The organism is Actinomycetospora aurantiaca, assembly GCF_037401875.1.
Lineage (GTDB): Bacteria > Actinomycetota > Actinomycetes > Mycobacteriales > Pseudonocardiaceae > Actinomycetospora > Actinomycetospora aurantiaca.
The window spans coordinates 56,317-112,278 of sequence record NZ_JBBEGN010000001.1 but is presented as its reverse complement, the minus strand read 5'-3'; the positions used below and the strand labels follow the sequence as shown (position 1 = coordinate 112,278).

54 protein-coding genes (2 of these 54 cut by a window edge) are annotated in these 55,962 nt (G+C 73.9%); 30 read left to right on the top strand and 24 right to left on the bottom strand.

The window, feature by feature from the left end; translation table 11 throughout:
• The 4 genes from WCD74_RS00530 to WCD74_RS00515 form a co-directional block, all read left to right on the top strand.
• Positions 1–986, top strand: partial view of a tyrosine-protein kinase domain-containing protein gene (locus WCD74_RS00530; protein ID WP_337692854.1) — the 3' portion only. 493 nt of this gene lie to the left of the window's left edge; the window shows 986 of its 1,479 coding nt (coding positions 494–1,479); its start codon lies off the left edge, out of view; its stop codon occupies positions 984–986.
• Positions 987–1,049: 63 nt separating this feature from the next.
• Entirely contained in the window at positions 1,050–2,291 is a 1,242-nt protein-coding gene (locus WCD74_RS00525) for an MATE family efflux transporter (RefSeq protein ID WP_337692853.1), read from the top strand.
• Positions 2,279–2,947 carry a class I SAM-dependent methyltransferase gene (locus WCD74_RS00520; protein ID WP_337692852.1) on the top strand — a complete coding sequence of 223 codons (669 nt, stop codon included), beginning with the start codon at positions 2,279–2,281 and terminating at the stop codon, positions 2,945–2,947. The genes WCD74_RS00525 and WCD74_RS00520 overlap by 13 nt, the downstream gene beginning before the upstream one ends.
• Complete coding sequence (locus tag WCD74_RS00515; protein WP_337692851.1) at positions 2,944–4,080, top strand: glycosyltransferase family 4 protein; 1,137 nt, start codon at positions 2,944–2,946, stop codon at positions 4,078–4,080. Before WCD74_RS00520 ends, WCD74_RS00515 begins: the two co-directional genes overlap by 4 nt.
• 127 nt (positions 4,081–4,207) lie before the next feature.
• On the opposite strand, the gene WCD74_RS00510 is transcribed toward WCD74_RS00515, so the two are convergent.
• Positions 4,208–4,756, bottom strand: coding sequence for a DUF6918 family protein (locus tag WCD74_RS00510; protein ID WP_337692850.1), 549 nt, complete (start codon positions 4,754–4,756; stop codon positions 4,208–4,210).
• A 422-nt stretch (positions 4,757–5,178) separates the two neighbouring features.
• Here WCD74_RS00510 and gmd point away from each other — a divergent pair, with 422 nt between their 5' ends.
• From gmd to WCD74_RS00490, 4 genes are all read left to right on the top strand, one after another.
• A complete protein-coding gene (gmd, locus tag WCD74_RS00505; RefSeq protein ID WP_337692849.1) occupies positions 5,179–6,240 on the top strand; it encodes a GDP-mannose 4,6-dehydratase in 1,062 nt (353 codons plus the stop codon).
• 4 nt (positions 6,241–6,244) lie between these two features.
• The gene (locus WCD74_RS00500; protein WP_337692848.1) at positions 6,245–6,418 is read left to right on the top strand and encodes a hypothetical protein; all 174 of its coding nucleotides are present in this window, start codon (positions 6,245–6,247) and stop codon (positions 6,416–6,418) included.
• Between the two features lie 240 nt (positions 6,419–6,658).
• Positions 6,659–8,395, top strand: a complete 1,737-nt coding sequence (locus tag WCD74_RS00495; protein ID WP_337692847.1) for a tetratricopeptide repeat protein — start codon at positions 6,659–6,661, stop codon at positions 8,393–8,395.
• A 40-nt stretch (positions 8,396–8,435) separates the two neighbouring features.
• On the top strand, positions 8,436–8,741 hold the full coding sequence (locus WCD74_RS00490; protein WP_337692846.1) for a Dabb family protein: 306 nt from the start codon (positions 8,436–8,438) through the stop codon (positions 8,739–8,741).
• Between the two features lie 60 nt (positions 8,742–8,801).
• Here WCD74_RS00490 and WCD74_RS00485 read toward each other — a convergent pair whose 3' ends face one another.
• Entirely contained in the window at positions 8,802–9,128 is a 327-nt protein-coding gene (locus WCD74_RS00485; protein ID WP_337692845.1) for a PASTA domain-containing protein, read from the bottom strand.
• A gap of 212 nt (positions 9,129–9,340) precedes the next feature.
• Between WCD74_RS00485 and WCD74_RS00480 the strand changes: the two genes are divergently transcribed.
• Both WCD74_RS00480 and WCD74_RS00475 read left to right on the top strand, forming a co-directional pair.
• Positions 9,341–9,817 carry a hypothetical protein gene (locus WCD74_RS00480; protein WP_337692844.1) on the top strand — a complete coding sequence of 159 codons (477 nt, stop codon included), beginning with the start codon at positions 9,341–9,343 and terminating at the stop codon, positions 9,815–9,817.
• Positions 9,818–9,822: 5 nt separating this feature from the next.
• Entirely contained in the window at positions 9,823–11,274 is a 1,452-nt protein-coding gene (locus WCD74_RS00475) for a multicopper oxidase family protein (protein ID WP_337692843.1), read from the top strand.
• A gap of 46 nt (positions 11,275–11,320) precedes the next feature.
• On the opposite strand, the gene WCD74_RS00470 is transcribed toward WCD74_RS00475, so the two are convergent.
• Complete coding sequence (locus WCD74_RS00470) at positions 11,321–13,048, bottom strand: MFS transporter (protein ID WP_337692842.1); 1,728 nt, start codon at positions 13,046–13,048, stop codon at positions 11,321–11,323.
• A 169-nt stretch (positions 13,049–13,217) separates the two neighbouring features.
• Here WCD74_RS00470 and WCD74_RS00465 point away from each other — a divergent pair, with 169 nt between their 5' ends.
• The 3 genes from WCD74_RS00465 to WCD74_RS00455 all read left to right on the top strand — a co-directional run bounded on the left by WCD74_RS00465 (position 13,218) and on the right by WCD74_RS00455 (position 17,183).
• Positions 13,218–15,041 carry an NAD(P)-binding domain-containing protein gene (locus WCD74_RS00465; RefSeq protein ID WP_337692841.1) on the top strand — a complete coding sequence of 608 codons (1,824 nt, stop codon included), beginning with the start codon at positions 13,218–13,220 and terminating at the stop codon, positions 15,039–15,041.
• 121 nt (positions 15,042–15,162) lie between these two features.
• Positions 15,163–16,131 (top strand): aldo/keto reductase, encoded by a 969-nt coding sequence (locus WCD74_RS00460; RefSeq protein WP_337692840.1) that lies wholly within the window; start codon positions 15,163–15,165, stop codon positions 16,129–16,131.
• The gene (locus WCD74_RS00455) at positions 16,131–17,183 is read left to right on the top strand and encodes a hypothetical protein (RefSeq protein WP_337692839.1); all 1,053 of its coding nucleotides are present in this window, start codon (positions 16,131–16,133) and stop codon (positions 17,181–17,183) included. The genes WCD74_RS00460 and WCD74_RS00455 overlap by 1 nt, the downstream gene beginning before the upstream one ends.
• On the opposite strand, the gene WCD74_RS00450 is transcribed toward WCD74_RS00455, so the two are convergent.
• The 11 genes from WCD74_RS00450 to WCD74_RS00400 all read right to left on the bottom strand — a co-directional run bounded on the left by WCD74_RS00450 (position 17,172) and on the right by WCD74_RS00400 (position 29,181).
• Positions 17,172–18,149 (bottom strand): beta-ketoacyl-ACP synthase 3, encoded by a 978-nt coding sequence (locus WCD74_RS00450; RefSeq protein ID WP_337692838.1) that lies wholly within the window; start codon positions 18,147–18,149, stop codon positions 17,172–17,174. The genes WCD74_RS00455 and WCD74_RS00450 overlap by 12 nt on opposite strands.
• A 76-nt stretch (positions 18,150–18,225) precedes the next feature.
• Positions 18,226–19,086, bottom strand: coding sequence for an LLM class flavin-dependent oxidoreductase (locus WCD74_RS00445; RefSeq protein WP_337692837.1), 861 nt, complete (start codon positions 19,084–19,086; stop codon positions 18,226–18,228).
• Positions 19,083–19,916, bottom strand: coding sequence for an HpcH/HpaI aldolase/citrate lyase family protein (locus WCD74_RS00440; RefSeq protein ID WP_337692836.1), 834 nt, complete (start codon positions 19,914–19,916; stop codon positions 19,083–19,085). Before WCD74_RS00440 ends, WCD74_RS00445 begins: the two co-directional genes overlap by 4 nt.
• A complete protein-coding gene (locus tag WCD74_RS00435) occupies positions 19,916–20,356 on the bottom strand; it encodes a MaoC/PaaZ C-terminal domain-containing protein (protein WP_337692835.1) in 441 nt (146 codons plus the stop codon). The genes WCD74_RS00440 and WCD74_RS00435 overlap by 1 nt, the downstream gene beginning before the upstream one ends.
• The gene (locus WCD74_RS00430; protein ID WP_337692834.1) at positions 20,353–21,669 is read right to left on the bottom strand and encodes an MFS transporter; all 1,317 of its coding nucleotides are present in this window, start codon (positions 21,667–21,669) and stop codon (positions 20,353–20,355) included. Before WCD74_RS00430 ends, WCD74_RS00435 begins: the two co-directional genes overlap by 4 nt.
• On the bottom strand, positions 21,666–22,145 hold the full coding sequence (locus WCD74_RS00425; protein ID WP_337692833.1) for a MaoC family dehydratase: 480 nt from the start codon (positions 22,143–22,145) through the stop codon (positions 21,666–21,668). The genes WCD74_RS00430 and WCD74_RS00425 overlap by 4 nt, the downstream gene beginning before the upstream one ends.
• Positions 22,142–22,930 (bottom strand): enoyl-CoA hydratase/isomerase family protein, encoded by a 789-nt coding sequence (locus WCD74_RS00420; RefSeq protein ID WP_337692832.1) that lies wholly within the window; start codon positions 22,928–22,930, stop codon positions 22,142–22,144. The genes WCD74_RS00425 and WCD74_RS00420 overlap by 4 nt, the downstream gene beginning before the upstream one ends.
• On the bottom strand, positions 22,927–24,507 hold the full coding sequence (locus WCD74_RS00415; protein WP_337692831.1) for an AMP-binding protein: 1,581 nt from the start codon (positions 24,505–24,507) through the stop codon (positions 22,927–22,929). Before WCD74_RS00415 ends, WCD74_RS00420 begins: the two co-directional genes overlap by 4 nt.
• Before the next feature lie 7 nt (positions 24,508–24,514).
• A complete protein-coding gene (locus tag WCD74_RS00410) occupies positions 24,515–26,440 on the bottom strand; it encodes an AMP-binding protein (RefSeq protein WP_337692830.1) in 1,926 nt (641 codons plus the stop codon).
• Between the two features lie 24 nt (positions 26,441–26,464).
• Positions 26,465–27,940: an acyl-CoA carboxylase subunit beta gene (locus tag WCD74_RS00405; protein WP_337692829.1), complete on the bottom strand. Its 1,476-nt coding sequence runs from the start codon at positions 27,938–27,940 to the stop codon at positions 26,465–26,467.
• Positions 27,941–28,029: 89 nt separating this feature from the next.
• Positions 28,030–29,181 carry an acyl-CoA dehydrogenase family protein gene (locus tag WCD74_RS00400; protein WP_337692828.1) on the bottom strand — a complete coding sequence of 384 codons (1,152 nt, stop codon included), beginning with the start codon at positions 29,179–29,181 and terminating at the stop codon, positions 28,030–28,032.
• Between the two features lie 85 nt (positions 29,182–29,266).
• Between WCD74_RS00400 and WCD74_RS00395 the strand changes: the two genes are divergently transcribed.
• Positions 29,267–29,863, top strand: a complete 597-nt coding sequence (locus WCD74_RS00395; protein ID WP_337692827.1) for a TetR/AcrR family transcriptional regulator — start codon at positions 29,267–29,269, stop codon at positions 29,861–29,863.
• 433 nt (positions 29,864–30,296) lie between these two features.
• Entirely contained in the window at positions 30,297–30,878 is a 582-nt protein-coding gene (locus WCD74_RS00390; RefSeq protein ID WP_337692826.1) for a DinB family protein, read from the top strand.
• Between the two features lie 86 nt (positions 30,879–30,964).
• Here the strand turns inward: WCD74_RS00390 and WCD74_RS00385 are convergent, their stop codons facing one another.
• Positions 30,965–31,420 (bottom strand): GNAT family N-acetyltransferase, encoded by a 456-nt coding sequence (locus tag WCD74_RS00385; protein WP_337692825.1) that lies wholly within the window; start codon positions 31,418–31,420, stop codon positions 30,965–30,967.
• A gap of 90 nt (positions 31,421–31,510) precedes the next feature.
• On the opposite strand from WCD74_RS00385, the gene boxC reads away from it, so the two are divergent.
• From boxC to WCD74_RS00370, 3 genes are read left to right on the top strand one after another with little or no spacing between them, the layout of a single operon-like run.
• Positions 31,511–33,214, top strand: coding sequence for a 2,3-epoxybenzoyl-CoA dihydrolase (boxC, locus tag WCD74_RS00380; protein WP_337692824.1), 1,704 nt, complete (start codon positions 31,511–31,513; stop codon positions 33,212–33,214).
• A gap of 4 nt (positions 33,215–33,218) precedes the next feature.
• Positions 33,219–34,646 carry a benzoyl-CoA 2,3-epoxidase subunit BoxB gene (gene boxB / locus WCD74_RS00375; RefSeq protein WP_337692823.1) on the top strand — a complete coding sequence of 476 codons (1,428 nt, stop codon included), beginning with the start codon at positions 33,219–33,221 and terminating at the stop codon, positions 34,644–34,646.
• Positions 34,647–34,672: 26 nt separating this feature from the next.
• A complete protein-coding gene (locus WCD74_RS00370; RefSeq protein WP_337692822.1) occupies positions 34,673–36,340 on the top strand; it encodes a benzoate-CoA ligase family protein in 1,668 nt (555 codons plus the stop codon).
• A 94-nt stretch (positions 36,341–36,434) separates the two neighbouring features.
• Here the strand turns inward: WCD74_RS00370 and WCD74_RS00365 are convergent, their stop codons facing one another.
• A complete protein-coding gene (locus tag WCD74_RS00365) occupies positions 36,435–36,626 on the bottom strand; it encodes a hypothetical protein (protein ID WP_337692821.1) in 192 nt (63 codons plus the stop codon).
• A gap of 204 nt (positions 36,627–36,830) precedes the next feature.
• Here WCD74_RS00365 and WCD74_RS00360 point away from each other — a divergent pair, with 204 nt between their 5' ends.
• On the top strand, positions 36,831–38,942 hold the full coding sequence (locus WCD74_RS00360; RefSeq protein WP_337692820.1) for a bifunctional lysylphosphatidylglycerol flippase/synthetase MprF: 2,112 nt from the start codon (positions 36,831–36,833) through the stop codon (positions 38,940–38,942).
• On the opposite strand, the gene WCD74_RS00355 is transcribed toward WCD74_RS00360, so the two are convergent.
• Both WCD74_RS00355 and WCD74_RS00350 read right to left on the bottom strand, forming a co-directional pair.
• Entirely contained in the window at positions 38,923–39,474 is a 552-nt protein-coding gene (locus WCD74_RS00355) for a TetR/AcrR family transcriptional regulator (RefSeq protein WP_337692819.1), read from the bottom strand. The two genes, WCD74_RS00360 and WCD74_RS00355, sit on opposite strands and share 20 nt — an antisense overlap.
• Entirely contained in the window at positions 39,471–40,394 is a 924-nt protein-coding gene (locus WCD74_RS00350; protein ID WP_337692818.1) for an alpha/beta fold hydrolase, read from the bottom strand. The genes WCD74_RS00355 and WCD74_RS00350 overlap by 4 nt, the downstream gene beginning before the upstream one ends.
• A gap of 73 nt (positions 40,395–40,467) precedes the next feature.
• Here WCD74_RS00350 and WCD74_RS00345 point away from each other — a divergent pair, with 73 nt between their 5' ends.
• Positions 40,468–41,766 carry an oxidoreductase gene (locus WCD74_RS00345; RefSeq protein ID WP_337692817.1) on the top strand — a complete coding sequence of 433 codons (1,299 nt, stop codon included), beginning with the start codon at positions 40,468–40,470 and terminating at the stop codon, positions 41,764–41,766.
• Here WCD74_RS00345 and WCD74_RS00340 read toward each other — a convergent pair.
• Entirely contained in the window at positions 41,702–42,736 is a 1,035-nt protein-coding gene (locus WCD74_RS00340) for a phosphotransferase family protein (protein WP_337692816.1), read from the bottom strand. The two genes, WCD74_RS00345 and WCD74_RS00340, sit on opposite strands and share 65 nt — an antisense overlap.
• Positions 42,733–43,716 carry a zinc-dependent alcohol dehydrogenase family protein gene (locus tag WCD74_RS00335; RefSeq protein WP_337692815.1) on the bottom strand — a complete coding sequence of 328 codons (984 nt, stop codon included), beginning with the start codon at positions 43,714–43,716 and terminating at the stop codon, positions 42,733–42,735. The genes WCD74_RS00340 and WCD74_RS00335 overlap by 4 nt, the downstream gene beginning before the upstream one ends.
• 88 nt (positions 43,717–43,804) lie before the next feature.
• Between WCD74_RS00335 and WCD74_RS00330 the strand changes: the two genes are divergently transcribed.
• The 3 genes from WCD74_RS00330 (at position 43,805) to WCD74_RS00320 (ending at position 46,706) form a co-directional block, all read left to right on the top strand.
• Positions 43,805–44,995: a cytochrome P450 gene (locus tag WCD74_RS00330; protein ID WP_337692814.1), complete on the top strand. Its 1,191-nt coding sequence runs from the start codon at positions 43,805–43,807 to the stop codon at positions 44,993–44,995.
• Positions 44,996–45,043: 48 nt separating this feature from the next.
• On the top strand, positions 45,044–45,604 hold the full coding sequence (locus WCD74_RS00325; protein WP_337692813.1) for a thermonuclease family protein: 561 nt from the start codon (positions 45,044–45,046) through the stop codon (positions 45,602–45,604).
• A 241-nt stretch (positions 45,605–45,845) separates the two neighbouring features.
• On the top strand, positions 45,846–46,706 hold the full coding sequence (locus WCD74_RS00320; protein WP_337692812.1) for a DMT family transporter: 861 nt from the start codon (positions 45,846–45,848) through the stop codon (positions 46,704–46,706).
• Positions 46,707–46,791: 85 nt separating this feature from the next.
• Here the strand turns inward: WCD74_RS00320 and WCD74_RS00315 are convergent, their stop codons facing one another.
• From WCD74_RS00315 to WCD74_RS00305, 3 genes are read right to left on the bottom strand one after another with little or no spacing between them, the layout of a single operon-like run.
• Complete coding sequence (locus WCD74_RS00315) at positions 46,792–47,106, bottom strand: DUF6247 family protein (protein ID WP_337692811.1); 315 nt, start codon at positions 47,104–47,106, stop codon at positions 46,792–46,794.
• Between the two features lie 50 nt (positions 47,107–47,156).
• Positions 47,157–48,131: an alpha/beta hydrolase gene (locus WCD74_RS00310; protein ID WP_337692810.1), complete on the bottom strand. Its 975-nt coding sequence runs from the start codon at positions 48,129–48,131 to the stop codon at positions 47,157–47,159.
• On the bottom strand, positions 48,128–49,513 hold the full coding sequence (locus WCD74_RS00305) for an FAD-binding oxidoreductase (protein WP_337692809.1): 1,386 nt from the start codon (positions 49,511–49,513) through the stop codon (positions 48,128–48,130). Before WCD74_RS00305 ends, WCD74_RS00310 begins: the two co-directional genes overlap by 4 nt.
• Positions 49,514–49,678: 165 nt before the next feature.
• Between WCD74_RS00305 and WCD74_RS00300 the strand changes: the two genes are divergently transcribed.
• The 3 genes from WCD74_RS00300 to WCD74_RS00290 are packed head-to-tail and all read left to right on the top strand — an operon-like array spanning position 49,679 to position 51,695.
• A complete protein-coding gene (locus WCD74_RS00300; RefSeq protein ID WP_337693623.1) occupies positions 49,679–50,245 on the top strand; it encodes a superoxide dismutase in 567 nt (188 codons plus the stop codon).
• A gap of 24 nt (positions 50,246–50,269) precedes the next feature.
• Positions 50,270–50,647, top strand: coding sequence for a hypothetical protein (locus WCD74_RS00295; RefSeq protein WP_337692808.1), 378 nt, complete (start codon positions 50,270–50,272; stop codon positions 50,645–50,647).
• 19 nt (positions 50,648–50,666) lie between these two features.
• Positions 50,667–51,695, top strand: coding sequence for an NAD(P)-dependent alcohol dehydrogenase (locus WCD74_RS00290; RefSeq protein WP_337692807.1), 1,029 nt, complete (start codon positions 50,667–50,669; stop codon positions 51,693–51,695).
• A gap of 19 nt (positions 51,696–51,714) precedes the next feature.
• On the opposite strand, the gene WCD74_RS00285 is transcribed toward WCD74_RS00290, so the two are convergent.
• Positions 51,715–52,149, bottom strand: coding sequence for a GlcG/HbpS family heme-binding protein (locus tag WCD74_RS00285; protein WP_337692806.1), 435 nt, complete (start codon positions 52,147–52,149; stop codon positions 51,715–51,717).
• A 61-nt stretch (positions 52,150–52,210) separates the two neighbouring features.
• Between WCD74_RS00285 and WCD74_RS00280 the strand changes: the two genes are divergently transcribed.
• The 4 genes from WCD74_RS00280 to WCD74_RS00265 form a co-directional block, all read left to right on the top strand.
• Positions 52,211–53,896: a PP2C family protein-serine/threonine phosphatase gene (locus WCD74_RS00280; protein WP_337692805.1), complete on the top strand. Its 1,686-nt coding sequence runs from the start codon at positions 52,211–52,213 to the stop codon at positions 53,894–53,896.
• Positions 53,893–54,933, top strand: a complete 1,041-nt coding sequence (locus WCD74_RS00275; RefSeq protein WP_337692804.1) for a cobalamin B12-binding domain-containing protein — start codon at positions 53,893–53,895, stop codon at positions 54,931–54,933. The genes WCD74_RS00280 and WCD74_RS00275 overlap by 4 nt, the downstream gene beginning before the upstream one ends.
• Positions 54,930–55,271 (top strand): STAS domain-containing protein, encoded by a 342-nt coding sequence (locus WCD74_RS00270; protein WP_337692803.1) that lies wholly within the window; start codon positions 54,930–54,932, stop codon positions 55,269–55,271. The genes WCD74_RS00275 and WCD74_RS00270 overlap by 4 nt, the downstream gene beginning before the upstream one ends.
• A 129-nt stretch (positions 55,272–55,400) precedes the next feature.
• Positions 55,401–55,962, top strand: partial view of a crotonase/enoyl-CoA hydratase family protein gene (locus WCD74_RS00265; protein ID WP_337692802.1) — the 5' portion only. Its footprint extends 254 nt past the window's final position; only the first 562 of its 816 coding nucleotides appear in the window; the start codon lies at positions 55,401–55,403; its stop codon lies off the right edge, out of view.

The window sequence follows — 55,962 nt, the reverse complement described above, 5'->3', positions numbered from 1 at the left end:
TCGTCCCGGCCGCGCCGTCGGCCCCGGACTGGGTGCTGAATCTGATCTTCGGAGCCGGGATCGGACTCCTGGTGGGGATCGGCGGTGTCCTGTTCCGGCAGCACACCGACACCTCGGTGCGCTCGAGCCAGGAGCTCTCCGAGCTGCTGGACCTCCCGACGATCGGCTCCATCCCGTTCACCCCGGAGATCGGGACCAGCGCCTTCGAGACGAGCCCCGTGCGCCCGCGCTGGCTCGACAGCTTCCAGGAGGCCCGGACGAACCTGCAGTTCATGAGGCCGGACCACCCCCCGCGGGTCCTGCTGGTCACCAGCTCCGTACCGGGTGAGGGGAAGACCACCACGGTCACGAACCTGGCCGAGTCCATGGCACGGGCCGGTCTGCGGGTGGTCGTGGTGGACGCGGACCTGCGTAAGCCTGCGCTCGCGAAGAGGCTCGGTCTGGAGACCGGGGTGGGGCTGACGCAGGTGCTGACCGGGCTCGTGTCCGCGGACGAGGTGCTCCAACGGACGCACCGGGAGAACTTCTGGGTCATGGCCAGCGGGCCCCTGCCCCCGAACCCCGGCGAGCTGCTGGAGTCGCAGAAGGCCTCCGCCCTCCTGGAGGCCCTGTCCGCGAGGTTCGACCGCGTCCTGATCGACACCGCTCCGCTGCTGGCCGCACCGGACGCGCTGGGGCTGTCGGTGCACTGTGACGGGGTGCTGCTGGTCTGCCGCGCCGACTCGACCGGTCGTGCGAAGATCACGTCCAGCCGGGACTCGTTGGCGAACGTGAACTCCTCGGTCGTCGGCGGGGTGCTGACCATGGTGCGCAAGGTCGACATGCCCTACTACAGCTCCGGCTACTACGGGAGCGAGCGGTCCGAGGAGCACGTGCCCACCCGGCACGGCCGGTCGACCGGCGGGCCGGCGTCCGCCCCGGAGGCGGACAGCGACATGGTGGCCTTCGGGTCCGGCAGCAGCCGGCCGAGCCCGACTCCGCGCTAGGTGAGCCCGAGGCACACCGTGTCCGACACACCGCGACCCGGCGGTCCCACCAGGACCGGGTCGATGATCGGGCTCGCCGATCAGCTCCTGAGCAGCGGCACGAACTTCGTGTTCGTGTTCGTCGTCGCGCGGACCCTCGACGAGCACGAGTTCGGGGTCTTCGTCATCGGGATGTCGCTGACCCTGTTCGTCGCGGGGGTGCAGAGGGCGTTCATCGGCGAGCCCCTCCTGTCCCTGGTCTCGACGATCCGTGACACGGCGCACCGCAACGACATGATCCACGCGGCCGTCGTCCTGGCGTTCCTGGCCGGGGTCGCCGCGCTGGGCGTGATCTCGCTGGTCTCCGTCATCACGCACGACTCGGTCGCAGCGCTGTGGTACACCGCGATCTGCCTGCCGTTCCTGCTGGTGCAGGACGCGTGCCGCTACGCAGCGCTCGCGATCCACCGACAGTCCGCGGCCCTGCTCTCCGACGGCGTCTGGTTCCTCGTCCAGTTCGGGTCGATGGCCGTGCTCGTCACCGCCGGCGTCGACGGACCGCTCGCGCTGGCCGGGACCTGGACGGCGGGGGCCGCCGTCGCGATGCTCGTCCTGCTCCGGAGTCTCGGGGTCGAGCTGGGCCGCCGACCGGTGCTGGGCGCCTGGTGGTCGCTGTCGAGGACGGTGTCGGGGTGGCGGACCGCGACCTCGATCGCCGGCCAGTTCCAGCAGCAGGGGATCGTCGTCCTCGTCGGGGTTCTGCTCACGCCGACCGCGGCGGGAGGACTCCGGATCGCGCAGCTGCTGGTCGCCCAGCCGGTCACGACCGTCGCCGCCGCGGTGGTGACGATCCTGATCCCGCTCACGGCGCGGCTGCACGCCGACGGGGACGGACCCGAGACGGCGAGGATGCTGGTCCGCGTCGAGATCGTCGCGGGCGTGGCCGCCGTCGCGGTGGCGATGCTCGCGTGGGAGCGGACGGACCTGATGCGGCTCGTGTTCCCGGCCTACCTGGACCAGGCGGACCTGTTGATCCCCATCTGCCTGCAGGCGGCGTGCGTCTGTCTCAGCAGCCCGCTCCAGGCCGTCGCGAGGGGGCGGCGGCGGTTGAAGCCGTTGTTCGTCGGCCAGATCGCCTGCGCTCTCGTCGCCATCGCCACCACCGCCCTCGGAGCGAGATCCCACGGCGCCGAGGGGGCGGCGTGGGGCCTGACGGCGGGCGCCTTCGCGTTCCTCGTCACCTCGGTGATCGCGTGCCGAGGAATGTCGTCCCCGATGCGGGTGCCCTCCCACGACAGGAAAGAGGAAGACGGATGTCGGACGTGAACTCGACCTACTCGGCCAGGACCTCCTATGCCGACCGGGGTGTGGTGGACAGCTACGAGGAGCATCGCTTCTCCGGCGCGCTGGGCCGGTACCGGTGGCGTCGTGAGCAGAACGCGGTCTCGGCCATGCTCGCGGGACTGCCCGGCGGACTGTCGGTCCTGGACGTACCGTGCGGGATCGGTCGCTGGTGGCCCCTGCTCGCGACGAAGGCGGCGAGCATCGAGGCGCTCGACGTCTCGCCCGCGATGCTCCAGACCGCCCGGACGCGCGTCGACCGCGTCCCCGTGGACGTAGCGGTGCGGGAGGGGAACGCCGAGTCCCTGGAGTACCCGGACGACGAGTTCGACCTGGTCTTCTCGCACGCGCTGACCAAGCACCTGCCGATCCCGATCCAGTACGCGGTGATGGGCGAGTTCGCGCGGGTCTCGCGCGAGTGGGTGGTCTGTTCCTTCGGCGTCTTCGACCCGGTGAACTACCAGGTCTGGAAGCGTCTCGGGCTCGCGGAGTCCTATCCGCTCCTCCCGGAACAGTTCCGCGACCTGTGCGGGGCGGTCGGGCTGCGGGTCGTCGACTCCGCGAAGTGCACGACCCCGGTCGGGGTCGAGCGCAGCTTCCTCCTCCGCAAGGCGTCCGACGTGCCGCCCGGTGACCGATGAGCGCTCGCCGACCGCGGGTCCTCATCATCTCCCACGCGTACTCGGAACCGATGCTGCGCGAGCAGATACTGCGGCTGAACGAGCACCTGCCCGTCCGGCTCGTGGCGCCGAGGCGGTGGCGCGCCCTCGTCTTCGACGACTTCGAGGTCGTCGGTGACGCGGACGGTGTGACGTGCACGTTCGAGCGCGTCGGGCTGTTCGGGGCGCAGTACGTGCTCCGGAGCGCGACCCTGGACATCCGCAGCTGGAAGCCCGACATCGTGCACGTGGACTACGACCCGTGGTCGGCGATCTTCTGGCAGGCACGCGTCCTGACGTGGCTGCTCGCGCCGCGGTGCACCCTGGCGGTGACCACCAAGAAGAACACCTTCCGCCGCTACCCCGGGCTGCGTGGACGCCTGAAGTACCAGGTGGCCCGGCTCGGTTTCCGGGCCTGCGACTTCATCGTGGCGGCCAGCGAGATGGCCCGCTCGATGGTGTGCGAGACGTTCGCGGTCGATCCGGCGCGGATTGCGGTGACGACCCACGTGGGTGTCGACAGCAGCGTGTTCCGCCCCGTCGAAAGGGCGAACCGGGCGGTGGTGATCGGGTACTGCGGGCGACTCTCCGAGCACAAGGGCGTGCTCGACCTGGTCGACGCGGTCGACCGGGTCGCCGCCACGGGACGCGAGGTCGAGCTGCACCTCCTCGGTGCCGGCCCGCTGTCGCAGACCCTGCAGGAGCTGGCGGCGTCCCGGCCGTGGCTGCGAGTGCTCGACGCCGTGCCCGTCGACGAGGTCGCGGACTTCCTGGGGCAGCTCGACGTGTACGCGCTCCCGGCCCGGATCCTCGAGGACCACCAGGAGCACGACGCGCACGCGATGCTGCAGGCCATGAGCGTCGGCCTGCCCGTCGTCGCGACCCGATCCGGGATCATCCCGGAGATCCTGTCTGACGGCGTCTCGGGCTGGATCATCCCGGCCAACAGCACCGACGAGCTCGTCGCCGGCCTGACGACCGCAGTTGACGACCGGGTCCTGCGCCGGGAGATCGGCCGCGCCGCGCGCGAGGTCGCGATGCGGCGCTTCGACCTGGGGACGGTCGCACGGTCCAGGTCGGAGGTCTACGCCGGGATGGTCGCCGGACCTCGCTGACGTCGGTGTGGCACGGTCCGGCCCGCCCCCCCCGGCGGGCCGGCGGTCCGGGCCGGGACCGGAGGTCGCCGCCCACGTCGACGACGTCGTGGGCGGCGGGCACCGGGAGCGCCGGACGGACGCGGGGTCAGCCCGCGGCCTTCTCCAGGATCGATCCGATCTCCGGCAGGGCGGCGGGGATGTCCTCCGCAGCGCTGGACCGTCCCACCTGGTAGGCGACGCGGGCCCCCGTGGTCCGGGCTGCCTCGGCGTAGCGGTCGCTGACGCCGAGCAGGGTGTCGCTCACCTCGGAGCTCCGGCTCGACAGGTAGTCGCCGAAGCCACCCGCGGCACCGGAGGACTTGTAGGCGTCCCACGAGGGCTGCAGGGCGTTGGCGTAACCGATCAGCTGACGGTCCACCAGCGTGTGCACTGCTCCGGGGCTGCTGCGCTCGATCGCCGAGAGCGCCCACGCGCCGGGTCCGCCCTGGTCGGACGCGGTCTCGCTGATGGCGTCGCTGACCTCGTCGACGACGGCGGCGCGGCGGGAGGGATCGTTCACGGCGTTCCCGAGCGAGCCGGTCGGGCTCACGAGGTCCTGGTCGAGCACGGTCGAGGTCGACGCGGGGAGCAGGACATGGGCCGTGACGGGGGCCGCGACGCCGAGTGCGGCGACGGCGAGCCCGGCGACCAACACGGATCGCAGACGGTGGGAGCGGGGGACAGTGGCGGGGCGTGACGATGTGAGCACACTCCGAAGCGTGCGAATCTCGCCGCGACTACTCCATTCAGCCCAGCAACTCCGCGGTGAGTGGTCGTATTGAAGCGTTGGACGGTCGAAAAGTCACGTTTGGCGACGATGTCCGTCGCTCAGCCGCAATCTGCTCGAGATCGTTGTCGGGGCGGTGGGGCGGGCCCGGGGATGCCGGACGGACGAGGATCCTCGTGGCCGGGCGCGAGCTCATGGCCTCGGTCGCGGCGAGCGAGCCGTCCCGTCACTCGTTCGGGTCTCGCGAGCACGAACGGCGACATCACGACCGCCGGTCGCCGTCGCAGTCCACGTCGGGGCGACACGCGGAGCGCGTGGTGTGAGTATCGGCCGACGGAGAGGACCACCGGATGACGTCCGCCCAACACCCCAGGTCAGCATTCATCACCGGGATCACCGGCCAGGACGGCTCGTACCTGGCGGAACTGCTGCTCTCGAAGGGGTACGAGGTGCACGGCCTGGTTCGACGAGGATCGACGGCCGCCACGCACCGAATCGACCACCTCCGCAGTGATCGGCACGATCCCGAGTCGCGGTTGCAGCTGCACCACGGCGAGCTGGTCGACACGTCTCGCCTGGTCTCGTTGCTCTCCGACATCGTGCCCGACGAGGTCTACCACCTGGCCGCTCAGTCGCACGTGCCCGTCAGTTTCGACGAGCCGGAATCGACCGCGAACGTCACCGGGGTGAGTACCGTCCGGCTCCTCGAGGCGATCCGCATGATCGGGTTGGACGTCCGGTTCTACCAGGCGTCGAGCGCGGAGATGTTCGGGTCGACGCCACCCCCGCATCACGAGGACAGCCCGCTCCGACCCGTGTCGCCCTTCGGCGTCTCCAAGATGTTCGGGTACTGGACCGCGCGGACCTTCCGTGAGGCGTACGGGATGCACACGGTCAATGGGATCCTCTTCAATCACGAGTCCCCGCGTCGCGACGAGGCGTTCGTGACCCGCAAGCTCGCCCGCGCCGCCGCCCGCATCGCGCTCGGGCACGAGCGGCACGTCTACCTCGGCAACCTGGACGCGGTCCGCGACTGGGGCTTCGCGCCGGAGTACGTCGAGGGCATGTGGGCGATGCTGCAGGCCGACGAGCCCGGCGACTACGTCCTCGCGACCGGCACCGCCCACTCCGTCGAGGACTTCGCCCGCCTGTGCTTCGGCCACGTCGGGCTGGACTGGACCCGGCACGTCCGCTTCGACGAGCGCTACCTGCGGCCCACCGAGGTCGACGCGCTCGTCGGCGACCCGTCCAAGGCCGCCCACGAGCTCGGCTGGCGTCCGCGGACGTTCGCGCCGGAGCTGGCCCGGATCATGGTCGACGCCGAGCTGTCGCTCCTGCAGGGTCGGACCGCCGACGTGTCCCCGTTCCCGACCCCGCCGGCCGGCCACCCGGGCCACCCGATCGCGGGCTGACGTGATGTCCCGGTCCACGGAGTGGTCGGCGGCCGCCGACGAGGACGAGGCCCACCGCACCCTGCGCACCCGTCGGCGGCGCACCGCCGCGGAGGTCCTCTCGGCGTTCCTCGCCCGCCGGTCGCGTCCGCACCCGTTCGTCCGCCTCGCCCCGCCCGCCGGGCGGGGCCGGCCGTGACGGACCGGCACTTCTCGCGAGCCTCGCTGATGCGGACCCTCGCCGGCGTCGTGCACGGAGCGTGAGCAGAGGGTCCCGAAGGTCCTGCCCGCGTCACCCACGTCCGACGACAGTCTCCACCCCCCGTCGACCTGCGCCTGCACCACACGAGGTCGCCGTGCTCGTTCGTGCCTCGAAGCGTGACGAAACGTGATCGGAAAGGGACCGATACGTCACACTGCGTACGTGGGAGCGCTCCCGATGACCGACCGACGACCCCGCGAGGGCACCTGGCTCTCGCCCGCGGCCCTCGGCCGTGCGGCGCGCGCCCTCGTCGGCGTCCGCGTCGCCGCGGCCGGCGGGCTGCCCGACTCCGGGCACGGTGAGCTGGACGCGGACTACCTGCCCCGGGCCGCGGACGACCGACTGGCCCAGCTGCTCGCCTCGGAGGTGCACCCCGTCGTCGTCGTGACCGGTCCGCCCTCGGCGGGGGTCACCCGCACCGCCGCGCACGCGGTGCGCACCGAGCGGCCCGGCGACCTGTTCGTCGAGCTGGACGACCCGTACCAGGCCAACCTCGAGGAGGTCGTCGAGCGGGCCCGGCGCCGGGCCTCGCCGTCGCGAGCGGTGTTGATCTGGTGCGACGACGCCCCGCTCACCCTGCTCGACCAGGTCCGCGGCGACGTCCTCGCCGCGTGCTCGCAGCCCGGGGGAGACGGCCGGGGCCGCGTGACCGTGGTGCGGCTCGTGCTGACGGTGCGGTGGGGCCTGCCCGCGCTCTCGCGCGGCGAGCTGGCCGCCACCCGCTTCGCGCCCGTGGTGGTGGCGCCGGTGACGCCGGCGGAGGTCGTCGGCCGGGAGTCGCACGAGACGGTCGCGGCCCTCGGTGCCTCGGCGATGGTGGGGCGGCGGCTCGGGGACCTGGTGGCACCGGTCGCGGCCGCGCGCGAGGCGTTCGCGGGCGCGGCGGGCGACGTCGTGCGGCTGGTCGCGGTCTGGCACCGGCTCGGTGTCCCCACCGCGCTGGACCAGGAGGTCCTCGCGGCGCTGCGACCCGACGACGCGACCGGCGACCTCACCGCGATCGTCGACGGGCTCGTCGAGGAGGGATGGGTGCGGCGCACCGTGCGCGGCGGCTCCCGGCACCTCGCGCCGGCCCGCGTGCTGGTCGACCTGGCCCGGCTGCCCTCCGACGAGCTCGTGCGCTGCATCGCCGGGCACCTCGACCACCACGCCCGCTACGTCGCCGCGCGCACCATGCTGGCCTCGGGCCTGGACAGCCTCGCGGCGGTGATGGTCGCCGACCTCGAGCCCGACCCGCTCGGACCCGTGCCGGCCCTGCGCATCGCCCGCGGCTTCGCCGGGCTCGAGCGCGACCGCGAGGCGGCGCAGTGGTTCGCGTTCGTCATCGCGGTCGGCGACGAGGACCAGGTCCGCGCCGCACACCGCGGACTCGGCCTGGTGTTCTACCGCTACGACCGCCTCGACCGTGCCCGGCGCCACCTCGACCAGGCCGCCGACCAGCTCGGCGTGCAGGTCGTCCTCGCCGACATCGCGCTGCGGCAGGGCCGGGTCTCCGACGCCCGGGATCTGCTGACGCTGCTGCGCCGCTCCCGGGACCCGGCGCTGGCGGTGGAGGCGGCGTGCCAGCTCGGGACGCTGGAGTCGTCGAGCGGCCACCACGAGGCCGCCCGGACCGCGTTCACCGAGGCGCTCGCCGCGACCGACCCGGCCGTCGTGGCCCGGGCGCGGACGGGGCTGTCGGCGTTGCCCTCCCGTGTCAGCGGTGCGGCCATGCTGTCGTCCAGTGACACAGGAGCCGCAACCCCGGAGTCGGCCGCTCCCGACCCGGATGTCAGCGATGGTCCATCGCTGACGTCAGACGTGCGAGAGGCGCCACTCACGCACGACGGCGAGCCCGACGAGCCCGACGAGCCCGACGACGAGGCCGCCGCCCCGACGCGCGTCGTCCCGCTCGCCGCGCGGTCCCGGGGCTGAGTCGACCCGCCGTCGGGAACGGGATGGCAGGCTGACGACCATGGCCGTCACGCACGTCGTCACGTTCACCTGGGTCGAGGGCACCTCGACGGACACGGTCGCGGGGATCCTCGCCGCGCTGCAGGAGTGGATCGACCGCGGGGAGGGACTCGAGGGGCTGGAGTCCTGGCAGGCCGGGAGCGACATCGGGGTGAACGAGGGCAACGCCGCGTTCGCGGTCGCGGCCACGTTCGCCGACCGCGACGCCTACCTGCGCTACCGCGACCACCCGGAGCACAAGCAGATCATCGCCGAGCGGATCGCCCCGCTGATCGCCGCGCGCTCCGCGGTGCAGTTCGACCACTGAGCCGGAGACGCGAAGGCCCGGCGCACGACGGGGTCGTGGGCCGGGCCGGGTGGGTGGGCGCTACTTGGCGCCTGCGGTCGGGGTGGTCTTCGGGCCGTCGGGCAGGCGCGAGCCGCCGCCCCCGCCGGACCCGTCGTCGTCGGGACCCTCCTCGCCGGTGGGCCCGGCGGCCGGGTCGTCGACCCAGATCATGATGGTGTCGCCGGGGGTCGCCGCCGCGCCCGCCTTCGGGCGCTGGTTGGTGATGATGCTGCGGCCCGCGCCGGTGTGCCGGGCGTTCTGCGGGACGGCCAGCAGGCGAGCATCGAGCGCCGTGTCGTGGGCGTCGGCCGCGGCGAGCCCGACGAGCTCGGGGACCGTGGTCGTGTCGGTGAGGCTGTCGGCCATGCCCCCACGGTACCGATCGGACACCGGCCGGGTCCGCAGGGGCGCCCCGAGCGCGCGTCGGTCGTCCAGCGTCTATTCACTCGGAAAGAGTAGGACACCGGTCACAGATTTAGCTTAGAGTGACGGCACTCGCGAACCGCCGCCGTGAGTCCCCGTCGAGATCCACGGATGCGGACGCGAGAACCACCACCAGTGATCCCCGGGGGAACGTGATGCGCGCCGTCTACCGTGTCCTGGCCTACCTGCTCGCCCTCGAGGTCGTCGTCCAGGCGGCCGCCATCGCGTGGGCCCTGTTCGGCCTCACGACCTGGATCGAGAACGGGGGCGTCCTCGACAAGGCCGGCATCGAGAGCGAGTCCGTCGTCTTCGACGGCGTCACCGGCTTCATGGTGCACGGCCTGAACGGCACCCTGATCGTCCCGGCGCTCGGCCTGCTGTTCCTGATCTCCTCGTTCTTCGCCCGGTTCGCCGGGGCGATCGCCTGGGCCGGGGCCGCGTTCGCCCTGGTCGTCGTGCAGGTCGCCCTCGGCATCTTCGCGCACACCGTGCCCGCGCTGGGGATGCTGCACGGCGCCGTCGCGCTCGGACTGCTCGTCGTGGCGCTGGTCGCGGCCCGCAAGTCCGCCGCGCCCGCCGCGCCGGCCACCGAGTCGGCCTCGACGGGCGCCCACGCCGCGCCCCTCGTGTAGAGGCGGTGCTCACCGGGACCCGGCCCGCCGCGCCGGTCGTCACCCGCGACCGGCGGCGGCGTCGTCGCACCGTCGTCGCCCTGCTGGCCACGCTCGCCGTCCTCGCGCCGGTCGCCTGGTTCTGGGCCGCCAGCCTCCCGGCCGGCAGCTGGTCGGTGGCCGAGATGGGCGTTCCCGACGGCGGGGGTGGTCCGGTCGGTCACGCCGCCCACGACATGGCGATGCCGGGCCGGTCGGTGGACACGCTGCGCCTGCCGGCCGACGTGCCCGTCGACGTCCAGGTCACCCTGGTCGCCCGCGCGGACGGGTCCGGCTACACCCTCAACGGGCAACGGCCCGGGCCGGAGATCCGGGCCGTCGCGGGCCAGGTCGTGGCGGTGCGTCTGGTGAACGCCGACGTCGCGCGCGGCATCACGCTGCACTGGCACGGGATGGACGTGCCGAACGGCGACGACGGGGTGGCCGGGGTGACCCAGGACGCCGTCCTGCCGGGCGGGGAGTTCGTCTACCGGTTCCGGGCGGACCAGGTCGGGTCGTACTGGTACCACTCCCACCAGGTCGCCGACGAGCAGGTGCGCGGCGGGCTGTTCGGGTCGCTCGTGGTGGTGCCGCCCGGGGGAGTGGGCGCCGAGGCGACCGCGCTGGTGCACCTCTTCGGGGGCCGGCGCACCGTGAACGGCGTGCCCGGGGACGTGGCCGTGCCCGCGGCGGCGGGGCAGACCATGCGGGTGCGGGTCACCAACACCGACGACGGCCCGATGCGGGCCTGGTCGGGCTCGCCGTACCGGGTCCTCGCGGTCGACGGCACGGACGTGCACGACCCGACCCCGGTGAGCGGCGCCGCCGTGCTCGTCACCGCGGGCGGGCGCGCCGACCTGGAGGTGACCGCGCCGGCGCGGGTCGAGCTCGGGGGAGCAGCGGTCGTCGTCGGGGGAGGTGGCCCGCCGGCCCCGGTCCCGTCGGGCACGGTCGACCTGCTGCGCTACGGGTCACCGGCCCCGCTCGGCTTCGACCCCGGCGCGCCGACCCGGATCTTCGACTACGCCATCGGTCGCCGTCCGGGCTTCATCGGCGGGGTGCCGGGGTTGTACTGGACGATCAACGGCCGGATGTATCCCGACATCCCGATGTTCACGGTCGCCGAGGGCGACGTGGTGCGGATGCGCCTGAGCAACTCCTCGGGCGAGGTGCACCCGATGCACCTGCACGGCCACCACGCGGTGGTCCTGGCCCGGGACGGCGTGCCCGCCACGGGCAGCCCGTGGTGGATCGACTCGCTGGACGTGCCCGACGGCGCCACCTACGACGTCGCGTTCGTCGCCGACAACCCGGGCGTCTGGATGGACCACTGTCACAACCTGACCCACCCGAAGCAGGGCCTGGTCGCCCACCTCATGTACGACGGCGTCACCACGCCCTACCGGGCCGGCCCGGACACGCCGAACGACCCGGAGTAGGGGCCTTCCCGGGGCGTCAGCACTGCGGCCATGCTGACGCTCAACGTCACAAAGGTGGGTGGTACGCGTCCGTCGTCAGGGCCGCAGGTCGCGAGCCACCGCGAGCTGCGGCGCCGCCACGCGGACCCGTTCCGCCATCGGACGGCGCCCCGGCGCGGAGACGATGAGCAGATAGTCGCCGGCCTGCGGGACCTCCAACCCGTAGCGCCCGTCCTCGGTCCGGGAGGTGCCCCACCTGCGCCCCGGTGAGCGCGTCGATCAACGTCACGGTGCCGTCGATCGGCACCTCGCCGTCGAGCACCCGACCGGAGAGGCCCGGCGTCGCGACCTCCGCGGGCCCCGTGCTCTCGGTGCCCTCCGAGGCCACCGTCGCGTGCGGACGCCCCACCGGCACGATCGCCGCGCACACCACGGCCGCCACGACGAAGATGCCGGCGGCCACCAGGAACGCGCGGTCGTACCCGGCTAGGGCCGCGGCCTGCGGCGAGAGCCCGAGCCCCAGCGCCGAGGCGGTCGCCGTGCCCGCGATCGAGGACAGCAACGCCGTCCCCACCGACCCGCCGACCTGCTGCATCGTGTTGACCGTCGCCGACGCCACGCCCGCGTCCTGCCGCTCCACGCCCAGGGTGGCGGTGTTGATCGACGTCGACATCGCGGTGCCCATGCCCAGGCCCATGAGGATCAGCGGCCCGAGCACGCTGCCGACGTAGGTCGACTCCGGCGACAGGTGGGAGAACCAGAACAGCGCCCCGGACGCGAGCAGGAGCCCGGCGAAGATCAGCGGCTTCGGCCCGAGACGCGGCAGCACGATCGCCGGGACGGTGGTCGACGCCGTCATGATCGAGGCGACCATCGGGAGGAACGCGACGCCGGTCAGCACCGGGGAGAGGCCCAGCTGCGCCTGCAGGACGTAGGCCAGGAAGAGCGACAGGCCGAACATCCCCGTCGTCAGGACCAGGACCGTCAGGTACGAGCCGCCGCGGAACCGGTCGAGCAGCACGCGCAGCGGCAGCAGCGGGGCGGCCCGCACCCGCTGGACCGCGACGAACACGCCCAGCAGCACCACTCCCGCCGTCAGGAACGCGTAGACGACCCAGGAGCCCCAGCCGTCGGTCTCGGCGGTCGCGAAGCCGAAGACGACGCCGAAGAGGCCGGCCGACGCGGTGACGGTGCCGACGAGGTCCAGCTTCGGCCGGTCGCCGGTCGGGTGGGACGGCATGAGGACGAGGGCGCCCACGAGTGCGACCACCGCGAACACCACGTTGACGTACATGCACCAGCGCCAGTCGGCGTACTCGGTCAGCGTCCCGCCGAGCAGCAGGCCGATCGCCGCACCCGAGCCGGCGAGGGCGGAGAACACGCCGAAGGCGCGGGCACGATCGCGGCCGGCGGGGAAGGTCGTCGTCAGCAGCGACAGCGCGGCCGGCGCCAGCAGCGCCCCGAAGACGCCCTGCAGCGCGCGGGCCGCGACGAGCAGCTCGAAGCCGGGCGCGAGGCCGCCCAGCACGGACGCCACGGCGAACCCGACCAGCCCGACGACGAACGCGGCCTTGCGACCGAACAGGTCGGAGAGGCGGCCGCCGAGCAGCAGCAGGCTGCCGAAGGCGAGCGCGTACGCCGTCACCACCCACTGGCGCTGGGCGTCCGAGAACCCGAGGTCGGCCTGCGCCGAGGGCAGCGCGATGTTCACGATCGAGTTGTCGAGGATGACCATCAGCTGGGCCACGCCGATGACGGCGAGGATCCACCAGCGGCGGGTCGGGGCGACGGTCATGCCGTCGACGCTAGGACCTGAACCGCGGTCCAGGTCCAGGCTCTTCCCGACGGCGGGTCGTGTGGCGTCCGGCACGCAGCGCGCAACAACGTTGCAACCCTTGCCGGTACCGGGGTCCGCGGGTGACCGTGGTCACCTCACCACTGGACTCCGAGAGAAGAGGTGCCGCGTGACGCAGACCCTGGATCGCTCCACGAGCGAGGTGACCGACCGCGTCGAATCCTGGGTGTCGGCGTTCCAGGACGCCCTGTCCGCACGCGATGTCAGCGCGGCCGTGTCGCTGTTCGCCGACGAGTGCTACTGGCGCGACCTGGTGTCGTTCACCTGGAACATCGCCACCGTCGAGGGGACCGACGAGGTCGCCGACCTGCTGACGACGGTGCTCGACCGGATCGACCCCACGGGGTTCGCCGTCGACGGCGAGCCGACGTCGGCCGACGGCGTCGACGAGGCGTGGCTGACCTTCGATACCGCGGTCGGCCGGGGCACCGGGCACGTGCGCCTCAAGGACGGCAAGGCCTGGACCCTCCTGACCACCCTCGACGAGCTCAAGGGCCACGAGGAGAACCAGCGCGAACGGCGTCCGTTCGGCACCGAGCACGGTGCGAACCCCGACCGCGTCACGTGGAAGGAGTCGCGCGAGGCGGAGGCGGAGGAGCTCGGCTACTCGCGCCAGCCCGAGGTCGTCATCATCGGCGGCGGCCAGGGCGGCATCGCGCTCGCGGCCCGGCTGCGCCAGCTCGGCGTCCCGGCGATCATCGTGGAGCGCAACGAGCGGCCCGGCGACTCCTGGCGCAAGCGGTACAAGAGCCTCGCCCTGCACGACCCGGTCTGGTACGACCACCTGCCCTACATCCCGTTCCCGGACAACTGGCCGGTCTTCGCGCCCAAGGACAAGCTCGGCGACTGGCTCGAGATGTACACGCGGGTCATGGAGATCAACTACTGGGGCTCCACCTTCGCGGAGTCGGCCGAGTTCGACGAGGCCGAGGGCCGCTGGACGGTGAAGGTCACGCGCGACCGCGGCGACGGGCCCGAGGAGGTCGTCCTGCGCCCGCGGCAGCTGGTGTTCGCGATGGGCGTCTCCGGCAAGCCGAACAAGCCCGAGTTCCCGGGCATGGAGCGCTTCCGGGGCGTCATCCAGCACTCGTCCGAGCACCCCGGGCCGGCGGGCTACGAGGACAAGAAGATCGTCGTCATCGGGTCGAACAACTCGGCGTTCGACATCTGCGGGGCCGCCTGGGAGGCGGGCTCCGACATCACGATGGTGCAGCGGTCGTCGACCCACATCATCAAGTCGGACACCCTCATGGAGCTCGCGCTCGGCGGGCTGTACTCCGAGGAGGCCGTGCGCAACGGGGTCACCACCCGGACCGCCGACCTGACGTTCGCCTCGCTGCCGTACCGGATCATGGCCGACTTCCAGCGGCCCGCCTACGACGAGGCGAAGGTCCGCGACAAGGAGTTCTACGACCAGCTCCGTGCGGCCGGCTTCGACCTCGACTTCGGCGACGACGAGTCGGGCCTGTTCATGAAGTACCTGCGCCGCGGCTCGGGCTACTACATCGACGTGGGTGCCGCGCAGCTCGTGGCCGACGGCAAGGTGAAGCTGGTGAACGGGCAGGTGCAGGAGTTCACCGAGACCGGCGTGAAGCTCACCGACGGCACCGAGCTCGAGGCGGACCTCGTCGTGCTGGCCACCGGCTACCGCTCGATGATCACCTCGGTGGCGGACATCATCGGCGAGGACATGGCTTCGCGGGTCGGGAAGGTGTGGGGCCTGGGCTCCGACACCACGAAGGACCCGGGCCCGTGGGAGGGCGAGCAGCGCAACATGTGGAAGCCCACCCAGCAGCAGAACCTGTGGTTCCACGGCGGCAACCTGCACCAGTCGCGGCACTACTCGCTCTACCTGTCGCTGCAGCTCAAGGCCCGCCAGGAGGGCATCGACACGCCCGTCTACAAGCTGGCGGAGTCGCACCACGCGGAGTAGCCCGATCCGGACGAGCGGGTCGTTCATCACCGAAGACCGTGATGAACGGCCCGTTCGTGCGTTTCCGGGAGCCTTCCCGACGGCGGGTGCGTCGGCTCGTGGGCGCGGGTAGACCGGCAGCATGGAGTACACGAAGCTCGGCTCGACCGGCCTGGACGTCTCGCGCATCTGCCTCGGCACCATGAGCTACGGCGTGCCGAACGACCGGTGGCCCTGGGCGCTGCCGCAGGACGAGGCGAAGCCGTTCTTCTCCGCCGCGCTCGAGGCCGGCGTCAACTTCTTCGACACCGCCGACGTCTACTCGCAGGGGACGTCGGAGGAGATCACCGGCCGCTGGCTGAACGAGATGGCCGACCGCGACGCGATCGTCGTCGCGACGAAGGTCTTCAACCGGATGCGCCCCGGGCCCAACGGCGCCGGGCTCTCGCGCAAGGCGATCCTCACCGGGATCGACGCCTCGCTGCGCCGGCTCGGCATGGACTACGTGGACCTCTACCAGATCCACCGGTTCGACCCCGAGACGCCGCTGGAGGAGACCCTCGAGGCGCTCCACGACGTCGTGAAGTCCGGTAAGGCGCGCTACATCGGCGCGTCTTCGATGTTCGCCTGGCAGTTCGCGAAGGCGCTGCACCTGCAGGATGCGAACGGCTGGGCCCGGTTCGTGACGATGCAGAACCACTACAACCTGCTCTACCGCGAGGAGGAGCGGGAGATGAATCCGCTCTGCCTCGACGAGGGCGTCGGCTCGATCCCGTGGAGCCCGCTCGCGCGCGGCAAGCTGACCCGCGACTGGGACGAGACGACGAACCGCGGCGAGACCGACGAGTTCGGCAAGACGCTCTACCGCGACTCCGACCGGCACATCGTCGAGAAGGTCGCCGAGATCGCCGACAAGCGCGGGGTCAGCCGGGCCCAGGTGGCGCTGGCGTGGTTGCTTGCGCAGCCGGTCGTCGACTCGCCGATCATCGGGGCGACGAAGCTGAAGCACCTCGAGGAGGCCGTCGCGGCGATCGACCTGCAGCTCGACGACCACGAGCTCACCGAGCTGTCGGAGACCTACGAGCCGCGCGGGATCGCCGGACACCGCTGATGGGTCGGCCGGTGATGGAGCTGGAGTTCGAGGGTGCCCTCGACGTCCACCGTCTCGCGCACCTCCAGAAACTGCTGGACCTCGAGTCGTACGCCCGGCTCGACGACGCGATGGACCACGAGTTCGGCCATCGACGGCTCCACGACGGCGGGGGCCTGCGTCCCCGCCGCGCGGGCCTGCCGTCGGTCGTCCTGTATGGCGACGAGACCCGCGAGCACTGGCGGATCGTGGTGGACGGCGGCTCCGGGAGCCTGCCGGCGGAGGTCGTCGACCGTGTCCGCCGCGAGGCGGAGGCGGCGGCCCGGGCGGTGGGACTGACCCGCGTCGGCTCCGGCCCCGACGACCCGGCGCCGTCGGCCGCCGCGATGTTGCCGGAGCGGCCGGTGCTCACCGTCCGGCTGTTCCGCGGCGACGGCCTCGAGATGCCCTTCCCGTCCTCCCGCCTCAGCACGATCTCGACCGCCCTGGGACTCCGACCCGAGTCGGGATTCGAGGGCGAGTCGGGCTGGCGGCACGTGCACCGCGACGAGGGACGGAGGACCCTCCTCCAGGCCTGGTCCGAGGACTCCGTCGTCCACACCGTCCGGGTCCTGGTCGATCACACCGGCATGGACCCGCGCGAGATCGAGGGACTCCGGCTGCAGATCCTCGCGGCGGCCCGGCTGGGCCATCAACCGGTGCGGGACATCCTCCCGCCGGTGACCTCTCCGGCGTCGAGGTGGCGGTACGGCACGATCCAGGAGACGGCGTGGGGACCGCCGGTGCGGCCCGACACCGGCGACGAACCCAGCGCCGAGCAGCTCCTCGCCATGGGTGACGCCACGGACCGGCCCCGGACCCTCGCGGGCCTGCTCTGGCGGTTCGACCTGGAGGACGCCCCGTACGAGCTCGTCCGTGGGGTCGTCCTCACGGCGGTGTCAGGTCTCGTCCACGACGCCGTGGACCGCGTGAGCCACGGGATGTACGGCATCCTGCCCCGGGACGGCGTGCTCGACGACGACCTCCGCGAGCAGGTGCTCGACCTGTTGCTGGGTCGGACCTCACAGGCGTAGCACCTGACCGGCGAAGGTCAGGCCGGCGCCGAACCCGACCAGCAGGGCGAGGTCGCCGGGACGCACCTCTCCCGCGGCCAGCAGCGCGTCGATCGCCAGCGGGACCGAGGCGGCCGAGGTGTTGCCGGTGGTCACCACGTCCCGGGCCACGGCGACGTGCTCCGGGAGCTGCAGGGCCTTGACCAGGCCGTCGGTGATCCGTGCGTTCGCCTGGTGCGGGACGAAGGCCGCCAGCTGCTCGGTCTTGCAGCCGGCCTTCTCCAGCGCCTCCCTCGCGAGCGGGACCATCCGCGACGTCGCCCAGCGGAACACGGCCGGGCCCTGCATCCGCAGCGCCGGGCGCTCGGTCGCGGTGCGGGCCTCGACCCACGTCGGGGACTGGACGATGAGGTCGGCCTGCGAGCCGTCCGCGCCCCAGGCGACGGGGCCGATCCCGATCTCCTCCGACGGGCCCACCACGGCCGCCCCGGCGCCGTCGCCGAACAGGAACGCCGTGGACCGGTCGCCCGGGTCGACGATGTCGCTCATCCGCTCGACGCCCACCACCAGCACCGCGCCGTGGCCCGCGTCGACGAGCGCCGCGGCCACCTCCAGGGCGTAGCAGAACCCGGCGCACGCGGCGCCGAGGTCCATCGCGGCTCCGGCGGCCCCCACGGCGTCGGCGACCCGCGTCGCGACCTGCGGGGCCGCGGTGTCCGAGGACATCGTGGCCACCAGCGTCACCCCGACCTCGGCGGGCGTCAGGCCCGCCGAGGCCAGCGCCTCGGTCGCGGCGGCCGACGCCATGGCCACCATGGTCTCGTCCGCGCCCGCGAAACGCCGCGAGGTGATGCCGGAGCGGGCCGTGACCCAGTCCGCGTCCACCTCGAGGTGCTCGCACACCTCCTCGTTGGTGACCACCCGGCGCGGACGGTAGACGCCCAGCCCGACGAGAGCGGCGTGGTGGCCGGTGCTGATCGAGCCCAAGAGGATGCCTCGCGAGACGGTCGGGGGATTCGTCCCCTCCACCGTCACCCGGCCCCTCGGTTACTCGGAAGTCCTACTATCTGGTACGCGGATGCAACCGGTCACACAGGGCCGCGCCCAGCTCCCGGTCCGGGCTCAGCGGCGCGTAGAGCACCTGCTCCGCCCCGGCGTCGGCGTACTCCCGCAACCGTGCGGCCACGTCGTCGGGGGTGCCGTACGGGACGCACGCGTCGACGATCCGGTCCATGTCCTGCCCGTAGATCTCCTGGAGCTTCCCGACGGCGAGGCGGCGCGCCTCCGCGCGCGAGTCCGCCACCGCCGACCAGGCGAGCAGCCCGCCGCCGACCGGTCCGCGGCCCTGCTCGACCGCCACGTCGTCGACCAACCGCAGGCCCCGGGCGACCCGGTCCGGGCTGCACAGGTACGGCATCCACACGTCGCCCGCACGCCCGGCCCGGCGCATCGCGGCCTCGGAGCGGCCGCCGATCCAGATCGGCACCGGCCGCACCGGCGGCGGGTCCATCGCGTGCCCCGCCACCGACCCGCCGTGCAGGTAGGTCCGCACCGTCGGGAGCGCCTCGTCGGTCCGGCGGCCCCGGGCGCTCACCGGCACCCCGACCGCCGCGAACTCCGCCGGGTTCTCGCCACCGACCCCGACCCCGAGCTCGAACCGCCCGCCCGAGACCCGGTCGAGCGTGACCGCCATCTTCGCCGCCAGCGCCGCCGGGTAGAGCGGCAGCAGGGTCACCGCGGAGAGCAGCCGGACCCGGCTCGTCACCGCCGCGGCGGCCGCGAGCGAGACGAACGCGTTCGACGTCGGGCTGCCGAACAGCACGTGCTCGCCGGCGGCCACCAGGTCGAACCCGACGTCCTCCGCCCAGCGGGCCACCTCGGGCACGTCGTCGGCGTCGCCCGCCAGCATCAGGCCGAGCTTCATGCCTTCTCCGCTGCCTGGGTCGAGCTCCGCTCCGCTGCGTCTCCCGCCCGCTCGAGCACCGCCGCCGCCATCCGCAGGTGCACGTCGTCGACCATCTCGCCGTTCACCACGCCGACGCCGGCCCGCCCGGCCTCGACGACGTCCCGCGCGTGCGCCACCTCCTCCTCGGAGGGCGTGAACACCTCGTGGGCGAGCGTCACCTGCGTCGGGTGGATGCAGATCTTGCCGTCGTAGCCCAGGTCGCGGCCCTCGGCGGCGTCGCGGCGGAAGAAGTCGGTGTCGCGGACGGTCACCACGGCCTGGTCGAGCGCGCCGACGCCCGCCAGCCGCGCCGCGAGCAGCACCTCGGAGCGGGCGAACAGCACCTCGTGGCTCGACGGGGTCCGCCGGCCGCCCACCGAGGCGATGTAGTCCTCGGCGCCGAAGTAGGCCGCGGTCACGCCGGCGCCGTCGAGCAGGTCCCGCGCCCGGGCCACCCCGCGCGCGGTCTCGATCCCGACGACGACGGGCCGGTCGCCGATGCGGTCCCGCAGGTCCGCGAGCTGGGCCGGGTCCTCGTACTTGGGCAGGACCACCCCGGCCGCGGTCGCGGCGACGGCCTCGACGTCGTCGTCGTGCCACGGGGTGGCGGGCGGGTTGACGCGCACCAGGACGAGCGCCCCGGCGTCGGGAAGGCCCTCGACCGCCGTGCGCCGGGCGGACTCCTTGTCGCCGGGGGCGACGGCGTCCTCGAGGTCGACCGCGATCGCGTCGGGGCCCGACCGCGGCGCCTTGGCGATCATGTCGGCGCGGCCGCCGGGGACGAAGAGCAGGGACCGCGGCACGGCCATCAGGAACCCTCCCGCGCGACGAGGGTCTTCAGCGTCGCGACGAGGACATCCTCCCCGCGCTGGTTGCGGACGACGAAGGCGGAGGTGACGACCCCGGCGTCGGCCCCGTGCGGGGTCACCTCGAGCACCTCGGTGTCGACGTGCAGCGTGTCCCCGATCCTCGTCGGGGCGACGAACCGCAGCCGGTCGATGCCGTAGAACGCCTTCATCGCGGGCGGCCAGAACTCCACGAGCCCGAGGGCCACCGACAGGACGAGGGCGCCGTGCGCGATCCGCCCGCCGAAACGCTCGTCCGCCGCCGCGTACTCGGTGTCGACGTGGATGGGGTGCCAGTCCCCGGAGAACATCGCGAACGAGACGATGTCGGTCTCGGTGACCGTGCGGGACCGGCTGACGTGGCGGTCGCCGACCCGGACGCCCTCGAGGTAGGTGCTGATCACGCCGCCTCCCCGCCCAGGTCCCGGCTGCCGTGCTCGAGGTCGCTGCGCCGTACCAGGAGCACGCACGCCAGGGACAGCAGCGACAGCGCGGCGACGTACCCCGCCACCGACATCGACGTGCCCGTCCCCGCGACGAGTGCCGTCGCCACGATCGGCGCGATCCCGCCACCGAGCAGGACCCCGAGCTGGAACGACGTGGACGAGGCGCTGAAGCGGACGGAGGCGTCGAAGAGCTCCGTGATGAACGTGGCCTGCGGGCCGTAGGAGACGGCGAAGAGCACCGCGCCGACCACGTAGGCGGCGCAGAGCAGGACCACGCTCCCGCTGTCGATGGCGGCGAAGGTCGGGAAGATCCAGACCGCCATCGCCGCGAGGCCGACGACGATCATCGTCCGCCGTCCGCGGCGCTGCGCGAGGCCGCCGAAAAACGGCAGGGTGGCCACGGACACGAGGGCGGCCAGCAGGACCGCACCGAGCATCGCGCCGCTGGTCTGCGTCCCGGAGCTCTTGGCGTAGGAGAGCGCGTAGGTGTTGACGATGTAGAAGTACGCACCGGTGCTGATCATGGAGCCGGTGGCCAGCAGGATCTGGCGCGGGTAGCGGCGCAGCGCGTCGAGGACGGGGACCTTCGCGCGGCCCTGCTCGCCCAGCCGCGCGAACACCGGCGTGTCCTCGAGGCGGCTGCGGATGAACAGCCCGATGCCGACGAGCACGATGCTGACGACGAAGGGGATGCGCCAGCCCCAGGCCAGCAGGCTCTCCTCGGGCATGAGGGACACCAGGAAGAAGGCGCCGCTGGCGAGGAAGAGTCCCGCCGGGACGCCGACCTGGGGGAGGCTGCCGTAGAAGCCCCGCCGGGCCGGGGACGCGTACTCCACCGCCGTGAGCACCGCGCCGCCCCACTCGCCGCCGACGCCGAAGCCCTGGACCAGGCGCAGGAGCACCAGCAGGACCGGCGCCGCCACGCCGATCGTCTCGTAGGTGGGCAGGAGCCCCATCAGCGCGGTCGCGACGCCCATCATCGACAGGCTGAGCACGAGCATCTTCTTGCGGCCGACGCGGTCGCCGAAGTGGCCGAGGACCACGCCGCCCAGCGGGCGGGCCGCGAAGCCGACCGCGAAGGTCGAGAACGCGAGCAGCGTCGAGGCCACCGGGTCGCCGCCCGGGAAGAACAGCGGCCCCAGCACCAGCGCGGCCGCCGAGCCGTACAGGATGAAGTCGTACCACTCGATCGTCGTCCCGATCAGGACCGACGCCGCCACCCGGCGCATCGTCGCCGGGGAGGTCGTCCTCGCCTGCGTGGTGTCGGTCATGACGTGGGCCTCCGGTGCATCAGGCCGGTCCGGCGGACGCGGCAGACGACCTCGTCGTGCTGGTTGAGCGCGCGGTGGGCGAAGACGACGATGCCCGCGTCCGGGCGGGAGCCGGACGCCCGTGCCTCGACGACCTCGGTCTCCACCCGCACCGTGTCGCCCGGGAACAGCGGCTTCGGGAAGACGGCCTCGTCCAGGCCGAGCTGGGCGACGATCGTGCCCAGCGTCAGCTCCGGCACGGAGATCCCGACGACGAGCGCGAGGGTGAACATGCTGTTGACCAGGGGCCGCCCGAATTCGGTGCGCGCGGCGTAGTCGTGGTCGAGGTGCAGCGGCGCCGGGTTCATCGTCATGGTCGTGAACAGCACGTTGTCGGTCTCGGTCACGGTCCGGCGGACCGCGTGGTGCACGACGGTGCCCACCTCGAGGTCCTCGAACCAGCGGCCGGAGACCGACGTCGGGGGAGCGTGGGTCACGGGGCCTCCTGGGGGTTCCGGGTCCGGCGCGCGAACGCGGCGAGCCCGTCGGTGACGGTGCGGGACGTCGTCAGGTGCTCGAGCAGCGCCGCGCGCTCGGCGGCGAGCAGCCCGGGGTCCGCGGCCGGTGCGGCCGCCCGGTACCGCTGCTTCATGCGCGCCAGGGCGTCCGGGCCGTGGCGGGCGAGGCGGGCGACGAGGGCCGCGAGGACCTCCTCGCTCCCGCCCGGGGCGGCGGTGTGGCTCACGAGGCCCCAGGCCCCGGCGGTCGCGCCGTCGATCATCTCGCCGGTGTAGAGCAGCCGCCGGGCGAGCGGGGCGGGCAGCGCACGGGGCAGCCGGACCGAGCCGCCGGCGCCGGGGAGGAGCCCGTGCTCGAGGTGCCGGTCCCCGACGAGGGCGTCCTCGGTGACCACGGAGAGGTCACACGCGAGGAGCAGCTCGCAGCCCCCGGCGAGGGCGTACCCCTCGACGACCGCGACCGAGACCCACGGGCCGCTCTCCAGCCGGTCGCACACCGCGCCGATGTCCACGAGGTAGGCCCCGAGCTCGTCGCGGGCGCCGTCGGCGAGCATCCGCCGGACGTGGTGCAGGTCCGCGCCGGCCGAGAGGGTGCCGCCGGTCCCGCGGAGCACGACGATCCCCGCGCCGGCCTCCTCGGCGTGGTCGAGGGCGTCCCGCAGGCCGGCGAGGACCGCGGGGGACAGGGCGTTCCGTGCCTCCGGGCGGTCGATGGTCACGTGGACCGCGGGCCCGTCGTCGCGGGTCAGCACCGGGGCCGTCACGGCCGCCCGACCCGGATGCCGGCGGCCTCGCGGTCCCAGAGCTCGCCGAGCCGTTCCCGGGCGGAGACGGCGAGCTTGTACTTCTCGATCTTCTCGCTCGGCGTCTTCGGCAGCGCCTCGAGGCAGGCGAGGTAGCGGGGGACCATGTAGTAGGCCATGTGCTCCACGCAGAAGGCGACGACCTCCGCGAAGTCGATCTCGGAACCCGGCGCGGGGACCAGCCAGGCCATGACGTCGTCCTCGCCGAGGTCGGAGGGGACCGGGACGGCCGCCGCCTCGAGCACCGCGGGGTGGCGGCACAGCACCGTCTCCACCTCGTGGGCCGAGATGTTCTCGCCGCGCCGGCGGATGGCCTCCTTTTTGCGGTCCGAGAAGTACAGGTAGCCGTCGGCGTCCAGCCGTCCCCGGTCGCCGGTGTGGAACCACAGGTCCCGGGTCACCGCGACCGTCGCCTCGGCCATCGCGTGGTAGCCGAGCATCATCGACCCGCGCTCCGACGGCCGGACGCAGATCTCGCCGACCTCACCGGGCGGCAGGACGTGGGCCGGGCCGTGCGAGTCGTCCACGATCTGGACGTCGACCTCGCGGACCCGCCCGGCGGACGCGGCCTTCTCCGGAGGGTCGTCGGGCCCGAACACCGTCACCGCGCAGTTCTCGGTCATGGCGAAGACGGAGGTCACGGTGATGCCGTACCGCTCCCGGAAGCCCTCCACCAGCTCCCGCGACGTCGGCACGACCATCGCGATCCGCACCGCGTGGTCCCGGTCGGCGGGCCCCGCCGGCTGCTGCCAGATGATGTTGGCCATCGCGCCGAGCGCGTTGAACACCGTCGCCCCGCTCGCCCGGACCTCCGACCAGAAGCGTCGCGCCGAGAACCCCGGGGAGAGCGCCACGGTCGCCTCGGCCCACAGCGCGGCGTAGATCGTGAACCAGAGGGCGTTGGCGTGGAAGACGGGCAGGCAGGTGTAGAGGACGTCGTCGCTGCGGTAGCCGGAGTGCAGCGTCATGGCCCGCCCCACCGCGTGACCCTGCGAGTGCGGGGAGACCACGCCCTTGGACGGGCCGGTGGTCCCCGAGGTGTACATGATCAGGTGCGGGTCGGACGAGGCGACCTCGGCGGCCTCCGGGGGGTCGTCGGCGGGGAGGTCCGCGAAGCGCGCGAGGTCGTCCGGCCCGAGGACGGCCCGGACCGCGGGCACCCGGGCCACCGCGGGGTCGACGCGGTCCCGGGCGTCGTCCTCGGCGACGAGCAACGACGATTCGGACTGGTCGAGGAGGTAGACCAGCAGGTCGCCGCGTGCGGCGGTGTTGAGCGGGACGGCGACGGCCCCGAGCTTGCCGAGTCCCCACAGCGCCCAGAGCAGCTCGGGGCGGTTGCCGAGCAGGAGGGCCACGTGGTCTCCGCGGGCGACCCCCGCCCGTCGGAAGCCCTCGGCGTGCGCGTTCGTCAGCCGGTGCGCGTCGGCGTAGGTCCAGCGCCGGTCGCCGGCGGTCAGGAACGTCCGGTCGCCGATCCGGGCGGCCTTGTCCGCGAGGATCGTCCCGATGGTGCGGTCGGCGAGGTCGTAGTCGTGCACGGGAGGCTCACGTCCGGTCCGCGACGGAGACCGCGGCCCGCAGCGTGTCCAGGCTCGACGGGTCCTCCAGCGCGGAGGTGTCGCTGCGCGCCTCGCCGTACAGCAGCACCTCGCGCATCAGCCGGCGCATGATCTTGCCGGTGCGGGTCTTCGGCATGGCGCCGGTGACGATCACCCGGTCCGGGCGCGCGAGCCCGCCGATGGTGTCGCCGACGAGCTGCGTGACCTCCCGCGCGACGTCTCCGCTCTCCCCGGTCGTCGTCACGAACGCGACCGGGACGGTGCCCTTGGTGTCGTCCGGGATCCCGACGACGGCGGCCTCCACCACCAGCGGGTGCGATCCCACGACGGCCTCGATCTCCATCGTCGAGAGCCGGTGGGCGGCGACGTTGATGACGTCGTCGGCCCGGCCCAGGACCCAGAGGTGCCCGTCCGCGTCGACCACGGCCTCGTCGTTCGTGGCGTAGCAGCCGGGGAAGCGGGAGAAGTAGGTCGCGAGGTAGCGGTCGTGGTCGTCCCACACCGTGCGCGCGAGGGTGGGGAAGGGCCTCGTCATGACGAGGTTGCCCTTGGTCCCGTCGGGCACGGGGTTCCCGTCGTCGTCCACCACCCGGCAGGCGTGGCCCGGGAGCGTGGTGCCCGCGGAGCCCGCCTTGAGGTCGTCGACCCCCGCGACCGGGTAGGTCCACGTCGACCCGGTCTCGGTCTGGCCGTAGGCGTTGACCACGGGGACGCCGAGAGTGTCGGTGGCCCATGCGAACGTCTCGCCGTCGAGGGGCTCGCCCTGCACGGTCACGAGGGCGAGCCGGGGGAGGGGATGGTCGTGGGCCAGCGGGTCGCCGAACTTCCGCAGCATCCGCAGCACGGTCGGGGCGCACAGCACCTTCGTGACGCCGTGGCGCTCGCAGATCTCGTAGAACCGGGCCGTCGTCGGAGTGTCCAGCGCGCCCTCGTAGCAGGCGATCGTGGCGCCGTTGGCCAGCCCGCCGATCACGGCCTGGATCGGGAAGGTCAGCCACCCGACGTCCGCGGCGACCCAGTAGACGTCGTCGTCGGTGATCGCGGTCTGCCAGTGCGCGTTCGCCCAGGTCCCGAGCAGGAACCCGCCGACGGAGTGCACCACGCCCTTGGGCGTCGACTCGGTGCCGGAGGTGAAGATCAGGAACGCCGGGTCGTTGGGATCGAGCGGGACGAGCTCGCTGCCCTCGGGGTGGGCGTCGACGAGCGCGGAGTAGGAGGTCTCGCCGTCCCGCAGGCCCACCGCGTCGCCGGTGCGGTCCACGACGACGACGTGCTCGACGCTCGGGGCGTCCGGGAGGGCGGCGCGCAGGGTGTCCAGCAGTCCGATCGGCTTCCCGCGCCGGTAGATGGCGTCGGCGACGACCACGACCTTCGCGCGGGCCGAGGCCAGCCGGGAGGCCACGGCGTCACGGCCGAACCCGGAGAACAGCACGGTGTAGACCGCGCCGATCCGGTTACACGCGTGGATCGCGGTGAACGCCTCGACGAGGTTGGGCATGGAGATCGCGACGACGTCGCCCCGGCCGACGCCCAGCGCCGTGAGCCCGGCCCCGAGCCGGGAGACCTCGTCGGCGAGCTGGGCGTAGGTGAGGGTGCGGGTGTCGCCGGGCTCGCCCTCCCACACCACGGCGGGCCGATCCGGCACGGTCTCGGCCCACCGGTCGACGCAGTTGTCCGCCACGTTGATCAGGCCGCCGTCGAAGTAGCGGAAGTCGCCGAGCTCGCCGGTGCGCACGGTGTCGTAGGGCCGCAACCAGCGGTGCTGCCCGGCCACCCAGGCCCAGTAGTCGTCCGGGTCGGCGTCGTGCAGGGCGCGGGCGTGCGCGATCTCGTCGGCGTACCGGGCCGACCGCTGCCCGGGGCGGAGCGGGATCAGCGGTGCGGAGATCAGGGCACCGAGCGAGTCGTCCATGGCCGGCTCCTCCTCGAGGCGGGGTCAGACGGGGCTGTTCAGGTGGTGACGACGCGGTGCGGAGCGGGTCCACCCGTCGGCGTGGCGCAGGCGCGTCGCGAGCTCCGCGCGGAGCCCCTCGGGCGGCACGATCGTGTCGACGACGAGCTCGGAGGCCATGCGCAGGAGGTGGATCTCGGCGCGGTGCTCCTCGACGCGCTCGGCGACGAAGGCGGCGCGCTCGGTCTCGTCGGCGATGTCGGCGATCTTGCGGGCGTAGACGGCGTTGACCGACGCCTCCGGGCCCATCGCCCCGACGAACGCGCTGGGCAGGGCGATGGTCGCCCGCGGCTCGAAGCCCGGCGCGCACATCGCGTAGAAGCCCGCCGCGTAGGCCTTGCGCAGCACCACCGAGAACTTCGGCACCTCGGCGGAGCTCATCGCGGCGATCAGCTTCGCGCCGTGCCGGATGATCCCCTGGCGCTCGACCTCGACGCCGACCATGAAGCCCGGCACGTCCTGGAGGAACACGAGCGGGACGTTGAAGGCGTCGCACCAGGAGACGAAGCGGGCGGCCTTGTCGGCGGAGTCGACGTGGATCGCGCCCGAGCGCACGCTCGGCTGGTTGGCCACCAGGCCCACCACGCGGCCCTCCAGCCGGGCCAGCCCGACCACGATCTCCGGCGCCCAGTCCGGCTTGACCTCGAAGAACGAGCCGGCGTCGACGAGGCGGTCGATCACCTCGACCACGTCGTAGCCGGTCACCGGGTCGTCGGGGATGACACCGGCCCAGTCGCTCTCCTCCGGGTCGTGGGAGTCCCCGACGCCGGGTCGCGCGGTCCAGTCGCTCGGGAGGTAGGAGAACAGCAGCCGCGCCGCCGCGACCGCCTGCCAGTCCTCGTCGAACACCGCGTCCCCGCAGCCGGAGACCTCGGCGTGCATGCGGGCGCCGCCCATCTCCTGTTCTCCTGTGCGCTCCCCGGTCACCTTCTCGGCGACCCGCGGGCTCGCGAGGAACATGGAGGCGCGCCCCTCGACCATGCCCACCCAGTCGGTGAAGGCGGGCATGTACGCCCCGCCCGCCGCCGACGGGCCGTGCAGGCAGCAGATCTGCGGGACCCGTCCGGAGAGCGCGACCTGCAGCCGGAAGATCGCGCTCGCCCCGCGCCGTCCGGGGAAGAAGCCCATCTGCTCGGTGAGCCGGCCGCCCGCGGAGTCGACGAGGTAGAACACCGGCAGCAGGTCGCGGTCGGCGCGCTCCAGGATGCGGATCTGCTTCTCGCACGTCAGCTCGCCCCACGAGCCGGCCTTGACCCCGAAGTCGTGGGCGATCACCGCCACCGGCCGGCCCTCCACCGCGCCGACGCCCGTGATCACGCCGTCGGCCGGCAGCGCGCCCGCGAGCAGCCCGTCCTCGACGAAGGAGTCCGCGTCGAGCAGCACGGCGAGGCGCTCCCGGGCGGTGAGGGTGCCCGGGTACCGGCTGGTGTCCCCGCCGGCCCGCGCCCGGTCGGCGGCCACGAGCACGTCGTCCGCCGAGGGAGGTGCCGGCGCCCCAGGGGGGACGGGCGCCGACACCTCCCACGCCGGGCGGCGGCCGTTGCGGGGAGTCACGAGGCCACCAGACGCTTCGAGAGGATCTCCAGCTGGATCTCGTCGGTGCCGCCGCCGATGCGCAGGATGCGGACGTCGCGGTGGTGGCGGACCACCGGGGTCTCCTCGAGGTACCCGGCGCCGCCGAAGAGCTGGAGCGCCTCGTCGACGACGTGGTCGGCCACCTTCGCCGCGAAGTACTTGGCGGCGGCCACCGAGCGGCCGGCCTCCGGGTGGCCGCGGTCGAGGCGGTCGGCGGCCTGGTAGGTGAGGGCCCGCGCGGCCTCGAGGTCGACCTCGGCGGCGGCGATGCGGTGGCGGACGGTCTGCAGGTCGGTCAGCGGTGCTCCCGCGACCTCCCGGCCCCGGACATACTCGGTGACCGTGGTCAGGGCCTCGGCGGCGTGCCCCAGGCCCATGGCGGCGAGCACGACGCGCTCGAGCTGGAAGGCCTCCATGATCTGGTAGAAGCCGCGGTTCTCGGCGCCGAGCACGGCGTCGGCGCCGACCTCCACGCCGTCGAGGACCACCTCGCGGGTGTCGGAGGAGTGCCAGCCGAGCTTGCGCAGCGGCCGCCCCACCGAGAGACCCGGGGTGTCGGCGGGCACCACGAAGGTGGTGATCCCGCGGTGGCCGGTGGCGTCGGTCCGGGCGCCGATCACGAGCACGTGGGCGAGGCCGGCGTTGGTGATGTACATCTTCCGGCCCTCGAGGCGCCACCCGTCCTCGGTCCGGGTGGCCCTCGTGGTGATGCCGGCGACGTCGGAGCCCGCGCCGGGCTCGGTGACGGCGATCGACGCGATCGCGGTGCCCGCGGCGATGCGTTCGACCCAGTCCTGGCGCTGGGCGGGCGTGCCGTACCGGACCAGGTGGGGGCCGGCCATGTAGGCGCTGACCAGGGCACCCACGGCGATCCCGCCGCAGGCCCGGGAGAGCTCCTCGGCGAGCACGGTGACCGCGGTGCACTCGCCGCCGTCCCCGGCCGACCCGCCGAACTCCGCCGGCGTCAGCAACCCCAGCAGGCCGGCGGCGCCCATCTCCTTCCAGAGCCGCTCCGGCGGGTGGCCCGCGCGCTCGGACTCGTCCACCACGGGCCGGATCCGCTCGTCGGTGAAGCGGCGGACCGCCGCCCGGAAGTCCTCGTGCGCCTCGTCGAGGTCGAACGCCACGCCGCCACCCTCGTCTCTCGACCGACCGGTCGGACGAACGTAAGCTGGATCACTCCGATTCGTCAATTGTCCAGGGACGGTGGCCGTGACACCCCGAGCGAACGGCAGTCGGGCGGAGGAGCAGCGCCAGCGCATCCTCGCGGCCGCCGTCGGGGTGTTCAGCCGACGGGGCTACCGGGCGACCTCGATGAACGACGTCGCCGCGGGGGTCGGGCTCTCCAAGCCCACGCTCTACCACTACGTCGCCACCAAGCAGGACCTGTTGGTCCAGGTCTACGAGCAGGTGCTCGACGAGAGCCTCGCCTCGGCCCGGACGATCGTCGCCGCCGCGGCGACCCCGCTCGACGCGGTGCGCGGGTTGATCGTGGAGCGGGTCGCCTACACCTGCGAGCACCGCGACCTGCTGAAGATCTGCTTCGAGGAGGAGTCGGAGCTCCCGCCCGAGCTCGCGGAGCCGATCCTCGAACGCCGTCGCGCCTTCGAGGCGGTGGTGCACGACGCCGTGGAGGCCCACCTCGCTCACACCGGCACGGACCTGGGGATGCCGACCCGGCTCTACGTGAACACCTGTCTCGGCGCCGCCAACTGGGCCTACAAGTGGTTCCGCCCCGACGGTCCGCTGACCCCGCGGGAGCTGGGGGAGCGGGTCGCGGACGTGCAGCTGGCGGTGCTGCAGCGCTGACGCCGAGTGCTGCACCGGGCAGGTTCCGGGCCCCGTCGGCCTGCGTGGTGCAGCACTCGGCGGGGGCACGGTGGCCGGGCCTCGGGTGCGGCTCATCGAGTGCGACACGGGGCAGGTTCCGGGGCGCGCGGACCTGCGTGGTGTGGCACTCGCCGGGGGCACGGTGGCCGGGCCTCGGGTGCGGCTCACCGAGTGCGACATGGCGCAGGTTCCGGGGGCCGCGGACCTGCGTGCTGTAGCACTCGGCGCGGGCAGCCTGGCGGCCCGGTCGCCCTCGTCGCGAATGCGACATGGGGCAGGTTCCGGGGCCGCAGAACCTGCGTGGTGCAGCACTCGGCGGACGTGCCGGAACTCCGTGGGGAAGGCGGACCGGACCTGACCGCATCGCCTCCTAACGTTGCTCCTACCAGCGGCGATGAAGGAGCCAGGTCCCATGAGCGTCACCCCGGAGGTCCCCGTGAGCACCGACCCGAGCACCCTGACCGGCGAGCGTCGCGACCTCGTCGAGACCCTCCAGATGCACCGTGCGCTCTTCCTGCAGACCGTCGACGGGCTCACCGAGGAGCAGGCCCGGGTGCGGACGACGACGTTCTCGGTGCTCAACCTCGCCGGGCTGGTGAAGCACGTGGCCCAGACGGAGGCGGGGTGGCTCGCGTTCGCCAAGGAGGGCCCGTCGGCGATGGCGATGGAGTGGCCGGAGGTCGACTGGGACGACCCGGTGATCCAGGAGCGGCTGGCCACCGGCGACCTGCGCCACGACGAGTTCAACCTGCTCGAGGGGGAGACGCTCGAGGCGATGCGGACCTACTACGCGCAGGTCGCCGACGAGACCGACGCGTTCGTCGCCGAGGCCGACCTCGACGTGTCGTACCCGCTCCCGGAGGCACCGTGGTTCCCGGCGGGCGCGACCCGGTCGGTGCGGCGCGTGGCGATGCACATCGTCGCCGAGACCGCCCAGCACGCCGGGCACGCGGACTTCCTGCGCGAGGCGATCGACGGGGCCAAGACGATGTGAGGGCTCCCCGCTTTCCGTACGAACGGGCCGTTCGTCACCTTCTACCGTGACGAACGGCCCGTTCGTACGGTTCGGGCGACCTCGAGCTACGACGGCGAGTGCGCCCCGCCCGCCCGCTCGGTGACCCGGACGCGGCGGCGGAGCTCGCCGGTGTCCCGGGCGTCGAACCCCTGGGCGGCGAGCCACGCGGCGACGCCCTCGCGGTCGGGGTGGTTCTCCGGGACGACGTTGTAGACGTAGTTCAGCTGGCGGGCGGCGGCCTCGTCGGTGAGTCGGTTCATCGCCCACGAGCCGACGCCGCGGCCCCGGAACGCCGGGACCACCGCGACGAGGACCTCGGCGTCGCCCCAGGTGTCGTCGAGCCGGCCGAAGGCGGCCACCGAGCCGTCGTCCGCCGACACCCGCCACCACGCGTCGCCCAGGGCGTCCCCGTCGGCGGGTGACCCGAGCCCGTGCAGGCCCGGTCCGGCGGGGGAGAAGGCGTCCGCCTTGTCCGCGTCCCACACCGGCGTCGGCTCCGCCGTCCAGGTCCACTCGGTCACCGGCGACCACCTCCGCGATTGTCTACGGGTCTTCCCCACTACGTCACAGTGTCGTAGAATGTGGCCCAGACGACAAGGGGAGGCTCCACGGTGACGGTCCTCGAGGATCCGGTCAACGAGGTGGCGGGGCTCGAACGCGTCCCGCAGGTCGACTTCGACACGAGTCCGGATCGCTACCGGCACTGGCGGTTCACCGTCGACGGCGAGACCGCGACGGTCTACCTCGACGTCGCCGAGGACGGCGGGCTCGTGCCGGGCTACGAGCTGAAGCTGAACTCCTACGACCTCGGCGTCGACATCGAGCTCCACGACCTCACCCAGCGGCTGCGCTTCGAGTACCCGCAGGTGCGCAGCATCGTGCTGACCAGCGGCAAGGACTCGAACTTCTGCGCGGGCGCGAACATCCGGATGCTGGCGGGGTCGAGCCACCCGTGGAAGGTGAACTTCTGCAAGTTCACCAACGAGACCCGCAACGGCATCGAGGACATGTCCGCCGCGGGCCAGACCTGGATCGCCGCGCTCAACGGCACCGCCGCCGGCGGCGGCTACGAGATGGCCCTGGCGTGCGAGCGGATCCTGCTGGTGGACGACCGGTCGTCCGCCGTCAGCCTCCCCGAGGTCCCGCTGCTCGGCGTGCTGCCCGGCACCGGGGGGCTCACCCGCGTCATCGACAAGCGCCGGGTGCGCAAGGACCGCGCGGACGTCTTCGCGACGAAGTCCGAGGGCTTCGGCGGGCGCAAGGCGGTCGAGTGGAAGCTCGTCGACGAGGCCGTGCCGCGTCGGGAGTGGGACCGCGTCGTGGCCGAGCGCGCGGACGAGCTCAAGGGCGACCGCCCGGCCGACGCGCAGGGCATCACGTGGACCCCGCTGCGGCGCACCATCACCGACGACGCGATCACCTACGACCACGTCCGCGTCACCATCGACCGGGACGCCCGGACCGCCACGCTCGTCGTCGCGGTGCCGCCCATGAGCGACCGGCCGGCCGACCTCCACGAGCAGGGCGCCGACCACCCGCTGCTCGCCGTCACCCGCGAGCTCGACGACGCGATCCTGCGGCTGCGCACCAACGAGCTCGAGATCGGCACGTGGCTGGTCCTCACCGAGGGTGCGGTCGAGAACGCGCTCGCCGCCGACCGCCTGATCGCCGAGCACCAGGACGACTGGCTCGTCGCCGAGACCACCCGGTTCCTCAAGCGGACCCTCAAGCGCCTCGACGTCACCAGCCGCAGCCTCATCGCGCTGATCGAGCCGGGCAGCTGCTTCGCCGGGCCGTTCCTCGAGCTCGCCCTGGCCTGCGACCGCCAGTACATGCTCGAGGGGGTCTTCGAGGACGCGGCCGACGCCTCTCTGCCCAGCGGCGCCGAGGCGACCGAGCCGGCCACACTCGTCGTCACGAACGCGCAGTTCGGGACGTTCCCGATGGGCAACGGGCTGTCCCGGTTGGAGTCCCGCTTCTACGGCGAGGAGATCCAGGTCCCGCGCGACGAGCCCCTCACCGGTGTCGACGCCGACGAGGCCGGCCTGGTCACCGACGCGCCGGACGACATCGACTGGACCGACGAGATCCGCATCCTGCTCGAGGAGCGGGCCTCCCTGAGCCCCGACGCCCTGACCGGCATGGAGGCGAACCACCGGTTCGTCGGCCCCGAGACCATGGAGACCCGGATCTTCGGCCGCCTCACGGCGTGGCAGAACTGGATCTTCATTCGGCCCAATGCGAGCGGCCCCGAGGGTGCGCTGCGCAAGTACGGCACCGGCCGCAAGGCCGACTTCGACCAGAAGCGGGTGTAACCACATGACCAGCGCACGCCCCAAGATCGATTTCGACGCCAAGATCCCGAACAACGTCGACCTCGCCGGCGACCGCAAGCTGCAGCGCGCCCTCGAGCGCTGGCAGCCGAACTTCCTCGACTGGTGGGGCGACATGGGCCCCGCCGTCGACACCAAGGACGTGTACCTGCGCACCGCGGTCGACGTCGGCCGCGACGGCTGGGCGCACTTCGACCACGTCCCGATGAACGAGTACCGCTGGGGCGTCTTCCTCTCCGAGCACGACCCCGACCGGAAGATCGCCTTCGGTGAGCACAAGGGCGAGCCGGTGTGGCAGGAGGTGCCCGGCGAGTACCGCGCCGACCTGCAGCGCCTCATCGTCATCCAGGGCGACACCGAGCCCGCGTCGGTCGAGCAGCAGCGCTTCCTGGGAGCCACTGCACCCAGCCTCTACGACATGCGCAACCTGTTCCAGGTCAACGTCGAGGAGGGCCGGCACCTCTGGGCGATGGTCTACCTGCTGCACGCCTACTTCGGCCGGGCCGGACGCGAGGAGGCCGACCAGCTGCTGGCGCGCAACTCCGGCTCGGACGACTCGCCGCGCATCCTCGGGGCCTTCAACGAGGAGACCCCGGACTGGCTGTCGTTCTACATGTTCACCTACTTCACCGACCGGGACGGCAAGTACCAGCTCGGGACGCTGAAGGAGTCGGGCTTCGACCCCCTGAGCCGGACCTGCGAGTTCATGCTCAAGGAGGAGGCCCACCACATGTTCGTGGGCACCACCGGCATCGACCGCGTCGTCCGCCGCACCGCGGAGCTCATGCAGGACCACGACACCGAGGAGGTCGCCGGTGCCGGCGGCATCCCGCTGACGATGATCCAGAAGTACATCAACTTCCACTACACGGTGTCGCTGGACCTGTTCGGCAACGAGTCGTCGACCAACGCCGCGAACTACTTCACCGCGGGCATCAAGGGGCGCTGGCAGGAGGAGCGCCGCGACGACGACCACCTGCTCGCCGACGACGCCGGCCACGTCGACGCCTTCCGCGACGGCCAGGTCACGCGCAACGAGGTCCCGGCGCTGCTCGCGCTCAACCAGGACCTGCGCCACGAGTACATCAACGACTGCAAGACCGGCCTCAAGCGCTGGAACCGGATCCTGCAGAAGGCCGGCATCGACGCCGAGCTCTACCTCCCGCACGTCGGGTTCAACCGGCAGGTGGGCGCGTTCGCGGACGCGAACATCACCCCCGACGGCAAGGTCGTCAGCGAGTCGGACTGGAACGCCCGCAAGGACGCGTGGCTGCCCACCGAGGTGGACAAGACCCACGTCCGCAGCCTGATGCACCCGGTCCTCGAGCCGGGGAAGATCGCGAGCTGGATCGCCCCGCCGTCGACCGGGATCAACGACAAGCCCGTCGACTTCGAATACGTGCACTTCCACTAGACCGGTCCGAGCGCCCTGGGGTTGATGTGCTGTCCCACCACCAGCAGTTCAACGCGTCGCACTACCTCCTCGACCGGCACCTTCCCGACGGCGGGTCGAGGGTCGCGATCCGGGCGCTGACGCCCGGGGGAGACGCAGCGCAGCGGAGCTCGACCCAGCAGGTCGGCGTCCGGCAGCTGACGTACGCCGAGGTCGGGACCGAGGTGCGCACCGTCGCGGCGGGCCTGCGCGGGCTCGGGGTGCGCCCGGAGCAGCGGGTGCTCATGTGCTGCTCGGACGGGGTGGAGCTGTTCACCGCGATCCTCGCGGCGATGCGGATCGGGGCGGTGGCGGTCCCGGTCTCGACGATGCTGCGCGGGCCCGAGCTCGCGAAGCTCGTCGTCGACTCGCGGGCCCCCGTGCTGATCTGCTCGCCGGAGTTCGGGGAGGTGACGCGGGCGGCGGTGCTCGCCGCGGTGGAGAGCGGCGCGCCCGACCTCGCCGACGTCGTCGTCACCCCCGCCAACGTGCCGTGCGACGACCCGGACCCCCTGGCCGGCTACCCCGTCCGCACCCGCGACTGGACCGACCTCACGGCGACCGGGTTCGGGTTCGACGACGGGCTGTACGCGACCTGGGACGAGTCGCCCGCGCTGTGGCTCTACACCTCGGGGACCACCGGCACGCCCAAGGCCGCGATGCACCGGCACGCCGACATCCGCACGGTGTGCGAGACCTACGCCGCCCAGGTCCTGCGGATCCGGGCCGACGACGTGTGCTTCTCGGTGGCCAAGCTCTTCTTCGCCTACGGCATCGGCAACTCGATGTTCTTCCCGCTCTCGGTGGGTGCCTCGGCCGTCCTGAGCCCGGGCCGTCCGTCCCCGGCGGCGATCGCGGCCGTGGTCACCGAGCACCCGGTGACGCTGTTCTACGGCAGCCCCAGCGTGTTCGGCCCGCTGCTCGCCTCCGACCTGCCCGACGACACCTTCGCCCGGGTCCGCCAGGGCGTCAGCGCGGGGGAGGCGCTCCCGGCCCGCATGGTGATCGGGATGCGCGACCGGTTCGGCGTGGAGGTCCTCGACGGCATCGGCTCGACCGAGGCGCTGCACATCTACCTGTCCAACCGCCCCGGCGAGGTCGCGCCCGGGACGTCCGGGGTGGCCGTCCCCGGCTACGAGGTGGAGATCCGCGCCGAGGACGGGTCCGTGGTCGCGGACGGCGAGAAGGGCACGCTCTACCTGCGGGCGGACTCGCTGTGCACCGGCTACTGGTGCCGCACCGACGTCAACCGCCGCGTGTTCGAGGGCGAGTGGATGCGCACCGGCGACACCTACGTCCGCAACCCCGACGGCACCTACCAGTGCCTCGGGCGCACCGACGACGTGCTCAAGGTCGGCGGGATCTGGGTGACGCCGATGGAGGTCGAGGAACGGCTCGTCCTGCACCCGTCGGTCGCCGAGGTCGTGGTGGTCGGCGTCCCCGACGACGACGGGCTCGACCGGACCGTGGCCTGCGTCGTCCCGGCCGAGGGCGCGATCGTCGACCCCGAGGCGCTGATCGCCTGGTGCCGCGAGGGCCTGGCGTCGTTCAAGAAGCCGCGGCACGTGCTGGAGATCGACGCGGTCCCGCGCACGGCCACCGGCAAGGTGCAGCGCTTCCGGATCCGCGAGCTCGCGGCGGCACGCCTGGCGGAGGTCGTCGGGGTCCGGTCGTAGGCCTGTCGGCCCTCCGGACCTCGTGAGCGAGTCGCAGCGACGCTCGCGCGTGTCGCGCACGAGGTCGTGATCATGGTCCGGACTCGCGCCCTGCTCACGAGGCCGCAGGCCACCAGGAGGCGCAGAACAGGTCGAGCTCGACCAGGTCGGGGTGGCGCCACAACACGGCCTCGTCGCGGTCGAGGCGCTTCGGCGCCCGGGACCCCGTGGGGCAGTCGACCCGGTGCGGGACGGGGGAGAGTCGCCCTGGGCGCACGGCGGAGCAGAACGAACAGGTACCGAACACGGCCACCTCCGGCAATCGGGCCGCCGGTGGTGGACGACGACTGACGGTCCGCCGAGTCTGGCCGAGCCGCAACCGTGCCGAGCACGGTGGTGACGACGGGCACCGCGTGACCTGCGCCGCCTGCTGACGGACGGTTGCCACCGAGGACGGTAACGGCGGACACTTCACTCGTTCGCCAGTCCGTCGACTCCAGCGGGTGATCGAGTGACCGTCACGGCCCCGTCCGCCGCTCCTCCCGTCCCCGAGAGGCGCCGCGGGCACGCCGTGCTCGCGACGGCCCGGAAGGTCCCCTTCACCGCGTCCGTCGTCGTGCTCATGGTCGTCGGCGGGCTCCTCACCGGCGCGTTCTGGAGCCCGCTCGACGGCCGCCCGCTCGGCGCCGACCTCGCCTTCGGCATCCCGGCCTTCACGGACGGGAAGTGGTGGACGGTCGTCACCGGCTCCCTCGTCGCCGGGCACCCGACGCTCTACGTCCTGACCCTCGGCCTGTTCGCGCTCGCCGTCGGGTGGGCCGAGGTGCGGTGCGGGACGGTGCGCACCGCGGTCGTGACGATCGGCTTCCAGCTCGGCGCGGTCCTGCTCACCGCCGGTCTGGTCCTCGCCGTCTCCGCCACCGCGTGGCCCTGGGCCCAGGGGCTCGCCGCCGACGTCGACACCGGGTTCTCCGCGGGCATGATGGCGGCCCTCGCGGTGGCCTCGGCGACCCTCCGCGCGCCGTGGCGGCTGCGGCTGCGCATCGTCCTGGTCGCCTACGCCGTCGTCGGGCTGCTATTCCTGGGCGGGCTCGCGGACCTGGAGCACGCATTCGCGGTCGCCCTCGCGCTGCCGCTGTCCGGGCGGCTGGCCGGTCCCCGGGCCGTCCGCGTCGTGGGCGCCACCCTCGGACGGCGGGAGTGGCGGCTGGTCGCGGCGGTCGGGCTCGTCGTGATCGCGGCCAACCGGGTGCTCACCCTCGTCGTGCCCGTCGTCGGTCCGCTCGGGAACACCGCGTCGGACTCGACGGTCCTGGAGACGACGGTCTCCGTGGTGATCTCGCTGCTCCTGGCCGAGGGACTGCGACGGGGCCGCCGCCTCGCGTGGGTGCTCGGCCTGGTCCTCGGGGCGGTGTACCTCGCCCTCGGCCTGCTGGTGGTCGGCGTCGTCGCCTACGCGCAGGCGACGGGCCAGATGGACCAGGTCGAGCTCGTCGGGCTCGCGGTGTTCGTGCCCAACGCCGTGCTCTGGTCGGCGCTCACGGTGTGGCTCGTCGCCGGCCGGCGGGCCTTCGCGGTTCCGTCCCGACGCCGGGTCCGGAAGGCCTCGTCGTCGGGAACGCCGGAGCTGGCGAGGACCGCGCTGCACCGCTTCGGCGGGTCGACGATCTCGTGGATGACGACGTGGCCGGAGAACCGGTACCTGCCCACCGGGGACGGCGGGGTGGTGGCCTACCGGGTGCACGCGGGCGTCGCGGTCGGCCTCGGCGACCCGATCACCGACGATCTCCCGACCGCCCTCGACGACTTCCGCGGCCTCGCCGAGCGCTCCGGCCAGGTGCCCTGCCTCTTCTCGACGACGGCCGCGCTGGCCGCCGTCGCGCAGGACCGCGGATGGCGGGCGCTGCAGGTCGCGGAGGACACGGTCGTCGACCTCGAGGGCCTGGCCTTCACCGGCAAGCCGTGGCAGGCCGTGCGCTCGGCCTTCAACCGCGCGGGCAAGGCCGGGATCTCCCACCGGCTGGTCCACCTCGACGCCGAGCCGCGGTCGGTCCTCGCCCAGGTCCGGGCCATCTCCGAGGAGTGGGTCGGCGACAAGGGGCTCCCGGAGATGGGCTTCACGCTCGGCGGGGTGGAGGAGGCGCTGGACCCGGAGGTGCGGACCGGGCTCGCCGTCGACGCCGAGGGCACCGTGCACGGGGTGACGTCCTGGCTGCCCGTGTACGGGCCGGACGGGGTGGTCGTCGGGTGGACGCTCGACGTGATGCGCCGGCGCTCCGAGGGCTTCCGCGCGGTCGTCGAGTACCTGATCGCTTCCGCGTGCCTGGCCTTCCAGGCCGAGGGCGCGCGCTTCGTCTCGCTGTCCGGGGCGCCGCTGGCGCACTCGGAGCGGCCGGAGTCCGAGCCCGTCCTCGACCGCGCGCTCGACCAGCTCGGCGCGATGCTCGAGCCGTACTACGGCTTCCGGTCGCTGCACCAGTTCAAGGCGAAGTTCCGCCCGCGCCACGAGCCGATGTACCTGGTCTACCGCGACGAGGCGGACCTGCCGCGGGTGGGGATCGGCATCGGCCGGGCCTACCTGCCCGACGCCGGGTTCCGGGAGCTCATCGCGCTGACACGCTGAGGACCTCCGCCGCCGCGTCGAGGTCGAAGGACGGGTCGGCGAGCCGCTCCGCGACCAGGCCGTCGATCGCGCCGCCGAGCACGACCGCCAGCACGCGGGGGTCGCCGGACCGGTACTGGCCCGCGTCCTGCGCCGTGGAGATCAGCGCGGCGAGCGGGCGCCAGCGGGCGGGGCGGTCGTCGCGGTCGCGGACCACCGCCGCGTCCAGCGAGTCCGCCAGGACCCGCGCGTGGTCGGGGTGGGCGCCGAGGTGGCCGAGCATCGTGGCGACGTAGGCGTCGACGGCCGCCCCGGGGGTCGGCGCCGTGTCCACGGCCGCCCCGACGGCGCCGACCAGCTCGCCCAGCACGTGCTCGTAGGCCGCGCGCACCACCGCGTCCTTCGTGCGGAAGTGGTAGATCACCGCGCCCTTGGTGATGCCCGCGGCCTCGGCTATCCGCGCCAGGGAGCAGCGGCCGTACCCGTGCTCGGCGAGCAGGCCGACCGTCACGTCCACGAGCTGGCGGCGCCGGGCCTCCTCGGTGAACGTCACGGCGTCAGGAAAGCAGCGACGTCGGCCGCGATGCGCTCCGGGTACTCGCCGTTGACCGCGTGGGAGGCGTCCGGGTAGGTCAGCACCCGCGCGCCGAGCCGTTCCGCGCTCGCCGCCGCGGCCGCGCTGTCGTGCATCACGGAGCGCCCGGCCAGGATCACCAGAGTCGGGACGACGGGGCGCGGCTCCAGCAGTCCGGGCTGGGGGAGCGCCAGGGCGTAGGTCTGCATCCCGGCCTCGATCATGTCGCCGACCGGCTCGTGGACCACCGGCGCGCCCCCGGCCGTGTAGGAGTTGAACGCGTCCCGCCAGCTGCGCGGCAACCAGCGGACCGAGGCCGGGATCGAGCGGACGACGGTGCCCAGCGGGAGCGACGCGTAGGTCTGCACCGGGTCGAGCAGCACGAGGCTCGCGATGCGGTCGGGACGGCGGGTGGCGAGGTTCGCCGCGGTCCACCCGCCGATCGAGTAGCCCAGCACGTGCACCCTCGGCCGGGCGACGGCGGCCAGGGCCTCGTCGAGCCACGCGGCCTGGTCGGCGTCGTCGACGATCGGGCGGGACTGCACGCTCGCGCCGGGCTCGCCGAGGAGGTCGACGGTCCAGACGGTGCGGACCGCACGCAGCGACGGCAGGTTGTCCGCCCACAGCGGCGAGGGCGCGGCCCGTCCGGGCAGCAGGACGAGCGGCGTCCCGGGCGGGCCGTCGAAGCGGTACATCCGGACGATCCCGTAGTCGGTCCGCACGTCGAGCGTCGCGTCCGGCTCGGGCAGGCGGGCCATGGCCGCCCGGTACGCGGCGTCGAAGCGGTCCTTCGCCGCCGCGGACGTGAAGTGCCCCACCGGGGCCGATCCCGCCGTCGTCAGGACGAGGACGGCGACCACCCCGACGACCAGCGCACCGACCCACCACCGTGACCGCATGCTCAGGAGTCTGATCGAATGGTCAGTGACCGGCAACCCGCATCGTCCGCCGCCCCGGGACGGTTGTCGGGGCGTGACCCTCTCCGACCCCCTGCGGCTCCCGTGCGGCGTGGAGCTGCCGAACCGGCTCGTGCGCGCGGCGATGACCGAGAGCATCGCCGACCGCCACGGCGACGCCTCGCCGCGCCACGAACGCCTCTACGCCGCGGCCGCGGCGGGTGGGCCGGGCCTGGTGATCACCGGCAACGTCATGGTGGACCGGGCGCACCTCGAGCGGGCCCGCAACGTCGTCGTCGACCGGTGGACCGACGACGCCGCGTTGCGGCGCTGGGCGGACGCGGCGGCGGGCGTGCCGACGATCGTGCAGCTCTCGCACCCCGGGCGGCAGACCACGCGGTACGTCAACCCGCACCCGGTGGCGCCGTCGGCCGGGCCCGCGGTGGCGCTGGGCGGGGCCTACGCGCGATCCCGGGCCCTGGAGGTGCCCGAGATCGAGGAGCTGCGGCGGCGGTTCGTCGCGGTGGCGGTGCGGGTGGTGGGGGCGGGCTTCGTCGGCGTCGAGATCCACGCCGCGCACGGCTACCTGCTCTCGAGTTTCCTCGACCCCGCCACGAACCGGCGTACCGACGCGTACGGCGGCTCCCTGCGCGACCGGGCCCGCCTGCTGTGCGGGATCGTGACCGACACCCGCGCGGCCCTGCCGGACGGGGCCGTCGTCGCCGTCAAGCTCGACTCCCGCGACGACGCCGAGCTCGTGGCGCTCGGTGGGTGGCTCGCGGACGCGGGGGCGGACCTGCTGGAGGTGTCCGGCGGCAACTACGAGCGGCCGGCGATGGTCGGGCTGGACGCCTCGGGGGCGGAGCTGGCGGGGGAGCACGAGTCGCCGTTCTGGAACTCGGCGGCGGCGCTGTCGGCGGCGGTCGACGTGCCGGTGGTGCTGACCGGCGGGTTCCGCAGTCGCACCGAGGTGGACCGGGCGCTGGCGGCGGGGGTGTGCGCGGCGGTCGGGGTGGGGCGGCCGCTCGCGGTGCGCCCGGAGCTGGCGGGGCGGTTCGTGCGCGGGGAGGTCGACACCCTGGACCGCCCGGCCCCGCGCCTCGGCGGTCCGGCGGCGGTGCGGGCGCTCCTGGGCGCGGCGGTCGGCGCCGGGTGGCACCGCGTCCAGCTCGCCCGGGCGAGCCGCGGGCGCGGGCCGGCGCTGCGGCTGCCCGCCCTCGCGGCGGGTCTGGACTACAGCGTCGGCGACTGGGTGCGCAGCCTCGTCGAGCGCCCGGCACGGTTGCGGCGGGCGGGCGGGGCGGAGGGCGCTACGACAGGCCCAGCTGCCAGAGCGCCGACTCGGCCTGCTCGCGGATCGCGTCGGGCCCGGTGACCTCGTCGGCGTCCGCGGCGTCGCCCATGTCGCCGGCCTGGTAGCGGGTCCACACCCCGGCGTGGATGCACGCGGCGCGCCAGCGGGCGAAGGCGATGTAGAAGTCGATGTCCGGCAGCTTCGTGCCCGACGCCTGCTCGTACCGCTCGATCAGGTGCTCGCGGGTGGGGAACCCGCCGGCCTGGGTCGGGTTCGGCAGCGCGGCCGGCACCTCGTCCCCGGGCTGCGACCAGGAGACGAGGATGTGCCCCAGGTCGCAGTACGGGTCGCCGATGGTGGCCAGTTCCCAGTCGAACACCGCCGCGGCGGACCCGTCGTCGAGATAGGAGATGTTCCCGGAGCGGTAGTCGCCGTGGGCGATCCGGTTCGCCGGGGGCTCGGGCACCCGCTCGGCGAGGGCCTGGTGGGCGCGGTCGATGGCGGAGAGATCCTCGACCGCGGAGGCGTGGGCCTGGCGGTGCCACCGCTTGAGCTGGCGCTCGACGAAGTTGCCGGGGCGGGCGAGGTCGTCCAGCCCGACCTCCGCCGGCTCCACCGCGTGCAGGGCCGCGAGCACGTCCATGGTCGAGTCGCCGATGCGCGTCTTGACCGCGTCGTCGGTGATCCACGCGGCGTCGTCGACGCTGTTGAGCACCCGGCCCGGTGCGAAGTCCATGACGTAGAAGTCGACGCCGGCGACGTCGCGGTCCTCGCAGAACGCCACCGGCTGCGGCACCGGCACGTCGGTGGGCGCGAGCGCGGAGAGGAAGCGCCACTCGCGGCCCATGTCGTGCGCGGTCTCCAGCACCCCGCCCAGGGGCGGGCGGCGCAGTGCCCATGTGGTGCCGGCGTCGTCGGAGACCCGGTAGGTCAGGTTCGACCGCCCGCCGGTGATCCGCCGGAAGACCGGCTCGCCCGCGACGTCCGGGACGTGGTCGAGGAACCAGGCCACGGCCTCGTCGGGAACGCCACTGTCTCCACTACGGCTCAAGGGGTCACCACGATCTTCCCGACCTGGGCGTTCGACTCCAGGTACTCGTGCGCCTCCACGATCGAGTCCAGGCCGGTGAACACCCGGTCCACCTGCGGGGCGAAGTCGCCGGAGCGCAGACCCGCGCCCACGAACTCACCCGCGCGGCGCAGCCGTTCCTCGTCGTGCGTCATCGCGAAGAGGGTATAGCTGCGCATCCAGAGATCCGGCAACGTCTCGGCCGGGAAGATCGTCGGCTGCCCGGAGAGCAGGCCGTGGATCGTCACGATGCCGCCGCGCGCGGTCGCGCGGCACAGGTCGGCGACGCCCGGCCCGGCGACGGCGTCGAAGACGTGCTCCACCCCGCGGCCACCGGTGATCTCCAGGACCTTCTCGACGAGGTCCTCCTCGCCCGTGGCCACGACGTGCGCCGCCCCGGCGTCGAGCAGTTGGGCGGCCTTCGACGACGAGCGCGAGGTCGCGATCGGGATCGCGCCGACCCGCCGCGCGACCGCCATCGCGGCGAGCCCGACGCTCGAGGTGGCCGCGGTGATCAGCACGTGGTCCCCGGCGCGCAGCCCGCCGGTCTCCACGAGCCCGCCGTACCCGACGAGGAACGGCATCCAGACCGCCGCGCCGTCGACCCACGACGTCGCGTCCGGCAGCGGCACGACCGACCGGGCGGGGACCAGCGCGCGGTCGGCGTAGACGGAGTAGTCGTTCATCGAGAACCCCGGGACGACGCTGACCCGGTCGCCGACCGCGAAGCGTCCCGGCGCGCCCACGGCCGAGACCGTCCCGCTGCACTCGTAGCCCAGACCCGCGGGCAGTCGGGTCTGTTCGATGTAGGTCCCGCGCCGGAACATCGACTCGGCGCGGTTGAGCCCGATCGCGGCGACGTCGACGACGAGCTCGTCGGGTGCCGGGCGCGGGTCCTCGCGCTCGACCACCTCCAGCACCGAGGGGTCGCCGAGCTCGGAGAACCGCACCGTCCTCGTCATGTCCCGCGATCCTGCCGGGCCGACCGCCCCCGCGCCCCCTCTTCCCGGGCAGGCGGCCCAGTCCTAGCGTGGTCGTCCGGAGGCAGCCATGACCACCACCGAGCTCGAACCCGCCGACGCCGTCCCGCCCGACACGACCGACGAGCCCGCCCTGCTCGCCTGGCTGGCCCGGATGCGGGACGAGCACCCCGTCTGGCGCGACCGCCACGGCATGTACCACGTCTTCCGGCAGGCCGACGTCCTCGCGGTGCTGCGCGACCCGGCCACCTTCTCCTCGGAGTCCTCCCGCCTCGCGCCCGCCTCGCAGAAGGTCTCGCGCGGGATGCTGACCCAGATCGACCCGCCCGAGCACCGGCGGCTGCGCTCGATCGTGTCGGGGGTGTTCACGCCGAAGCGGGTCGCGGCGCTGGAGCCCCGGATCCGCGAGATCACGCGCACGCTGCTCGACGGGGCGGGCACGGAGTTCGACCTGGTCGACGTCCTCGCCTTCCCGCTGCCGGTCACCGTGATCGCGGAGCTGCTCGGCCTGCCCGAGGACGACCACCCGCTCTTCCGCTCGTGGGCGGACCGGCTCTTCTCGATGCAGGTGGACGACCCCACCGACCCGTCGCTGGGCGAGCGGGTCGCCGAGGCGATGGCCGACATCGTCGGCTACCTGACCGCGCGGGTGCAGGAACGGCGGAGCGAGGCGAGCGACGACCTGATCTCGGCGCTGGTCGCGGCGGGCCTCGACGACGAGGAGGCCGCCCACTTCTCGCTGCTGCTCCTGCTCGCCGGCCACATCACGACGACCGTGCTGCTCGGCAACGCCGTCCGCACCTTCGCGGAGCACCCGGGTACCTGGGAGCAGCTGCGCTCCGACCCGACGACGATCTCGGCGGCGATCGAGGAGGTCCTGCGGCTGCGCAGCCCGTTCACCATGGCCGGGCGCGTGACGAACTCCCCGGCCGAGATCGGGGGCGTCACGATCCCCGCCGACCGGTTCGTCGTCCCGTGGATGCTGTCCGCCAACCACGACGAGCGGGCGTTCGCCGACCCCGAGGCGTTCGTCCTGGACCGGGGGATCGGCGGCGGTGCGCAGACGGCGTTCGGACACGGTGTGCACTTCTGCCTGGGCGCCCCGCTCGCCCGCCTGGAGGGTCGGGTCGCCCTGGAGGAGCTGACCGCCCGGTACTCCGCGCTGTCGCCGGCAGAGGTCTCGACGGGGGCACTCGAGCCCTACCCGCGTGGGGTGCTCGGCGTGCGGCGACTGCCCGTCAAAGGTGTGCGGAGCTACTGAAGGTGACCGGGTGCGGCCCGGTTCTCACGGTGCGTCACACTGTCGCGCGTGACGACCGGGACGGCACCGCGGGTGCTCCTCGCCCTGGCCTGCCTCGCCGGGCTGCTCGGTGCCGTGGCGGTGCTGTCCGGCGCGGTCGCGACGGGTCCGTCGGTCACCGCCGGGCCGCCCGCCACCCCGACCGTCTCCCCGGCGGCGGCGCCCGGCGCGCTGCGGACCGCTCCGACGGGCGAGCCGGCGACGGTCCTCGCGGTGTCCGACCCCGTGACCGTCGACGTCCGGCTCGAGGGCGGCCGCGTGCTGCGGGTGCGGGCCCTCGGGGTGCAGCCGCCCGGGCGCTGCTACGCCGACGAGGCGCTGCAGTTCGCCCGGACGACCCTCGCCGGGAAGGCCGTCACCCTGGTCGGCGACGGCCGCTCCGACCGGTTCTCGCGGGCCCTGGCGTGGGTGTCGTTGCCCCAGGGGGAGTACGCGGTGCTGGCCGCCGAGGCGGGCGTGGTCACGACGTACGCGGCGGACACCCCGGCGGCCCGCATGCCCGCGGTCCGGGCGGCGGCGGACCGGGCGGAGGAGGCGGGCCGCGGGGTGTGGCGGGCCTGCGGGTCGTGATCGACGCGGATTCGTCCGCGTCGTCGTGACGCGGACCGGGCGGGGTCGGGGCGGCTCCACCGCCGAGTGCCACATGGAGCAGGTCCGGGGCGCCTGGACGCTGCGCGGTGTCGCATTCGGCGACGGGTGTCGTGACCATGGGCCCGGGGTATCTGTCGGCCCGGCGGACGCGACCTCGGGCCGCCGGAGACGCAGCGGAGTGGAGCTCGACCAGGAGCGCCGACCCGGGTGAGGAGGTCCGGTGCTGCTGGCCGGGATCCTCCTGGCGGTGGCCGCCGCGGCGGGCAACGCGATCGGCTCGGTCCTGCAGCGGTCCGCGTCACGCCACCACGACCCGTCCCTGCGCTGGTGGGAGTCCCTGCTCGCGCTCCTGCGCCGGCCGGCGTGGCCCGCGGGCATCGCGGCCCACGTGGTCGGGTTCGCGTTCCAGGCGGTCGCCCTCGCGACGGCGCCGATCACGGTCGTGCAGCCGGTCCTGGTGGTCGAGCTGCCGTTCACGCTCCTGCTCGGCGCCCTGCTGATCGGGGCGCCGCTGGGTCGGCGGGCGTGGATCGCGGTCGCGACGATGGCCGTCGGGGTGGCGCTCTTCCTGGCCTGTCTCGACCCGCAGGGCGGCGACCCGCGGTCGACCCCGCCGGCCGCGTGGGCGGTGGGCACGATCGTCGTGGTGGCGGTGCTGGCCGGGCTCCTCGTGCTGGGGCGGGCGGGCCGCGGGCGTCGCCGCGCCCTGTGGTTCGGCACCGCGACGGGTGTCACCTACGGCTACAACGCCGCGCTCATGGCCGGGCTCGGACCGGCCTACGCCGGTGGCCTCGGGGCCGTCGTCACGACCTGGCAGTTCTACGGCGTCCTCGTCGGCGGCACGGTGTCGTTCCTGTTCCTCCAGCAGGCCCTGCAGGCCGGCGACCTCCTCTGGGCCCAGCCGGGCATCACCCTGGCCAACCCGTTCGTCGCCGTGATCTGGGGTCTCGCGGTCTTCGGCGAGCGCATCGCGGTCGACCTGCGGGCGCTCGGCCTCCTCGGCGGCGTCGCCGCCATCGTGGTCGGGACGGTCGTCCTCAGCCGGGTGGAGGAGGAGGCCGACGAGCGCGAGCCCGGCTGACGTCGGCGAACCCGGCGAGCAGGGGCTCGGGCAGTCCTTCGACGGCGGTGGCCGCCTCGTCGAGCATCTGGACCCGGTACACCGGTCAGATGCCGGCCTTGGTGCGGGTCACCTCGAACGGCTCGTCGTCGGGTACCGGCTCTCCCGTGGCGACCTCGGCCCACCGCCGGACGGAGCGGCGGAACCCCACCGGATCTCCCCACAGCGTCGCAATGAGGCGGTAGTGCTCGACGACGTCGAGCAGGGACGACAGGTCGAGGGTGGTCCGTGCTTCGTCGAGCGCCGCCTCGTACCCGGCGACGAACCGGCTTCGTTCCGGCTCGGGCAGTCGATCACGTACCTGAGCCGGTGACGCTCCCTGCGGGAGGGGCTCGTCGCCCGGAACCGGGTAGGCGGTCATGGGAGCAGGGTAGCGACGACCTCCGACAGCGAGATGCCCTTCCGGGAACCTCAGCCGACGGCGGCCCGGAGCGCGTCGACCATGCGGTCGCGGAAGGCCCGCATCGCCGGTGCGTCCGGGACGTTCGCGTCCGCGCCGTGGTACATCCCGGGCTCGACGTGCAGCGCCACCGGCACCCCGGCCGCGCGCAGCCGACCGGCGTAGGAGACGTCCTCGTCGTGGAACAGGTCCTGGTCGCCGACCCCGATCCACGTCGGCGGCAGTCCCGAGAGGTCCCGACGGCGGGCCGGGGCGGCCCCGTCCGGCACGCCGGGCGACCCGGCCGGGCTGCCGACGTAGGAGGTCCACGCCCGCTTGTTCATGCGTGCGTCCCACACGAAGCGTCCGCGGCCGCCGGGGACGCGGGCGAGCGCGGTGCGGTCGTCGAGCATCGGGTACTCGAGCAGCGCGAACGCGACGGGGCGGCCCTCGTCGTGGGCCCGGTGCACGGTGGCGGCCGCGAGCCCGCCGCCCGCGCTCGCCCCGCCCACCGCGATACGGGCGGGGTCGACGCCGAGCTCGGCCGCGTGGTCCTGGAGCCAGTGCAGCGCGGCGGAGCAGTCGTCGAGGTCGGCCGGGAACGGGTCCTCCGGGGCGAGCCGGTAGTCCACGCTCACCACGGGCACGCCGATCTCGGCGACGACCCGGCTGCACAGGTCGTGGTCCATGCCGGGGTGGCCGACCAGGTGGCCCCCGCCGTGGATCCAGAGCAGGGCCCCCGTCGTCCCGGTCCGGGACACCGAGTCGTAGACCAGGACCGGGACGCCGTCGGCCGTCCGCTCGTCGGCCGTGACGTCGGGTGCAAGCGGCGTGTCCCGGCGCATCCGGTCGCGCAGCACCGGCACCACGCCGAGCGGCACCCAGGCGAACGAGATCAGCAGCCGCGGCGTGCGCAGCGGCGGGGAGACCCGGCGCAGCGCCCGGGCCACACCCACGAGCCAGGTGCCCAGCGCGACGGCGAGGACCGCCGTCAGGACCCGCCTCACAGGATCTTGCCGGGGTTGAGGATGCCGTGCGGGTCCAGCGCCGCCTTGACCGCGCGTTGCATGGCGAGGTTCTCCGGGGTCTGCTCGGCGGCCAGGCCGTCGCGCTTGAGCAGGCCGACGCCGTGCTCGCCGGTGACGGTGCCGCCGAGCTCCAGGGCGTCGGCGATGATCCGGTGGAAGGCGGCCTGCGCGCGCTCGCGGGCGGGCTCGTCGCCGACCGGGGTGATCAGCAGCGGGTGCAGGTTGCCGTCGCCGGCGTGGGCGAGGTTGGCGATCGTGGTGTCGAAGCGGCGGCCGGTCTCCTGGATGCGCGCGAGCATCTCGGGGACCGCGGCGCGGGGCACGCAGACGTCCTCGGTGAGCACCGGTCCGAGCCGCTCGAGGGCGGGGTAGGCCAGGCGGCGGGCGGCGAACAGGGCGTCGGCCTCGTCGGCGGTCTCGGCGCGCGCGGAGAACGTGGCGCCGGCGGCCTCGAAGTGGGCGATCATCTCGTCGGCCTCGGCCAGTCCGGCGGCGCCGGGCGCGTCGGAGCGGCCGAGCAGGATGACGTCGGCCTCCGCGGCCAGGCCCATGTTCTTCCAGGCGTCGACGGCCTCCAGGCAGGTGCGGTCGACCAGCTCCAGCGCCGAGGGGGTCAGCCCGGCGGCGGTGATCGCGGCGACCGCGCGGCCGGCGTCGACGATGTTGGCGAAGTAGCCCGCGACGGTGTGCTCCGGGGCGCGGGCCGGGCGCAGCTTGACCGTGACCTCGGTGATCAGCCCGAGCGTGCCCTCGGAGCCGACCATGAGCCCGGCGAGGTCGAGCCCGGCGACGCCCTTGGCGGTGCGCCGCCCGAGCCGGACGAGCTCGCCGAGGCCGTTGACGACCTGCACACCGAGCACGTAGTCGCGGGTGACGCCGTACTTCACGCAGCACACGCCGCCGGCGTTGGTGGCGACGTTGCCGCCGATGGTCGACCACGGGCTCGACGCCGGGTCGGGCGGATACCAGAGGCCGCGTCGCGCGCACTCGGCGCGCAGGTCGTCGTTGACGATCCCGGGTTCGACGACGGCGAGCCGCTCGGCCGGGTCGATCTCGTGGATGCGGGTCATCTGCTCGACCGAGACGACGACACTGCCCGCGGTCGCGTTCGCCCCGCCCGACAGGCCCGTCCCGGCGCCGCGGGGGACCAGCGGGGTCCGGTGCTCCAGGCACGCGCGGACCACGGCCCGGCACTGCTCGGCGTCGGTCGGGCGCACCACCGCCGCGGGCAGCTCCCACGGCGCCCACTCGGCGTCGTCGTGGGCGTAGGAGGCCAGGACGTCCGGGTCGTCGACCACGCGGTCCGCCGGCAACGCGGCCCGCAGGGTGGCGACGACGGGTGCCGGGGCGACGGTGGTCATGGCGGTTCCCCTCGCTGGGCGGGCCGGACCGGTCCACGGTAACCGCGCGGGTCGGTCGCCGCCCCGACGTCGTCAGCGATGGTCCATCGCTGACGTCAGGTGTGCGGACGGCGCCACTCGCACCGTGGCGCGGTGCCGACGGCGATCTGCGAGGATCCGCCCGTGATGCGCCGAATCGCCCCGTTCCTTGCGCTGGTCAGCGCAGCGCTCGTCCTCACCGCGTGCAGCGGCTCCTCCGAGGTCCGCCGGGCCAGCGGCGGCGCGCTCACCGCGCCCGGCGCGCCGAACGCGACCGCCCTGACCTACAGCCCGGCGGCCCCCGCCGGCGCGAACCTCACCGTCGAGACGGTGCGCGCGCAGGACAGCACCACAGCGACCCTCACGGCGTCGGGCCTGCAGCCGAACCGCGGGTACGCCGCGCACCTGCACACCCGGCCCTGCGGCGCGACCGGCAACGACGCCGGCCCGCACTTCCAGAACCGGGTCGACCCGGCGGCGACCCCGGAGAAGCCGTCGTCCGACCCGGCCTACGCGAACCCCGAGAACGAGTTCTGGCTCGACGTGCGCACCGACGCGGCCGGGGCCGGGACGTCGGGCGCCACCGTGCCGTTCGCGCTCACCGACCGGGCGCCGGCCTCGCTGATCCTGCACGAGAAGGAGATGACGGCGACCGCTCCGGGCCAGGCAGGCACCGCGGGCGGCCGCCTCGCCTGCGTGACACTGACCCCGTAGTCGAGATCGTTACCGTGGGGCCCGATGAAGCGCACCGCGTCGGGCCCCACCGTCACCCTCTGCCGGGGCTGCTGCTGCGGCACCACCCGCAAGCACCCGGGCGTCGACCACGCCGGCCAGGTCGAGCGGCTGCGTGAGGGCACGGCCGGCGCCGGGCGGGTGACGCTGTCGGACTGCCTGGACGCCTGCGCCCACTCGACGGTCGCCGTCGTCTCGCCGTCCCGCGAGGGGCGCGCCGCGGGCGGGCGACCGGTCTGGCTGCTGGGCGTCCTCGACCGGGACACCGAGGACGAGATCGTCGCCTGGGTGCAGGCCGGCGGACCCGGGGTCGCCGACCCGCCGGGGATGCTGGACCTGCGTGTGTTCACCCCGGCCCGACGCATCCGCGCGCAGGTCGAGTGACGCGCGCACACTGGGCGGCATGCAGCGCGTCGCGGTCCTGACCGAGCCAGACCACGTCGTCCTCGAGGACCGCGAGGTCCCCGACCCGGGGCCGGGCCAGGTCCAGGTCGCCGTCCGGGCCGTGAGCGTCTGCGGCTCCGACGTGCACTACTACGACCACGGGCGCATCGGCGGCTTCGTCATGCACGCCCCGCTGGTGCTGGGGCACGAGACGTCCGGCGTCGTCAGCGCGGTCGGGCCCGGGGTGAGCGCACCCGCCGTCGGGACCCGGGTGGCGGTCGAGCCGCAGACCGAGTGCGGTCGCTGCGAGCAGTGCCGGCGGGGCCGCTACCACCTGTGCCCGGACATCGCGTTCTTCGCGACCCCGCCGGTCGACGGGTCGTTCGCCGAGTACGTCGTCGTCCCCGCGCACCGCGCGCACCCGGTGCCGGACGCGCTGACCGACGAGGCCGCCGCGCTCATCGAGCCGCTGTCGGTGGCGCTGCACGCCGCGGACAAGGCCGACATCGGCCCCGGCATCCGGGTGCTCGTCAGCGGGGCGGGGCCGGTCGGGCTGCTGTGCCTGCAGGTGGCGCTGGCGCGCGGGGCGTCCGCGGTCGCCGTCACCGACGTCATGGCGCTGCGCCGCGAGGCCGCCACCGAGTACGGGGCGACCGCCACCGTGGACGCCAACGACCACGAGAGCGGCCTCGCGGCGATCGGCGCGGCGATCGGGCAGGCCGACGTGGTACTGGAGTGCACCGGGGTCCAGCCCGCGGTCGACCTCGCGGTGACGGCGGCCGCCCCGGCGGCGACCGTCGTGCTGGTCGGCACCGGGGCCACCGTGACCCTGCCCCTGGACGTCGTGCAGGCCCGCGAGCTGGTCGTCAAGGGGACGTTCCGGTACGCCCACGTCTATCCGGCCGCCATCGAGCTCGCTGCCTCCGGGCGTGTCCGCCTGGACGACATGGTCACGTCCCACCACCCGCTCGAGGACGCGGTCGGGGCGCTGCTCGCCGCCCGCCGCGACCCGATGGCGCTCAAGGCGGTGGTGCACCCGGCGAGGTGACCCGCCGGGTGACCCGCCGTCAGGCCCCCGTGCGCGCCACCAGGCCCGCGGCCTCGATGCCGGCCACGACCGCCTCCTCGTCCGCGGTGGAGGCGTCCCCGGACGCCCCGGCGGCACCGATGACCTCGCCGTCGGACGTGCAGACGAACACCCCGCCGGGCACCGAGAACACCTTCCCGCCGGCGAGCGCGGCGACGGAGGTGAAGAACTCCGGGGAGTCCGCGGCCCGCGCGGCGATGGCGCGGCTGTCCATCATCAGGCCGATCACGCCGTGGGCCTTCGCGACGGCGACGTCCGGGCGCAGGAAGCCGGACCCGTCCGCCCGGCCGAGGGCCACCAGGTGGCCGCCGGTGTCCAGGACGGCCACGGTCAGGGGCTTGTAGCCGGCCGACTCGCCGTGGCGGAAGGCCTCCGCGACGATGGTGGACGCCTGGGAGTAGGTCAGGGAGCTCATGGGCGTCCCTTTCCCCGCGGGGGCGCCGGTCATGTTGACGACGGGAGATAGCGTGGTCGGTATGGACTCGACGATGCCGGCGGGGGCCCCCACGCCGACACCGCCGAGGGGCCTGCGCTCCCTGCACACGCGGGTGCTGGCGGGGCTGTCGGAGGCGGTGGTGGTCACCGGTCCGGCCCGGCCGGGCGGCCCCGAGGCGATCGTGTACGTCGCGAACCCGGCGGCGGAGCGGCTGCTGCCGGGCCTCGCCGTCGGGTCCGCGGTGGCGCGCGCGGGCCACGAGGTGTTCACCGCCGCGGTCGCCGAGGGCCGCCCCGGGTTCGAGGCCGAGATCGCCGGGCGCGTGCTCGCCGCGCGCGCCGAGCAGCTCGACGACGACCTGCCGTCGTCGGGGGACGTCCTCACCTGCTGGTACCTGCGCGACGTCACCGACGAGCGCCGCGGCTCGGCCTCGCTGCGCGACGCCCAGGCCCGCGCCCATTTCCTCGCGGAGGCGGGCCGGTCGCTGCACGGCGTGCTGCACCTCGACCGCACGCTGCGCACCGCGGCCTCGCTCGCCGCCGGGTTCCTGGCGCCGACCGTGCTCGTGCTGCTGGCCGACGGGTCCGACGCCGTCCGCTGGGCCCGCGCGGACGCGGGCGAGTCGCGCCCGCACACCGGCGAGATGGCCCGCGCCGCGCTGCGCACCGCTCCGCGCCTCCAGGACGCGCTGATCGGGGACGCGCCGGTCGACCCGTGGGTGAGCCTCGAGCTCTCCGAGCTGCCGGTGTGGAACGAGCGCCCCGCGGGCCGGGTCCAGGTCGTGCCGGTCCCCGGGACGGTCGTGCGGGGCGTGCTCGTCCTCGTCGACCCCACGAACGACCCCGTCGACCCGGCCGACCCCGACGTCCTCCCGCTGGCCGAGGAGTACGCGACGCGGGTCGGCGGCGCCCTGTCCTCGGCGGCGCTGTACCGCGAGCAGGCGCACCTCGGGCACGTGCTGCAGGCCAGCCTGGAGCCGCCGCCGCTGCCGGGCGACACGCGCGGCACGGCCGTCGTCGGGAGTGCCTACCGGCCGGCCCGCGAGAGCCTGCGGGTCGGCGGCGACTTCTACGAGGTGCTGCCGCGCTCGGCGGCGGGCCGGACCCCGTTCCTGCTCGGCGACGTCTGCGGCAAGGGCATCGAGGCCGCCGTCCTCTCCGGCCGGGTGCGGCAGTCGCTGCACGCGCTGCGGCTGGTCGAGCAGGACCCGGCGACCCTGCTCGGCCTGCTCAACGCCGCCCTGCTCGACGCGGCCGACCTCGACGCCGCGGTCACCATGCCGCGCTTCGCCACCATGGTCCTGGGCGACGCCGAACCCCTGCCCGACGGCGGGTTGCGGCTGCGGCTGGCCACGGGCGGCCACCCGCCGCCGTACGTGCTGCGCGCCGACGGGACGGTCGCCGAGGTCGACGTCGTCGGCTCGCTGGTCGGGGCGCTGCGCGACGCCGAGTTCGGCACCGCCGAGGTCGTGCTGGCCCCGGGCGAGACCTGCCTGCTCTACAGCGACGGCGTCACGGAGGCCCGCGGCGGGCCCACCGGGCGCGACTTCTACGGTGAGGAGCGCCTGGCGGCCGCACTGCGCGGCTGCACCGGGGCGCCCGCGCAGGTGGTGTGCGAGCGGGTGGTGCAGCTGCTCTCGGAGTGGCTCGCCGGGCGGGACCACGACGACGTGGCCCTCCTCGCGCTGCAGGCGCCCCCGCGCGCCCGGACCCGGGAGGTCTCGTGACCGCACCGCACGCCGCCACCACCGATCCCGCCCTGCTGCGCGAGGACCTGCTCGACCGGCTGGCCGCCTCCGACGAGGAGGGCGCGGTCGCCCTCGCGCTCGACGCCCTCGACGCGGGCCTGGACGCCGAGAGCGTGCTGCTCGACGTCGTCGCGGCGGCCCAGCGCGAGGTGGGGGAGCGGTGGGCGGCGGGGACGTGGACGGTCGTGCAGGAGCACGTCGCCACGCACATCTCCGAGCGCGTCGTCGCCGCGGTCGCCCGCCACCGCCCGGCCGGCCCGCCCACGGGCATCGGCCGCATCGCCGTGGCCTGCCTCGACGGCGAGTGGCACGCCCTGCCCGCGCGGCTGCTCGCGGAGGTGCTCGCCCGGCACGGCTGGGAGGTCACGTTCCTCGGGTCCAGCGTCCCCGCCGGGCAGCTCGCGGTGCACCTGCACGAGACCGGGCCCGACGTCGTCGCGATCTCCAGCTCGCTGCCCTCCCGCCTGCCCGCGGCGCGCCGGATGGTCGAGGCCTGCCGGGCGTCCGGCACCCCGATCCTGGCCGGGGGCGCCGCGTTCGGCCCGGAGGGCGAGTGGGCGGGTGCGGTCGGCGCCGACGGGTGGGCGCCGGACGCGCGGGCGGCGGCCGCCCTGCTGGCCGGCACGATCCGCCGTCCCGACGAGGGCCGCGTCGACGACGCCTCGCGCGAGGAGCAGGCGCTGCTGCACACGCGGCGGGGCGAGCTCGTCGCCGGCCTCGCCCGCCGGGTGCGGGCCGGTCACGGCGCCGACCCGCTGGCCGACGAGCAGCTCGCCGACGACCTCGGCCACCTGGTCGACTTCCTCGCCGCCGCCGTCTACGTCGACGACCCCGGCCTGCTCGCGCGCTTCCTGCGCTGGGTCGGCACCGTCGCCGTGCCCGGCGGGCTGTCCCGTGCGGAGGCGGGCCTCGCCGTGACCGACCTCGCCGAGCGCCTGGCCGACTCGCCGCGCACCGTCGCGCTGCTCCGCTCCGAGCCGGTGCAGGAGGCGTGCTCCGGGGAGGTCCCGGCGTGATCGCGGCGGCCCCGGAGTTCGGCGTGCGGATCGAGAAGGAACAGGGTCCCGACGGCGGGTCGCGGGTGCTCGTCGTCGTCTCCGGCGACGTCGACTACACCCACGTCTCCGAGCTCGAGTCCGCCGTGGAGCACGAGATCGACCGCGCCACCGGGCCGCTCGACCTCGTCGTCGACCTCACCGACGTCCCCTACTGCGACTCGTGCGGCATGCGCGTGCTGCTCGGCGCCTCCCAGCGCGTCGAGGGCGCGGGCGGGACGTTCGGCCTCCGCGGGGTGCACGGGCAGCCGTCGCGGGCGCTGCGCCTCACGGGCCTCGACCGGGTGCTCGGGGCGTAGCGGGGCGGCCCCTCCTCGCCGAGTGCGACGTGGCGCAGCTCCGGGGGCCGGCCGACCTGCCAGGTGTCGCACTCGCCGCTGCGCCGGTCGGGTTGAGCGCGACCGGCGCCGGGTGATCTAGTCCGACCCATGACGTCGCTGCCCGAGAACCTCGAGACGATCGCCGTCGACCGGCCCGTCGAGCACGTCGCGCGGATCTCGCTGGTCGCCCGCGCGATGACGCCGGCCTTCTTCGACGAGCTGCCCCGGGCGGTCGCCGCGCTCGACGACGACCCCGGCACCCGCGCCGTCGTCGTCACCGGAGCCGACGGCCGGTTCTCCTACGGCCTGGACCTCATGGCCGCGGCCGGGTCGCTCGGTCCGGTCCTCGGCGACCCGACCGCGGCGAACCGCGAGGCGTTCCTCCGCCACCTGCGCGGGCTGCAGGCCTCGATCACCGCGGTCGCCGACTGCCGCACCCCCGTCGTCGCGGCCGTGCAGGGCTGGTGCGTCGGCGGCGGCGTGGACCTGATCACGGCGGCGGACATCCGCGTGGCCAGTGCCGACGCCGTGTTCTCGGTCCGCGAGGTGCGGATGGCGATGGTGGCCGACCTGGGGTCGCTGCAGCGGCTCGTCGGCATCGTCGGCGACGGGCACCTGCGCGAGCTCGCGCTCACCGGCGACGACGTCGACGCCGCCGAGGCGCAGCGCA

What these genes read in the sequence shown, in the direction of transcription:
- WCD74_RS00290 (WP_337692807.1), top strand. Translation starts at nt 50,667, where the DNA reads ATGCAGCGCGTCGCGGTCCTGACCGAGCCAGACCACGTCGTCCTCGAG.
- WCD74_RS00525 (WP_337692853.1), top strand. Translation starts at nt 1,050, where the DNA reads ATGATCGGGCTCGCCGATCAGCTCCTGAGCAGCGGCACGAACTTCGTG.
- gmd (WP_337692849.1), top strand. Translation starts at nt 5,179, where the DNA reads ATGACGTCCGCCCAACACCCCAGGTCAGCATTCATCACCGGGATCACC.
- boxB (WP_337692823.1), top strand. Translation starts at nt 33,219, where the DNA reads ATGACCAGCGCACGCCCCAAGATCGATTTCGACGCCAAGATCCCGAAC.
- WCD74_RS00305 (WP_337692809.1), bottom strand. Translation starts at nt 49,513, where the DNA reads ATGACCACCGTCGCCCCGGCACCCGTCGTCGCCACCCTGCGGGCCGCG.
- WCD74_RS00520 (WP_337692852.1), top strand. Translation starts at nt 2,279, where the DNA reads ATGTCGGACGTGAACTCGACCTACTCGGCCAGGACCTCCTATGCCGAC.
- WCD74_RS00440 (WP_337692836.1), bottom strand. Translation starts at nt 19,916, where the DNA reads ATGGCCGTGCCGCGGTCCCTGCTCTTCGTCCCCGGCGGCCGCGCCGAC.
- WCD74_RS00480 (WP_337692844.1), top strand. Translation starts at nt 9,341, where the DNA reads ATGCGCGCCGTCTACCGTGTCCTGGCCTACCTGCTCGCCCTCGAGGTC.
- WCD74_RS00280 (WP_337692805.1), top strand. Translation starts at nt 52,211, where the DNA reads ATGGACTCGACGATGCCGGCGGGGGCCCCCACGCCGACACCGCCGAGG.
- WCD74_RS00495 (WP_337692847.1), top strand. Translation starts at nt 6,659, where the DNA reads ATGACCGACCGACGACCCCGCGAGGGCACCTGGCTCTCGCCCGCGGCC.
- WCD74_RS00285 (WP_337692806.1), bottom strand. Translation starts at nt 52,149, where the DNA reads ATGAGCTCCCTGACCTACTCCCAGGCGTCCACCATCGTCGCGGAGGCC.
- WCD74_RS00485 (WP_337692845.1), bottom strand. Translation starts at nt 9,128, where the DNA reads ATGGCCGACAGCCTCACCGACACGACCACGGTCCCCGAGCTCGTCGGG.
- WCD74_RS00335 (WP_337692815.1), bottom strand. Translation starts at nt 43,716, where the DNA reads ATGACGAGGACGGTGCGGTTCTCCGAGCTCGGCGACCCCTCGGTGCTG.
- WCD74_RS00515 (WP_337692851.1), top strand. Translation starts at nt 2,944, where the DNA reads ATGAGCGCTCGCCGACCGCGGGTCCTCATCATCTCCCACGCGTACTCG.
- WCD74_RS00445 (WP_337692837.1), bottom strand. Translation starts at nt 19,086, where the DNA reads ATGAAGCTCGGCCTGATGCTGGCGGGCGACGCCGACGACGTGCCCGAG.
- WCD74_RS00295 (WP_337692808.1), top strand. Translation starts at nt 50,270, where the DNA reads ATGAAGCGCACCGCGTCGGGCCCCACCGTCACCCTCTGCCGGGGCTGC.
- WCD74_RS00390 (WP_337692826.1), top strand. Translation starts at nt 30,297, where the DNA reads ATGAGCGTCACCCCGGAGGTCCCCGTGAGCACCGACCCGAGCACCCTG.
- WCD74_RS00430 (WP_337692834.1), bottom strand. Translation starts at nt 21,669, where the DNA reads ATGACCGACACCACGCAGGCGAGGACGACCTCCCCGGCGACGATGCGC.
- WCD74_RS00490 (WP_337692846.1), top strand. Translation starts at nt 8,436, where the DNA reads ATGGCCGTCACGCACGTCGTCACGTTCACCTGGGTCGAGGGCACCTCG.
- WCD74_RS00410 (WP_337692830.1), bottom strand. Translation starts at nt 26,440, where the DNA reads ATGGACGACTCGCTCGGTGCCCTGATCTCCGCACCGCTGATCCCGCTC.
- WCD74_RS00300 (WP_337693623.1), top strand. Translation starts at nt 49,679, where the DNA reads ATGCGCCGAATCGCCCCGTTCCTTGCGCTGGTCAGCGCAGCGCTCGTC.
- WCD74_RS00500 (WP_337692848.1), top strand. Translation starts at nt 6,245, where the DNA reads ATGTCCCGGTCCACGGAGTGGTCGGCGGCCGCCGACGAGGACGAGGCC.
- WCD74_RS00350 (WP_337692818.1), bottom strand. Translation starts at nt 40,394, where the DNA reads ATGCGGTCACGGTGGTGGGTCGGTGCGCTGGTCGTCGGGGTGGTCGCC.
- WCD74_RS00315 (WP_337692811.1), bottom strand. Translation starts at nt 47,106, where the DNA reads ATGACCGCCTACCCGGTTCCGGGCGACGAGCCCCTCCCGCAGGGAGCG.
- WCD74_RS00455 (WP_337692839.1), top strand. Translation starts at nt 16,131, where the DNA reads ATGGGTCGGCCGGTGATGGAGCTGGAGTTCGAGGGTGCCCTCGACGTC.
- WCD74_RS00470 (WP_337692842.1), bottom strand. Translation starts at nt 13,048, where the DNA reads ATGACCGTCGCCCCGACCCGCCGCTGGTGGATCCTCGCCGTCATCGGC.
- WCD74_RS00330 (WP_337692814.1), top strand. Translation starts at nt 43,805, where the DNA reads ATGACCACCACCGAGCTCGAACCCGCCGACGCCGTCCCGCCCGACACG.
- WCD74_RS00460 (WP_337692840.1), top strand. Translation starts at nt 15,163, where the DNA reads ATGGAGTACACGAAGCTCGGCTCGACCGGCCTGGACGTCTCGCGCATC.